Origin of the sequence: Bacteroides sp. (assembly GCF_029057325.1) — a bacterium.
Classification (GTDB): domain Bacteria; phylum Bacteroidota; class Bacteroidia; order Bacteroidales; family Bacteroidaceae; genus Bacteroides.
The window spans coordinates 1-57,671 of sequence record NZ_JAICZW010000013.1 but is presented as its reverse complement, the minus strand read 5'-3'; the positions used below and the strand labels follow the sequence as shown (position 1 = coordinate 57,671).

Genomic DNA, 57,671 nt, shown 5'->3' with positions numbered 1-57,671 from the left:
CCAATTACTTCGGCGAATTGGTGGAATGGACAGGTTTTGCCCTACTCACCGCTTCTCCGGCGGCATGGGTCTTTGTCTGGTGGACATTCGCCAATCTGGTTCCCCGTGCCGACGCCATCCACCGGCATTATCGGGAGGAGTTTGGCGATGAGGCGGTAGGAAATCGTAAGCGTATCATCCCCTTCCTTTATTAATTGACAATTGATAATTGACAATTAAATCTGAAATCATAAATCTAAAATCATAAATCTTCTCATGGAATCCAAGTTATTCACTCCCGTCACTTTCGGACCTTTGACGTTGCGCAACCGTACCATCCGTTCGGCTGCCTTCGAGAGCATGTGTCCCGGCAACGCTCCATCGGACATGTTGCTCGATTATCACCGGTCGGTAGCTGCGGGTGGTGTCGGTATGACTACCGTGGCATACGCGGCGGTCACTCAGAGCGGACTCTCTTTTGACCGCCAGTTGTGGATGCGTCCCGAAATTATCCCCGGGCTTCGCAGATTGACGGATGCCATACATGCCGAAGGGGCGGCGGCAGGCATCCAGTTGGGGCATTGCGGCAACATGTCCCACAAGAGTATTTGCGGCTGTACGCCTGTCGGTGCATGCTCCGGTTTCAACCTCTATTCGCCCACCTTCGTGCGTGGGCTGCGTGCCGACGAACTGCCGGAGATGGCACGTGCCTACGGCCGCGCGGTGAATCTGGCACGCGAATCCGGTTTCGACTCCGTAGAGATTCATGCCGGACACGGCTATCTCATCAGCCAGTTCCTCTCTCCCTCCACCAACCATCGGAAAGACGAGTTCGGCGGCTCGTTGCAGAACCGCATGCGCTTCATGGACATGGTGATGGAAGAGGTGATGAAGGCTGCCGGCAACGACATGGCAGTACTGGTGAAGATGAATATGCGCGACGGCTTCCGTGGAGGCATGGAACTGGACGAGACACTGCAGGTGGCGAAGCGGCTGGAGCAGTCGGGTGCCCATGCACTGGTGTTGAGCGGCGGCTTCGTCAGCAAGGCGCCGATGTACGTCATGCGGGGCGAGATGCCCATCCGCAGCATGACCCATTATATGACCTGCTGGTGGCTGAAGTATGGCGTGCGCATGGTAGGCAAGTGGATGATACCCACCGTACCCTTCAAGGAAGCCTATTTCCTGGAAGATGCCTTGAAGTTCCGTGCCGCCCTGAAGATGCCGCTGATTTATGTAGGCGGTCTGGTCTCCCGTGCGAAGATAGACGAGGTGCTGGACGATGGCTTCGAGGCTGTACAGATGGCGCGTGCCCTGCTCAACGAACCGGGCTTTGTCAACCGCATGCGTGCCGAGGAGAATGCGCGTTGCAACTGCAAGCACAGCAATTATTGTATTGCCCGCATGTACTCTGTCGAGATGGCGTGCCATCAGCACCTGAAGGAGGAGCTTCCTCCTTGCCTGAAGAGAGAGATAGAGAGAATCGAGGCAAAAGGATGAGTTTGAAATTTAAAATTTGAAGGGAGTTATCGGGAGTTAACTCCTTCTAACTCCCTCCCTAAAAAGAATGTGATATGAAACTTGCAATTATAACCGGTGCAGACGGTGGAATGGGCATGGAAATCACCCGTGCGGTGGCAACTGCCGGCTATCAAATCATCATGGCGTGCCGCGACCCGCAGGCAGCCGAATCCAAACGTCAGCAACTGATGCGTGAAACCGGCAATCCTTGTATTGAGACAGCCCCCATCGACCTGGCATCCCTTGCCTCGGTGGCTGCATTTGCCGACAGGCTGTTGAAGCGGGGCGAGCCGTTGGCATTGCTGATGAACAATGCCGGAACCTTGGAGACGGAACGCCGTATCACGGAAGACGGGTTGGAACAGACGGTGAGTGTCAACTACGTGGGACCTTACTTGCTCACCCGCAAGCTCCTGCCTTTGATGGGAGAGGGAAGCCGCATTGTCAACATGGTGTCGTGTACCTACGCCATCGGGCACCTCGATTTCCCCGATTTCTTCCTTCGCGGACGGAAGGGAGGCTTCTGGCGCATACCTATCTATAGCAATACGAAGCTGGCACTAACTCTGTTTACCATCGACTTGGCAAGCCGTGTCAAAGACAAAGGAATCGTAGTTAATGCCGCCGACCCCGGCGTGGTCTCCACCAATATCATTACCATGCAGATGTGGTTCGACCCCCTGACGGATATTTTCTTCCGTCCCTTTATCCGCACTCCCCGCAAGGGAGCCGCCACGGCGGTCAGTCTGTTGCTGGACGAAGAGGCGGGCAAGCGTACCGGCACCTTGAATGCCAGTTGCCGTCCCAAAAATCTTTCGAAGAAATACACCCGTCATGTGCAGATGGCGGAGTTGTGGAAGCGAACGGAGGATATTGTGAGGAAGTGGCTATAGAATTAAGGAGTTATCGGGAGTTAAAGGGAGTTAGAAGAAGTTAGAGGCCAATACTCTTGCTGACACAAGTCGGACTATTGGCCTCTAACTTCTTCTGACTCCCTTTGAAATAAATCAGATAGACAGCGCCCTCAATACATTCACAAGATCTTTCTTGATGGGCTTGTCATTCTTGATGGCTTTGGTGAAGGGGACATAAACCACTTCGTCATGTTCGATTCCAATCATGACGTTACGTTGTCCTTCCATGATGGCATCGATGGCTGCTGCTCCCAGACGGCTGGCAAGTATGCGGTCGTGTGCCGTAGGACTACCACCGCGTTGCAAGTGGCCGAGGATGGTCACACGTACGTCGTATTGCGGATATTCGTTCTTCACGCGTTCGGCGTAGTGCATGGCACCGCCTGTCAGTTCACTTTCGGCTACCAATACGATACTGCTGTTCTTGGATTTCCGGAAACCGTTCTTGATGAATTCTTCCAATTGGTCCACCTCCGTGCTGAATTCCGGAATGATGGCGGCTTCCGCACCGGAAGCGATGGCACCGTTCAGGGCGAGGAAGCCGGCATCGCGTCCCATGACTTCTACGAAGAACAGGCGTTCGTGGGAAGTGGCGGTGTCGCGGATTTTGTCCACAGCATCCAAGATGGTATTCAGTGCCGTATCGTAACCGATGGTGGTATCGGTTCCGTAAAGGTCGTTGTCGATGGTACCTGGCAATCCGATGCACGGTATGTCGAATTCTTGCGCGAAGATGCGTGCGCCGGTCAACGAACCGTCACCGCCGATGACTACCAAGGCGTCGATGCCCTCTTTCTTCATGTTGTCGTAGGCAAGTTGACGTCCTTCGGGAGTGGTGAACTCCTTGCAGCGTGCCGTCTTCAAGATGGTGCCACCCAATTGGATGATGTTGCTGACGTTCTGGCTTTTAAATTCTTTGATTTCACCGGTTACCAGACCTTTGTAACCACGATAGATGCCTTTTACGGAAAGTCCGTTGTAAATAGCTGTGCGTGTCACGGCACGTATGGCCGCGTTCATTCCGGGGGCGTCACCTCCTGATGTCAAGATACCAATACACTTAACTGTTCCCATAACTATTTGTTGTTTAGTGTTAATAATCAGATGAAAAAGCGAGTCCGACTCGTTTTTAGTATGCCGCAAAGATACTAAAAAGCTAAAGCTGTGGCTAATAAATTTATGTTTTTTTGTAGTCCCGATGCACGGCTCTTTCATTTGCGGGAGTTATAGGAGTTATCAGCCGGCCGGTCGGTTTAGTAGCTGAAGCCAATGCGCCCGTAACGGCATCCTGCACAAGCGTATCGGCTTTAACTCCTGATGAAGAGAAGCGGAGTGACGGTTCCCGTTAACTTCTATGGCTCCTCTAAAAGGGATTTTGAATCATAATTGTTTACATGTGATATCTTCTTTCTGAAAAATCCGCTGCCTCCTGTTTTTTCCCGTTGCCTCTTTTCCGGTCCTTTTCTACTTCGTAGTTTCTTCGGTGTTTCTTCGGACGTTCTTCGGACGTTCTTCGGTCCTAGGGAGTGGAGTTTGTCCGAAGAACGTCCGAAGCCGAATAGGCCCTGATAGGGGGTAGGCAGGGAGCGGATAAGGAGAACAGGGAAAAGAAGGCGGAAGACCATTTTTTTGCCGGAACGTGCCGACTACGAAAAAAGGCCGAAAAAATGTTTTACATTCGGGAAGAACGAAACGTCTGTCTCGATACCGCTCTCAGGCTTGTTGACTATCCGGCAATCCGGCGACTGCATCAAAAGCGAAGGCTGTAAGCCCGATGCACGGCCTTTTATCCCAATTTCGCCTTGATGGCCTCGGATATTTCTTCCATCAACCATTTGGGGGTGGATGTGGCGCCGCATACGCCGATGGACTCCGCGCTTTCCAGCAATGCGCTGTCTATCTCTTCTACGCTGTCTATCAGATGTGCGTTCGGATTGACTTTCTGGCATTCGCTGAACAGCATCTTTCCGTTGGAACTCTTCTTGCCGCTGACAAAGAATATCAGGTCGTGCGAGGCGGCGAATTTGCGGATGTTGGGGATGCGGTTGGCCACTTGTCGGCAGATGGTGTCGTAGGATTCGAAACTCACTTCGGGCGGGATGTGCTCTTCGATGTAGTGTACAATATCCCGGAATCCATCCAGTGATTTGGTGGTCTGCGAATAGAGGCGGATGTCTTTGGTAAGATTCAGTCTGGGTGCCTCTTCCGGCTTTTCGATGACAATCGCTTCGCCATTGGTTTGCCCCACCAGCCCCAGCACTTCGGCGTGGCCGTTTTTTCCGTAGATGACAATCTGCTTGTTGTTACCCTCCTGCATGTACTCCTGCTTTATCTTCTTTTGCAGGCGCAACACTACCGGGCAGGTGGCGTCTATGATTTCGATGTTGTTGCGGCGGGCGATGTCGTATGTCTCGGGGGGCTCGCCGTGGGCGCGTAGCAGTACTTTGGCGTTGTGGAGGTGGTTCAGTTCTTCGTGGTTGATGGTAATCAGTCCCATGGCCTTCAGCCGTTCCACTTCGCGGCTGTTGTGTACGATGTCTCCTAAGCAGTAGAGGGTTTCCCCTTTCGCCAGTTCCTCTTCCGCCTTGTTGATGGCGGTGACCACTCCGAAGCAGAAGCCGGAGCCTTCGTCTATTTCTACTTTTGCCATACTTGTTGTTTTTCTTCGTTTTTTTCTTTGTTTTTTCTCCCTATCCGCTCCCTGCCTGTTCCCTGCTTTTACCCTGTTTTCTCCTTGTCTATAGAGGGCGAGCATACAAGGAGCAGGTAGGGAGCAGGTAAGGAGCGGGTAGGGAGCAGATACCTGTCTGCCCCTACTCCTTGTCGATTGCTTTTCTGAACTGCTCGGCCAGCCACTCCTTTTGTTGAAGAATAGTCAGGTGGCTGTTGTCCAGCAGCAGGGCATCATCGGCCTTGCGGAGCGGGCTGACTTCCCGGTTCTGGTCGATGTAGTCGCGTTGCTTCACATTCTCCAATATCTCGTCCAGGCTGGCCTCTTCTCCTTTGGTCTTCAGTTCGTCGTAGCGGCGTTGTGCCCGTATCTCGGGAGAGGCGGTGACGAAAATCTTCAGTTCGGCCTCCGGAAAGACGGTGGTGCCGATGTCTCGCCCGTCCATCACAATGCCTTTGGCTTTTCCCATTTCCTGTTGTTGCGCCACCATCGCTTGGCGTACGAAGTCCAATGCCGCGATGGGGCTGACGCGTGATGACACCTCCATGGTGCGGATGCGGTCTTCTACATTGACACCGTTCAGATAGGTGTCCGGCCGTCCGGTCGCGGGGTTCAGCCGGAAAGAGATATGGATGTCCTTCAGTTGCTCCTTCAGCTTTTCGGCGTCAATGTGCCCGTCGTGGAAAATGTCGTTTTCTATACTATACAAGGTAACGGCGCGGTACATGGCTCCGCTATCTATGTAGATGTAGCCTATTTCGCGAGCCAGGTCTTTGGCCATGGTACTTTTCCCGCAGGAGGAGAAACCGTCGATTGCGATTGTTATTTTTTTCATGACTGCTGAATTTGTAATGATTAAAAAAACTGTTCGTTAGATAGAAAAATCATTTCGTTGGCGGAATATCGGATTGGCAAGCTGTCCGCGCTTGTTTTTCTCCGTACGGATTGGGTACGGTTCGGACACGGATAAACTCCCCGGATGATTTGTTAAATAATGTGCCGAAATCACGTTTTTTGTGTGACCTGATTCTTCCAACAGAGAAATTTTCAATAATTCATCTAAAAAACTTGCCAAAGATACGGTATTTCTAAAATATCTCGTTACATTTGTGGCACAAAAGTACACAGAGGTGGTGGAAGGATTAAAAAAACAAAAATGCACCGCTTATTGTGTAAAAAAAAAGAGTGAAGGGTGTACTTTCATGGGAAAAGTGCTATATTTGCCCCGAATGAGAAACACTAAAAATTATATTATAGATTATGGAAATTAAGAAATCGCCTAAAGCAGACTTGGAGGGCAAGAAATCGACTTGGCTGCTTGTCGGGTATGTAATCGTGCTCGCGTTCATGTTCGTTGCGTTCGAGTGGACAAAGCGTGACATCAAGATTGACATGAGCCAGGTTACTTCCGAACCAGTTTTTGAAGAGGAAATCATTCCTATTACTGAACAACCGGAACAAGTGACTCCTCCACCTCCCGAGGCTCCTGCTATTGCAGAAACGCTGACTATCGTGGAAGACGATACTGAAGTGGAAGAAACTGCTGTTGTTTCTTCTGAAGAATTGAATCAGGCTGTGGAAATCAAGTACGTTCCCGTGGCTGTAGAAGAAGAAGAACCGGAAGAGCAGACTATCTTCGAGGTGGTAGAGCAGATGCCGGAATTCCCGAATGGCGGTATGGCTGGTTTGATGCAGTATCTGGGTAAGAACATCAAGTATCCCCCCATTGCACAGGAAAACGGAACGCAAGGACGTGTGACTGTACAGTTCGTGGTGAACAAGGACGGTAGTATCGTTGATGCTAAAGTGTTGAGAGGTGTTGACCCGTATCTGGATAAAGAGGCTGTCCGTGTGATTATGGGTATGCCGAAGTGGAAACCGGGTATGCAACGCGGTAAACCGGTACGCGTTAAATATACAGTGCCTGTAATGTTCAGATTGCAGTAATAAAACAGATTTATCATAAGGAAAGAGGTTGCTGAAATGCAGCCTCTTTTCATTATCAGACATTCCCTAATTTTTAGAAATACTATGTTTGCAGTTTCCGAACTTTTAGAAAGAATAAATTCCCATATTGCGGGATTGCAGTTTTCCCGTTCTCCCCAAGGCTTGTATGATCCCATTACGTATGTTCTGTCTATGGGCGGCAAGAGAATCCGTCCGGTATTGATGCTGATGGCCTATAATCTCTATAAGGATGATGTGGCTCGTATCTTTGATGTGGCAACGGGCATTGAGGTGTATCATAATTATACGCTTCTGCACGACGACTTGATGGATAAGGCAGACCGTCGCCGTGGTAAGGAAACGGTTCATAAGGTTTGGGGTGACAATGCTGCCATTCTTTCGGGTGATGCGATGTTGGTATTGGCCTATCAGTTTATGGCGAAATGTCCGGAGGAGCATTTGAAGGAGGTGATGGACGTATTCAGTTTGACCGCGCTGGAGATTTGTGAAGGTCAGCAACTGGATATGGAGTTTGAGCGTCGGAAAGATGTGAAAGAGGAAGAGTATCTGGAAATGATTCGTCTGAAGACTTCGGTGTTATTAGCCGCCAGTCTGAAGATAGGTGCCCTGTTGGGAGGTGCTTCGCCGGAGGATGCGAATCGCTTGTATGATTTCGGCATGAACCTGGGCGTCGCTTTCCAACTGAAAGATGATTTCTTGGATGTGTATGGAGACCCTGCGGTGTTTGGAAAGAATATCGGTGGTGATATCTTATGCAACAAGAAGACTTATATGCTGATAAAGGCGTTTGAACATGCAGCCGACAGCCAGCGAGGTGAACTGGACGGATGGGTGGATGCGGAGTCGTTCAATCCGATTGAGAAAATCGCGGCGGTGACAAACCTCTATAATCAGATTGGTGTCCGGAAGCTTTGTGAGGAGAAGATGCAAGAGTATTGCGAACGTGCTGCGGGAAGCCTTGCAGCCGTCTGTGTGTCTGATGAGAAGAAGGCAGGGCTAAAAGAACTGATGGAAAGTCTGATGCACCGGAACGTATAGTCCTAAAAAGAGGGGAAAGATGCCTTATAGAAGATTACCTAATACCGATCAAGCACGCATACGGGCACTGAAAGCGGTGGTCGCTAAAGGAGATACGTATGCTGTGTCTGAGTTGGCTGTTTCTTTGCACTCGTTGAGCAAGGCTCGAAATTTCCTTGTTAAATTTGAAGCGGCGCAAACCTACTATATGGAATGCTTTGAGCGTCAGGCTATGGCAGGACGTAAGCATCAGGTCCATGTGAAGACTGCGCGTTTGTATATCTCTCACTTTATCCAGGTGCTGAATTTGGCAGTGATACGGTCGGAGGTGCGTGTTGCGCATAAAGAGTATTACGGTTTGGAGGCGAATAATAATAATGTGCCTGACTTGTCATCGGAGGCATTGTTAGCAGAGTGGGGAGGTAGAATCGTGAAAGGCGAAAGCAAACGCCTGTCTCAAGGTGGCATACCTATCTATAATCCGACTATCGCCAAGGTGAAGGTGCACTATGACATCTTTATGGATGGTTATGAGAAGCAGAAGAGCCTTCAGTCCATAACGGCCCGCAGCCTGGATGTGTTGGCTTCGATGCGTGCGGAGGCGGATGCGCTGATTCTGGAGTTGTGGAATCAGATTGAAAAGAAATTTGAAGCGGTGGCCCCCAACGAAAAGCGGCTGGACTTATGCCGTGACTATGGGATTATCTACTATTACCGTACCGGTGAAAAACAGCTTGATAGAACGGAAAAATGAAACTGATTGATTCACATTCCCACTTGTTCCTGGAGGAGTTTGCGGAGGATTTGCCGCAAGTGATGGAGCGTGCCCGCAATGCGGGGGTTACGCATGTGTTTATGCCTAATATAGATAGTACCACTATAGAGCCCATGCTTCGTGTGTGTTGCGACTATGAGGGATATTGCTATCCGATGATAGGATTGCACCCGACCTCCGTGAATGCTGATTACGAAAAAGAGTTGGGGGTGGTAGCCGAAGCGCTGTGCGCTCCAAACAATTATGTGGCAATAGGCGAAATCGGTATGGACCTGTATTGGGACAAGACTTTCCTGAAAGAGCAGCAGGTGGTGCTGGACAAGCAAATTGGTTGGGCGCAGGAATATGGTCTTCCGGTTGTGATTCATTGCCGGGAAGCGTTCGATTATATATATAATGTATTGAGACCTTATCAGGGTACCTCTTTGGGCGGAATTTTCCATAGCTTTACGGGGACGCGGGAAGAGGCGGACGTATTGGTGGCGGAATTTCCGAACTTCATGGTTGGTATAAACGGGGTGGTCACTTTCAAGAAGTCCGCTTTGCCGGAAGTCTTGAAGCACATTCCGCTGGAAAGAATCGTGCTGGAGACAGACTCACCTTATTTGACTCCGGTTCCCAATCGGGGCAAGCGGAATGAAAGTGCATACGTGAAGGATACGTTAATGAAGGTTGCCGAGGTGTATGGCTGTTCTCCCGAAGAAGTGGCGCAAACCACTTCTGCAAACGCTTTAAAAGTGTTTGGAATGCTTGAATAATCTGATTGAGGTTTTAAAGTTTATTAATTTTGATATTTTATTCAATATAAAACGGGGAGAATGGAGTGGAACTACAAAAAAAAGAATACATTTGTAGCTGAAAACGCTGGTGATTCGCAATTTTTTTGTAATTTGCACCCGATTTCAAAAAAGTGCCTATTGGAGAGATGCTCGAGTGGTTGAAGAGGCACGCCTGGAAAGCGTGTATACCCCTAAAGGGTATCCGGGGTTCGAATCCCCGTCTCTCCGCAAAATAAATAGGGAAGAAAAAACAATAATAAATACAATAAATAATTTAATTAATTAATCTTAAAAATTAGACACACAATGAAAAAGTTATTTGCAATTGTTGCTGTGATGGGAGCCTTGACATTTGGCTCAACTCAACTTGCTCAGGCTCAAGATGCTCCTGCAGCTGAACAAACAGAACAAGCTGCTCCGGCAGCTGTAGCTGATAATGCTGCTACTGCTACTGTAGATGCTGAAGAAGGCGGTATTCACAAAGAATTGAAAACAAAGTTTATTGAAGGTACTGCATCTTTCATGAGTTTGGTAGCTATCGCATTAGTTATCGGTCTCGCATTCTGTATCGAACGTATCATCTATTTGAGCTTGGCAGAAATCAATACCAAGAAATTTATGGCTGCTATCGAAGCTGCTTTAGAGAAAGGTGACGTTGAATCTGCTAAAGACATCGCACGTAACACAAGAGGTCCTATCGCTTCTATCTACTATCAAGGCTTGATGAGAATTGATCAAGGCATTGACGTAGTAGAGAAGTCTGTAGTATCTTACGGTGGTGTACAGGCTGGTTACCTGGAAAAAGGTTGCTCTTGGATTACATTGTTCATCGCCATGTCTCCGTCTTTGGGATTTATGGGTACTGTAATCGGTATGGTGCAGGCGTTCGATAAAATCCAGCAGGTAGGTGATATCTCTCCGACGGTTGTTGCAGGTGGTATGAAGGTTGCCTTGATTACTACTATCTTCGGTTTGATCGCTGCATTGGTACTGCAGGTATTCTACAACTATATCCTTTCTAAGATTGAAGCTTTGACAAGTGAAATGGAAGACTCTTCTATCACTCTGTTGGATATGGTTATCAAATATGACTTGAAATACAAAAAATAATCAAAATGGCTAAGTTATCATATAAAATTTCATACTACGTACTGTACGCTATGTTTGCTGCCATTTTGGTAGTATTGGGCTTGTTCTTCTTCGGTGGAGACGCTCAAGGCGATGCAGTACTGATGGGAGTAGATCCGGAAATGTGGCAACCTGCATATACAGATGCTTTGCTGTTCTTGACATACGCGTTCTTTGCCATTGTTTCTGTTGCGGCTGTAGTAAGCTTCTTCCATTTCTTGGTAAGCAATCCGAAAGCTTCCATGGGATCACTCTATGTATTGGCAGGCTCTATCATTGTCCTTGTTATTACATGGCTCATGGGTAGCCCTGAGAAAGTGGAAATTATCGGTTATGACAAAACAGACAACGTAGGTTTCTGGGCGCAAGCTACTGATATGTTCCTTTATTCTCTTTATGCACTGTTTGTAGTGGCTATCGCATGCATGCTGCTCGGTGGTATTAAGAAAAAATTGTCATAAGTAGTAACAAAGGTCTGTAAAGCACCTTTAATGAAAGGAAAGAATAATGGCAAAAGGAAAAAGAAAATGTCCCGAAGTTAACTCAAGTTCTACGGCGGATATTGCATTCTTGTTGCTTATCTTCTTCTTGATTACGACTTCTATGGATACCGACCGTGGTTTGGCAAGACGTTTGCCGCCTCCACCGGAGAAGGACCAGAAGATTGAAGACCAAAAGAAGAAGGAACGTAACGTGTTGCAAGTCTTCCTGAATATGAACGACCAGTTGATGTGTGGCAATGATTACGTTAGTGTGGATCAATTGCGTGCAAAGGCAAAGGATTTCATAGCTAATCCGTATAACGATGAAACCAAACCGGAGAAAATAGCTAAGAATGTGCAATACTTCGGTACGGTACAGGTTACGGAAAACCATGTGGTTTCTTTGCGTTGCGACCGTGGCTCTTCATACAAGGCATATATGGCTGTACAGAATGAGTTGGTAGCAGCTTACAACGAGTTGCGTGATGAACTGGCTCAGGAGAAGTGGCAGAAGAATTATGCTGATTTGGATGGAGAACAGCAAGACGCAATTCGTGAGATTTATCCTCAGAGAATTTCTGAAGCTGAACCTAAAAAATACGGAGAAAAGAAGTAATGGGAAAATTTAATAAAACTGGTAAACGTGAAATGCCGGCGTTGAACACTTCTTCTCTGCCTGACCTTATCTTCACCTTGTTGTTCTTCTTCATGATTGTAACAACCATGCGTGAGGTAACTTTGAAGGTTGAGTTTAAGGTTCCGCAAGCTACAGAATTGGAGAAATTGGAAAAGAAGTCATTGGTTACGTTTATTTATGTAGGAAAACCTACTGCCGAGTTCCGTAAGAAACTGGGTAATGAGAGCCGTATTCAGTTGAACGATAGCTATGCTGAAGCTGCTGAAATTCAGGACTACGTTATTGGTGAACGTGCCAGCATGAAAGAAGAGGATCAACCTCAGATGACTGTTTCTTTGAAAGTGGACCAAGACACGAAAATGGGTATCGTAACAGATATCAAAGAAGCTCTTCGTCAAGCTTATGCACTGAAGATTAACTATTCTGCGCAATCGCGTCAGTAAGAAGTTGATTTTATATAAAGAAAAATAGGAGGTGTGTTGAAACGCACCTCCTATTTTTTTAGGCACGGATTCCGGCAGACTATATGGATGATCGAAAGAGATAAATTCATGTAGTCTGCCGGAATCCGTGCCTGATTATATCATCCTGCCTGCCTTTTTTATTTCGACAATTTTCTTTTTCAGGCGTTATATACTTCGCGGTAGATATGTTCTTTCACGCTTTCGTAATCTTTGTCACATTGCAGGTCGCCGTATGCCATGAGACGCATGGGGAGATAATCATCGCCGGCTTTGTAGGGCGGCTGTATGTAGGGCTTTTCCCATAGGATGAAGCCTTGACGCTGGTAGAAGCGGATGCGGCGTTGTGCCATTTCTTCTTCAGGCATCTCCACTTCCAAAACGACGGGGCGCTTGAGGAGGTCGCATAGCCGGTTCAATACTTCTTTCCCATGTCCTCCGTTACGCAGGTGAGGATCGATGGCAAAGTGTTCTATATAGCAGAAGGTGCCGAAATCCCAATAGGTGATGAGTCCTATCGGGGTTTCATTTTGAAGGATGACGTTGTTGTGAAAGTTGGGTTTGGTGTCTGTATAGTTGCGCAGTTCTTTCAACTCCCGGTATTCTTCCGGGGGGAAGGATGCTACAATCAGTTTTTCCATGTAAGCGTATAAGACGGTGTCGGCCGTTGTGATAGGTTGGATATGTATCATAAAGCAAGTTGTTTTTTAGGTTGTTTTTGGGGGCGGGCGGAAATGCTCGCAGGATATTTCTGCTTAAGGGGTTATTCGGGAGTTATCGGGAGTTATCACTCCGTTAGGAATTAAAGTCCAATCGTATAGCGATAGAAAAAATATTGGCTTCTAATTCCCGAATAACTCCTGTTAACTCCCGATAACTCCTTTTTCGTAATTCAATTCTGTTTGACTATCGGCTATTCGGTGTAGAATTCGATGACACGGCGGATGGCACGCTGGCAAACCGGACAGAAAGTGGGGTACTCGTTGGTGCGCATGCGGCAATTGTCTGCCGGACGGTAAACGCCTTTGGCGGAATATCCACCGCCTTCATAGACACCTACGGGATATTTCTTGCTGTCGGCAACGGGGGTGGGCTGGGGCGTTCCTTTTTCGAGCATGTCTTCCCATTTGGCGGAGAAGTTGACCTTGGTGCTGATGTTCTGCTCCCATGGTTCCACATCTAATGGGTAGGTATCGGTCATGACATCATCGTCGTAGAAGTACTCATCGGCAAGTCCTCCGAAGCTATGTCCGAACTCATGCACCACGACGGGGCGGAACATGGGGTGGTGGGCGGTGGTCAGTGTGTAGGAGTTATAGATGCCGCCGCCTCCGTATTCTTCGGTATTTGCCAGTATGATGATGTGCTCGTAGGGGATTCCTGCCAACGCATCGTGTATGGACTTTACACGGGAGGTGGTCAGGTATCGGTCTGAATAGAAAGTGCTGAAGTGTGAATGGAAGGCGGTCCGTTTCCATTCTCCCAGACGAGGTACGCTCACTCCGCTGTCTTCGGACGGACTTGCCACGGCCACGATGTTGAATCGCTTTTTCATGGATTTGAACGGTTCGTGGGCAAACAGGCTTTCGCAGGCGATGGCGGCATCTTTGTAGAAGGTCTCCATTTCATCGGGTGTGTAGCCTTCCGCCAGAATGGCCACGTCAATGCACTTATCCGCAGGGCCGTTTTGCAGCAGGTATTTGTGGGGCGTGATGTGTGCGGTTCCCTTTTGGTGTATGAGGATGTCGTCGGGGTTGACTGTGTGCTTCATGCGGGTACGAATATTCCTGCGCGGGTCGAGCAGTGTGATTTCAACCTCTGCCGGACGAAGGGGGTAGGGGAGTAGGAAGCTGTTTTCAAACCCTTTGGTTACGGCTTTGGCTTCATCCGTTTCCAGCCACTCCTGGAAGAGTGAAGAGAAGGAGGTCTTGTAGATGACCGTTCCACTGGCTGCATCCCGCATCACAATCTGGCCGTTTCCTTGTAGCGGAAGTTCGGACAAGTGGTGTTTTCTTCCTGCCCAGGTGGGAAGGGAGGAGAGTCCGTCCAGACAAATTTCCTGCCTGGCGGCATTTCCGGTGAAGAGGTAATCGACTCTTAAAGATTTGTCCGCAAAATAGTCGGAGAAGTTTTGTGCGTGCAGCGACATGGCGGCAATCAGGCACAACAGAGGTACTAAATACTTTTTCATAACAGTCCAATTATTAATCTATTGGGCAAAGATACGATTTAAGTTTTAATGTTTGTAGAGGTTGGCATATCCAAAGTTGATGTTTATGTTGCTAAACCTCAGCTTTGGCATGCTTAAACCTAAGGTTTGGAAAACGCATATAGACTGCCTGCCGAATCAAGGCGGCAACCGGAGAATAGTCTTTGGGGAACCGAAAAAGCGTGTTTCCTCTAAGAAAAATTATCGCAAGCGGCACTGGTTGGCGAAAAATCGTTAACTTTGCATACTGCCGTATGAGAGAGTATGCGGCAGGTATTGTGTTTTATTAATTATAGAGACTTGAAATGGGACATCATCAATTGGATACTTTAGACGAACAGATATTGAAACTGATTGCCGATAATGCACGTATTCCTTTTCTGGAGGTGGCAAGAGCGTGTAACGTGTCGGGAGCGGCCATTCACCAGCGTATTCAGAAACTGACTAATCTGGGCATATTGAAGGGGTCGGAATATATCATCGACCCGGAAAAGATAGGCTATGAGACGTGTGCTTATATCGGCATCTATCTGAAAGACCCTGCTTCTTTCGATGAGGTGACGAAAGCCTTGGAGGCGATACCTGAAATCGTGGAGTGCCATTTCACGACCGGCAAATATGACATGTTCATAAAACTCTATGCCCGCAACAATCACCACTTGCTGAGCATCATACATGACAAATTGCAACCTCTGGGATTGGCACGTACCGAAACCTTGATTTCTTTCCACGAAGCCATCAAGCGTCAGATGCCTATAATGACAGGGGAAGAAGAGGAAGTGTGATTCTATCGGCGAATATAATCAACAAACGAATAGGGGCAGGGATGCTTCTCATCTATCGGATGAGACTCCCTGCTTTTTTCTTGCCATACGTCCGGAGCCACGTGGGGGAAATAGGCATCCGCGCACGGGGCTTCCGCATCAATTTCGGTGAGGCGGAGGACATCTGCCAAAGGAAGCGCCTGCCGGTACAGGCTTGCGCCTCCGATGATGAATATGTTTTCGTCCGGGCGGCAACTGCTCAGTGCTTTTTCCAACGACGGGAACACTTCCGCGCCGGGACAAGCGGTCTCGCGTCGGGAGGAGAGCACGATGTTGCGGCGGTTGGGCAATGCGCCTTTGGGGAGCGATTCAAAGGTTTTCCTGCCCATGATGATGGTGTTTCCGGTGGTCAGTGCCTTGAAACGCTTCAGGTCGTTCGGAAGCCAGAACAGCAACTTGTTTTGATAGCCGATAGCCATGCGGCGATCGACTGCGGCAATGATACTTATCATGTTTTTTTCTTTTTTTATATGGACACTTTGCCCGCAATGTGCGGATGAGGATTGTAATTCACCAGTTCAAAGTCTTCGTAGTTGAAGTCGAAGATGCTTTTGACCTCCGGGTTGATTTTCATTTGCGGCAACTCCCGCGGTTCGCGTGTCAGTTGCAGTTTGACTTGCTCCAAATGGTTCAGATAGATATGGGCATCTCCCAGTGTATGGATGAAGTCTCCGGCTTCTAGTCCGGTCACTTGTGCCATCATTTGCAGGAGCAGAGCATACGAGGCGATGTTGAAAGGTACTCCCAAAAAAATGTCTGCGCTACGTTGGTAGAGTTGCAGGCTGAGTTTTCCGTTTGCCACGTAAAATTGAAAGAAGGCATGGCAGGGCGGCAGATTCATGTGGTCCAAATCGCCTACATTCCATGCGCTGACAATGATGCGACGTGAGTCGGGATTATGCTTGATGGTTTCCACCGCTTCACTGATTTGGTCGATGAATCCCCCTTTATAGTCGGGCCACGAACGCCATTGGTAGCCGTAGATATGTCCCAGGTCTCCGTTCTCGTCCGCCCATTCGTTCCAGATGCGTACGCCGTTTTCTTGCAGGTATTTCACGTTGGTGTCTCCTTGGAGGAACCAGAGCAGTTCGTATATGATGGATTTCAGGTGCAGCTTTTTGGTGGTCAGGCAGGGAAAGCCGTCATCCAGCTTGAAGCGCATCTGGTGGCCGAATACGCTGATAGTGCCGGTACCGGTGCGGTCGCTTTTCTCCACGCCTTCGTTCAGCACGCGGTTCAGCAGGTCTAAGTATTGTTTCATGATGTAATGCGGTGTTTCTTATTCGGACACAAAGGTAGGGAATAAATTGGTTGGAGAGTTGCTTTGGGGGGAGAAAGTTATTCGGGAAGGAGTTATTCGGGAAGGAGGTATCGGTCGATACTCCGACTTGTGTGCGCAGAACTATTGGCTTTTAACTTCCGATAATTCCTTCCTGAATACCTCCTTCCGAAATCAGAGGAACGGCGTGAGCAGATTGCCTACCCATCCCACGAACTTTTTCCATCCCGAGCGTTTTTTCCAATATTCGGGTGTCATCAGTGTGCTGTTCAGTTTGTCCCTTTCAAACATTTTGTTCAGTTCATGGGTGGTTTTAGGGTCGAAGATGAAGGCGTTCGTCTCGTAGTCGTAGCGCAGGCTCCGGCTGTTGAGGTTGGCGGTTCCTATGGTGCAGAAGATGCTGTCCACCATCATGATTTTGGAGTGGTGGAAGCCTCCGTTGAAGAGGTATATCTGTGCTCCCTTCTTCATTAGCTTGTGGCCGATGTGGAAGGAGGCTTCCGGTGTGAAGGGGATATCAGACACGGCAGGCAGCATGATTTCCACTTCAGCCCCTCTTCTCAATGCGTCTTTTATCGCTTTCCGGATGGATTTGGTCGGTACGAAATAGGGGTTTACGATGCGGATGCTTTTCCGGGCGGACTCGATGGCGGCGGCGTATGCGTGGCTGATGGAGCGCGGTGTCTCGCGCGGCATGCGGTCCACGATGGCTATCTCTTCCGCCACGCTGTCGGGCAGTTGCGGAATGCCGGGAAAGTAGGCTGGTCCTCCGATGTGCTGTCCTGTCTCGCGGTTCCACATCGTCAGAAAGATGCCTTGCAGGTAGCGCACCGCGTCGCCCTCGATGTGCATGTGCATGTCGTGCCATTGGCCTATCTTGGGCAGGCCGTTGATGTAATAGTCGGCGATGTTCATTCCTCCGGTATAGCCTATCTTGCCGTCTATCACTACAATCTTGCGGTGGTCACGGTGCATGGCGTGGTTAATCCAGGGGAAAGTAATCGGGTCGAACTTCACGATTTCGATGCCACGGCTCTGTATGGCTTGCAGATGGCGCTTCTTCAGTGGCCGGTTGTTGGAACTGTTGCCGAAGGCGTCGAACATGGCACGCACTTCCACCCCCTCCTTCACTTTCTCTGCCAGCAGGTCGAACAACGAGTTGGCTATGGAGTCGTTGCGGAAGTTGAAGTACTCCAAATGGATATGGTGCTTTGCCTGACGGATGGCTTGAAACAGGTCGATGAATTTGTCACGCCCGTTCATCAACAGCTTGATTTCGTTGTTCCCGGTGAGTGGAATCCCTGTTTGCTGCAAGTGTTTCATCAGGAGCGTGTCGCTTGACACCTGTCCGCGGACGCTTCCCGCAAAAAAGGTGAATATGATGGTAAATACAATGAATCTCAAAACTCTTTCTTTTTGTTTAGTTTTATCGGGCGGCAAAGATACAACATATCTCCGTAACGATGATTCACTTGCTTGTAAAAAATAGGAAAGATTATAAAAGATGCGCCTTTTACGCCAGCGACGCAATCTTCCGATACCCCATGAAGAGCAGCACGATGGCGGCTATCGCCAATGACTTCAGGTCAAACTCCGCCGCTCCGCCTTGAATGAGGGCGTCGAAGGTCTCGCGCAACGTGTTCAGCACCAGTTGCAGCCCGTCCAGTGTGACAAACAATACCAGCGCAAGCGTGAAGCAGCACGCGCTCCATATTTGTGACAGGCGTTGGCTGCGATTCGGCAGGCAGCGCATGACGCGGCGGCTGAATCCGTTATCCGCTATTTCCTGCCTATTGTCGGCAAAGAATTGCTTCAGAAGTTTATCATCATTTTCCATCATAACCATTTTGTTTTAAGTAAGCGGCCATTTTTTCTTTTGCCCGCGAGAGGTGGCTCTTGACGGTTCCCGCAGGATATCCGGTGATGCCTGCAATCTTTTCGATGCTCAGGTCTTCCATGTAGAAGAGCGTGATGCAGGTGCGTTCCGGTGCTTTCAGTGTGGCGAGGGCACGGTAGATGTCCATCTGTTGCCCCACGTCTTGTTGTTGTGTGCTGTATCGGGCATCTACCCGATATGTATCCAAGTCTTCTGTCTCTTTTCGGCTGCGAATATAGTCATAAAATACGTTATAGGCAATACGGTAGAGCCAGGTCGAGAAGTTGGAGAGATTCTTGAAGGTGGCGATGTTGGTATAGGCTTTGATGAATGTTTCTTGTGCCAGGTCATCGCTCAATTCGCTGTCGCCGCATGTCTGGTGCAGGAAGAAGCGTCGCACGGGCGATTGGTATTTCCTGACCAGCTGGTCGAAGGCCCTGGTGTTGTGGAACACCACGACCTGCGCGACCAGCGATATGTCATTTACCGGGCTCATCTCTTCTTTTCGTTGTTGTTCTGTTGCGTGTAGTAGATGACCAGTTGTCCGAATCCGGTGAACATCACCAGCAGGCCGATGCATCCGAGACCGAATTCTTCGGTAATGGCCCAGAGGAAGATGAACAGGCCGATGCCGATGAATATGTTGTTGATGCCCTTGCTGCGGATGTCCTTTGTCGCGTTCTCTTGGAAGAAGTTTTCGGGCAGTTGCTGTCCGCTTGCCAGTGCTTGTTCCGCCAGGCGGTATTTGGCTTTCCGGTTCTTGTAGCGGAAGAAGAAGATGGTGAAGACAATGAACAGCGGCAATCCGAATACGAAGACGATGGCCGTTACGGCAATGATGGTTTGCGAAGTGTGACGGTCGAGGTTGAGTCCGTTCCAGTTGAAGTGGGAGTCGTGTCGCTCACGACCCTCCGAATCTTTGCTGTCCGCACTGTCCTCGTAAGTGGTGATACTGAGCGTGTCTGTCACAGACTGCCCGTTGACAACCGTGTCTCTCAGCTCGATGACTCTTTTCTTGTTTCCTTGGCTGTCGTTTTCGGTCACGGTTCTGTTTGCTCCCTGTGCCCATGCGCAGAACGTCATGGCAAGCAGTAATCCTAAAATGATTCGTTTCATGATTTATCTGTTTTTTATTTGTTTCTTTGTGAGTTAGACGTATCGTCTCTCCTATAAAGTTGCAAAGAGAAGAACTTTTTTTGAGAAAAAGAAGAAACTTCTGCTAACATATAAAAATCTATCGGGTTTGCGTTATCTTTGCCGCGGATAATCAATTATTCCGTATCTGATTGATACACAAATAGCGAATGCTATGGTAGAAAGTTGTTGGTAACGATTTGGCGATTTCGAGATTGCACCAATCTTCTGCGTTCTGCTTTGTCAAACAACTCTGATACAAAAGTAGCCAAATTCCTTGATTGAGCAAAGAATTGGGCTACTTTTTCAGTTATAATCCCCTTTTATAGTTATAAATAGTCGTAATAGGTCATATTTCAGTCATAATTTATGGATTACGACTTCAGGAACCAAGTTCGACCTTCAGGAGTGATTAATCCTTTTTCTTTCATTTCTGAAAGAATGTTACCCAACATTCGCTCTTGTTGCTCATGTGTCTTATTTTGCGGCAGGACTTCTTTCAGATAATCGAATATGGCATCACGTTTTGCTCCTGTAGAACCTGCATTCTGCAAATACTGCAAAATCATTTGTTGAATTTTAGATTTGTCAAGACCTTTGTTACGTGTATATTCAGGTAATTGGTGTGTCTTCTTTGCTACATCAAGCGAAATACGATACTCAGAACTATCTCCTTCTAACAAGCCTCTTTCCAGTAGTGCCACTACATTGTCCTCCGAAATACGATGCCCTTTTTGTACGGCATCCAACAATATACAATCTTCCAATGTCAAAGTGTCATTTTCCTTTAAGAGTTTGGTATATTTCTCATTGATGGAATTACCATATATTTTCACACCGACCTCCTTATTCGTTGCATCTATTTCATAATCGGGCATTGGGAAATGGCGACGCCACTGCTCATTGAACATCTTCTTGATTCCTCTACTTACAGTGTCAATCATGTTGAAGTTTACCATTGCCCGGCAAAGACATTCATTTCTGAAATGTCGTTGTGGCCCTTTGGTTGCCAATGCTTTTTGCAGAGTGCCAGGAATGAAGCTACCTCCGTTTTCATAATACAGATAGCTCGGATTTTCTACAAAATTGATACGTTGTTGCAAGGTGTAATCTTGATGTGCAATGGCATTATGAAGTGCCTCACGAATCGTGTAGTCATCATATTGTTTCATTGTATCGGGGAATAATGTTCCTCCAGGCAGTTCTCTCATTGTCAGGTTACGAATCTTACCCAATATTTGATCCACAGTCAAAATGAAGGGAACCGTAAAATGTTCGTAATCCACTACCTCTTGATGTTCATCGCGTAATGTCCAAGTTACCTCCGCCATAGCTGGGCGAAGTTTAAAAACTGATACAGGTTTACCCAAAAGAATAATAGCAGCACGTGTCAATTTTCCATCAATCATGATACCGCTATTACAAAGCAATTCTTCTACCGACCATGCATCAATCTCTTCTGACGGGATTTTAGAAGCATGAACCTTTTTGAACATAACACGTGCCTTGGCAATAGCCAATTCGTCAAGGTCAGCCAGTGTAACGTTAAGGACAATCTCGGCAGACCAATCCTTTGCTTCAAATATCGGTTCTTCAAGAATAGCGGAAAGTCTTTCTTGAGTCATTTCCACTAACGAATCTTCCACTCGTTGCCATGCCTTTTTATGAGCATACACAGGACGGCGTGGGAGATGCTTAGGGATATGAATAACCCACACAACCTTTTGCGTGTCTTCCGTTATATATTCGCTGATGTCAAGCCCTTCTGAAGAAAGGTTTGTACAATGTTCAACTAATTTCCAAACAGCAGATTGTGCATTCAAGTTAAACTTCGTAAGGTCAGTACCCACAATTTCCAATGTTTGGTCCTGTACTCCAATTACAAGATGTCCACCCTCCATATTGGCAATGGCTGACACATAAGAGACAACATCATTTTTTTCGTCTCCAGCAAAGGAGTTTTTCAAATTCTTCATCTCTTTCCATTCACAACAGGCGTTCTCCTGTGGAAATTCGCGAAGTAAGTATTGTTGAAGTTCTTTTGAAGTCATAATTAATGCGATTTAAATTTTGACCAAAGATTTAGTGCTAAATTGCAAAATCCCCAAAATCCCCCTAATCCACCAATAATCTGAATGCTTTTTTGTATACATTTTGTTATATTGGGAAAACTTTGTAAAACTATTATTGCTGCTAATGCAACTATAATAGATATACACATCCAAATCCAACGCCTATTTATCTTATCCTTTTCTTCTTGTCTAATTTTCTCTAAATGCTGACTCTCTTGAATATCTGCAATCTGTTGGGATATATCAGATAATTGTCTTGATAAATTCTTGTTGGCTTCTTGAAGTTCATTATTCTTCTGTATTTCAATCTTATGTTTATTATCTGTTTTCAGTTTATTGTTGCGTTCTGTTTCAATAATTGCATGTATATCCTTGTTAAACTTTTCAGGCTCAGAAATAGAACCATGCAATAACTTGTGAATCTTGATGGTAGATTCTTGAGATATAGAAGATAACAATATTTTATAGTCATCAGCAGATATATTTTGCAAAGATGAAACGACACTATCAAATTCGTTAATTAAATCCCTGCTAGGGTATTCTTCTGATAAAGTTTGCGCAATCAATTCGTTTAATCCAATTGAAGAAACCCTTCCTGATAATTTCTTAGGATTCTGTAAAAACAATAAACTCGTTAGTTCATCAGGCATAATGATTTCACCTATGTTGCCATTAATCTTCTTTGTAATGTTAAATTCACAAAGTTTTCTGTTGGCAGTTACAAACCAATAACTAGCCTTTTGTAGCAACTTTTTATTTGGATCATATTTGCGCTTTTCCCGAACATGTAAATATGCAACAACATCATGTACTGCAGAATGTTTTCTAAACCAAATTTCTTTTAATTGCGTTGCATCGTCAGTATTTGCAAATTTCTCAATATCAGATTCGGGAACCTTGTCTATATTAATTTTATAGTCTGTTTGTAGTAAATTATCCAAATTTCCATGCAAAGCGATAAGCCAAGTTTTATTTTTTCCTAAACGAACACATGCCTCATTAATTGTTGTCGTTGGATGATTCCTATCATAATTGTGTATAGCATTTTGTATATTAGTTTTTATCTCATCTAATGTTATGTCCATCAATCTGATATTGCCTCCAGTATCATGAATTAATTTAATTAATTCTTTTGTTGGAGGCGTATCTTCTGCTCTTTGCAAGTCTAAAAGTTCCAACACTATTTGGGTGTCAAGATAATACGATGTTCCTTTTTCTAATTTCGCCTCTAAATCAAAATCAGATTCTAAATATGACGCAATAACAGAACCTATAAAAATTTGTTTTGTAGCCTTATATAGGTTGTCATTATTTTGTTCTATGTATTGAAGGAAACGTACATGAGGCATAAAAGAAACTTCAGAACAATCTGTAATATCATTAACTCTTCCCGAAAGGAATGATGAGATTTTATTCTTATTCTTATTTATAAAATCTGAAAAGGACGGAATGTTGTTTATATTTTCTCCTTGTTCTTTGGCAAATATTTCAAATGCCTGTTGTAGTGCATTTGATTTGCGTCTCTCTACGTTATACGATTCTTCGATGTCGCAGAACGAGAATGATTTAAACGAGAATGAAAAATTATTACCATTTTCTATAATCTGAAAATCAAATTTTGTTTTATCCTTTCGAGACAAATCATTAACAACAGACTTTATAAGTTTACGAATAATTAGCAATGGCACATCAATTCCATATTCTGAGGATATCAAATTACATATGTCTTGGTCGCTACCAATAGTTTTGTTCTTAGCGTATAAAGACAATGCTCTTTTGCATATAGGAACATATACAGCACTATAAATATCTGTGCTATTTTCTGTTAAGGCTGCAAAAAAGGAATATGTTGTTAATAATTGTTCGCTCATAATACTGTATTTATTTAAAACTTTAATTTATAATTTTCCACCTACTCCCTTGAACTTCTCTACAAATGCTGCAATTAGCAAGAACACCTTATGCTTCTTGGTCAAGTACATAGGATTCAACGGACTCATCTTTGGTAAGATACTATTAAAGTCGGTTCCATTCTCACTAACAAACTCACGCTTTAAGGAAACAGTAATGTATCGCTTGGCTTCTTCTTCATTTAAGTTTTCAGAAGAAATTAACTCTGAGGCCTCTTGCTTCTGTTTACTTTGTGCATATTCAAAGAACGACTCAATAATACTAGCCTTATCAGTAATAGTGTCCAAGTCTGTATCGTTAATAAAATCAACGATAAGACTTTCCTTCGCTCTGTTACCTACACTTGCACGAATTACACCTCGTATCTCTTCAATCAATGCAGTTTTATCTTTGGTCTTATTATTCTTCTCGAAGATTAACTCCAGTATATAGTCCAAGTTTATCTCTTGAGATTTAAGCAGGTCAATCTCAAAGACAACGTCATCCCAATCAATCTTAGATTTTTCAGCAGCAGAACCATCCTTCTCACGTCTTAACCAATCTCTAATATCGTTATAAGTAGATTTGTAATCTTGAACGGCTCGTTCAGACAACATTTCTACCTGTTGCATTTCCTTAATATCCTCATCTGTTACGAAATATGTATTTTTAAATTCCTCAACAGCATTAGGATTGTCCAAGTCTATCCCTTGCAAAGCCTTAAGATGAGTATATTCATCATAGTTCTGCAAAATGTTCTCAATACGTAAGTACTCACCAAAGAGTTTAGAAAAATCTTTTTTATCTTGTTCTGTCTCTATCTTATCGACATCGGGGAATCTTTCATTTAACTCTTTTACAACCTCAATATATCCTCTACGGGCATCACCCGTAACAATATCCTTAAATCCTTCCAAATATTCTTTGTAACTCCTTTCGAGCACTACATTTCTAGTATTACTATCTCCAAATAGAGTTATAGCATCAATAGTGTGTTGCTCTAAATCTCTAAATGTAACGATATTACCGAATGTTTTTGTTGCATCAAAAATTCTATTCGTACGAGAGAAAGCCTGAATAAGTCCGTGATAACGTAAATTCTTATCAACAAATAAAGTATTAAGTGTTGGAGCATCAAAACCAGTAAGGAACATGCCAACAACAATGACAAGGTCTATTTCTTTTTTCTTTACTCGTTTGGCAAGATCTCTATAATAGTTCTGGAATTCTCTGCTATCAACCCCAAAACTTGTCTTAAACATAGCATTATAATCGTTAATGGCATTAGTCAAGAACTCTTTTGCACTAACATCCATTGCTGTAGGCTCAAAATTCTCATCCATAATTTCACCGATTGCCGATTGCTCTTCATTGGCCGCAAATGAAAAGATTGTTGCTATCTTCAATGGCTTTTCAGAGCCTTGCTGAAGGTTGTTTAATTCCTCATAATAACACTTAGCTACATCTACACTACTAACTGCAAACATCGCATTAAAACCCTTATTAGCACCTATACTTCGATGAGTTTTTATCTTGAAATTATCCAATATATATTGAGATATTTCTTTGATACGTGCAGGGTGAAGCAGTGCAGACTTGTTTTCTGCCGCACTTAACTTTTTTTCATTTTGTTCCGTTTCGATTCCCTTGAATCGAGGACGAACATTGTTATAATCGACCTTGAATTTTAAGACTTTTTCATCACGAATGGCATCTGTAATAACATACGAATGCAACTCTCTTCCGAACACACTCGCAGTGGTATCAGAGCCAAGTGCATTTTCTGGGAAGATTGGAGTTCCTGTAAATCCAAACTGATAGTATTTCTTAAACTTCTTCTTTAATTGCTTTTGCGCTTCACCAAACTGTGAGCGATGTGCTTCATCGAAAATAAAGACAACTTGTTTCTGATAAATGGGCAAATCGTTTTCGCTCTTCATCAGATTATTTAATTTCTGAATAGTGGTAACGATAATCTTGTTATCGTCTTTATCTATGTTTCGTTTCAGTCCGGCAGTGCTTTCTGAACCATTCACACTATCGGGAGAGAATCGCTGATACTCTTTCATCGTTTGATAGTCAAGATCTTTTCTATCAACAACAAAGAATACTTTGTCTATGAAATCGAGTTGAGTAGCCAACCTTGCAGCCTTAAAACTCGTAAGAGTCTTACCAGAACCTGTTGTATGCCAAATATATCCACCACCTTCTGTAGTAGACCATTTCTTTGCCTGATATGAACTCCTAATTTTCCATAGTATTCTCTCCGTTGCTGCAATCTGATATGGTCGCATTATCAACAATGTATTGTTTGAATCAAATACTGAATATGTTAGTATTACATTCAGCAGAGTATTCTTCTGAAAGAATGTTGCAGTAAAATCCTTCAAGTCTTTAATCAACGAATTGTTTGCTTTGGCCCAATTCATTGTAAAGTCAAAACTATTCTTGTTTCGTTCTACAGTATTGGCAAAATATCGGCTATCAGTGCCATTGGATATAACGAATAGCTGAATGTACTTATATAAAGAGTCCTTTGTGTTAAAACTCTCTTTTGAATAGCGATGTACTTGATTGAATGCTTCTCTAATCGCAACACCTCGCTTCTTCAACTCAACTTGAACCAAAGGTAGTCCATTAACCAAAATTGTCACATCATAACGGTTAAGATGTGATCCTTCTTGCACAAACTGCCTGATAACTTGAACCTTGTTTCTTGATAGATTCTGCTTGTCTACCAAATAGATATTTTTAATATGACCATCATCAAAGACAAAATCATAGATGTAATCATCTTGGATTTTTCTTGTTTTTTCGATGAGAGAATCGCTTGGTTTATCAAGATATTCTTCTAAATATCTCGCCCATTCGCTATCAGTAAATTCAACATCATTGAGTACTTGCAGTTGCGTTCTGACATTAGCAAACAATGCTTCAGAAGTATTTAAATCAGGTAAATATTCGTAACCCTGATTCCTTAAATCTTGAATAAACTCATGTTCAAGTGATGCCTCTGTTTGATACACAACAGAAGGCTCATTTAACACTGAATACTTTTCATACTCATCAAGTACGATAAAGTTGTTCGATTCTGCTATGGTGTTATAGTATGCCATTTTATTCTTCGGTATAATAATTATTATCGACAAGATGCTTCAAGAGCAATTTTAAAGTGTTTTTCTCAGGTTCTGTTGGCTCAGGAATTACCTCATTTGACAATGTGGAATGGCTCGTGAACTGAATAATCCTGTTATAATATGTCTTCTTGTCATCAGGTAACAAATCTGACCATTGTGGATAGCCTAAAAAGTTTGCGGTCTTTTCGTAAAGATTTCGAAGGAGCATGAAATGATACTTTTCAATCTTATTATCATCAACTGCTTCTTGGAGGACTGACCTCAAATACAAGTGGTATGAGAAACTCTTATTTGAATCTCCAAGTTTCCCATTCAACTCATATGTGCCATCGTCTTCTTTATCTAATAGATAGCAGCACTCGTTTCCCTGTCTATTTTTCTTCTTTAGCTCCAACTCATTGTATAGCACATTATAAAACAACGGATTATGAGTTGTAATGATAAACTTAATATCAGATTGACTCGACTTTATTAATTCTGCAATATTAACAGCAAGCTCTATTAGGTGATTCTCATCCAAAGAACTGACAGGGTCATCGATAAAAATATATTCCAACTCATCAAATTGATTAGTATCACGATTTGCAGGCTCTGACTCATTTAATGTATCTATAACTAATTTTATCAAGCTGAAAAAGACACACCAAATCAAACAACTTTCTTCTCCTTTGGAGATTTTAATATTGTCTATCGTATTATCATCTCCACGCTCTAATGAAAAAGAAATCTCATTGAAGTCTTTGTTAAAAGATGGAGTAAGTTTGTCATTCATATAACGCTGAAAGTGCGTAATTATATTAGACTCTTGACCTTGATCTTTGAATATCCAATCTGTAAAACTGTTTGGGTGTATGATTAACTTTCTATTGGTATCTTCATGCAAATCATTATCCCAATAGAACAAATCTTCGGTAAAGGCATTATAGTAGAGAACTTTTAATGGCCTCTCTTCTTCTGTCTCTTCACCTTCAGTTTTGGGTGCAACCAACTCCTTAAACTCACGAGAAAGGCGAGTTTTTCCAACACCATTGAAGGCATAAATCAATTGTACCTTCTTATTGGCATCTTTAAGCGTTTGGGCAATTTCGGTCAATGTCTTTCCCATATCAAGCACTTAATTTATACTTTGGAAATGATAGTAGTTTATTTCTATAATATTCGTATTGTTCTTTTACTGCTGCTATTTCTGCTGGCAGCCCTTGTACTAGGTCGCTAACCAATGCTTCAAACTTATCAAGAATAGAAACTATACGCTCTTGTTCTGTTAGGGGAGGTATAGGTATCTCAAATTGTTCTAATTGTGATTGATTCAACCTAATGACTTTTGTCCCTGTAACTCTACTCCTTTTGTATTTTGCAAATGCATATGTTTGAAAATAATACGCTATGTATTTGGGATTTTGATCATGAGAAAAAGCTAGACTATCTCCACTAATACAAATTTCTTCATCCCCAAGCCAAGCAACACATTTGCAAACATCATCAATATTTTCACTTACGGTTGCAAATACCAAATCGCCATAGTGAGCTTTTTTGCACTTCTTGGCTGTTTCACTGTTTACATACGATTTGGTCTTTGTTGCAAATGTCCCATAGTGTGTATATATCTGACCATAATGAATACAAGGGATTCCACTTTCTGTAAAATCCTTTTTTTGCAAGCCATTGCCTCTTATGAATGTACCTAACTCACTCATTTTCATCCATATTACGCCTTGCTTCCCCCCCCCTATTTTATTGAATGTCAGCAACTTATTTCGATAGTATTCATATTGCTCTTGTCTCGCTTGCAGCTCCGCTTGCAGCTCCGCTGCATATTCTGCGAAGCGGTCGAGAATGTTTGCAATTTCTTCTTGCACAACAAAAGGAGGAACTGGAATCTCAAAAGTTTCCATTAGTTTAGTAGAGCTTAAATTGGGTTGGGCTCCACCTCCAGCAAGTACATATAAAGTCCCTGTATTCGCAAGAAGTACATGATATAAGTATCTTCTTGATAGGATACCACTATGAGGCTTAAACTTTCCGATTCGTTGGTTTAAATATGAGATATCATCATAATTATAACATCCTATTTTTCCAGTCGTGGCACCTGACATTGCAATCAAAATATCTCCATTTTTGATTGAAAATTGTTCTAGGTCTGTTTTATAATCCTCTTTATAAAAATATTTAACATCATCTATATCAACAGTACGACCATTGATATTAGTTATACGTATAATCTTTTCTCCATCTTCTCTAAAAAGACTACTTCTAAAAGCAAAGCCATTCACAAAATCACATACCTCCCCAAGCTTCTTGTTTTTAACACCATTGGGGCAAAGTTCCTCTATCAATCTTTTCAACTTATTCATAGCTCATCCTCCTCTAATTCCGCGATGATTTTATTAATCTCTGTTCTCAATTCATTCTCTCGTGCCACAATCTTGCGGATGCGTTCATTGAGTTCCTTAATATTGGTTTCTTTTCGGGTCTCTTTTGCTTCTACATAACTACTGACGGATAGATTGTAATCATTTTCTGCAATCTGTTTGTTGTCAATAGATTTTGCAATAGCTTCTTTATCTTCTTTTCTATCAAAGATTTTTATAATCTCACTTATATGCTCCTCTTCAAGAACATTGTTATTTGTTCCTTTTTTATAAAACTTATTGCTGGTAGCATCAATAAATTGAGTCTTTGTATCTAATTTATGTTTAGATAAAACTAAGATGTTTACCGCAATCGTAGTTCCGTAGAATAGATTAGGTGCCAGTGCAATAACAGTCTCTACAAAGTTGTTATCTACCAAATATTTTCTAATCTTTTGCTCTGCACCTCCTCGATAGAAAATACCAGGGAAACATACTATCGCAGCTCTACCTTTGCTTGAAAGATAACTCAATGCGTGCAGTACAAAAGCGAAGTCCGCTTTTGACTTAGGGGCTAACACACCTGCAGGAGCAAATCGATCATCGTTAATCAGTGTTGGGTCATCAGAACCAATCCAATTTACGGAGTACGGAGGATTGGATACAATCGCATCAAAAGGCTTGTCATCGCCAAATTGAGGATCCATCAGAGTATTGCCCAGCGCAATGTTAAATTTGTCGTAGTTTATGTTATGCAGAAACATATTCATACGAGCAAGATTGTATGTAGTATGGTTAATCTCTTGACCAAAGAAACCTTCTTCAATAATATGCTCATCAAACTGTTTTTTCGCCTGCAACAATAATGAACCAGAGCCTGCAGCAGGGTCATAAATCTTATTTATGGAACTCTGGTTATGCATTGCCAAGCGCGCAATAAGATTTGATACACATTGAGGAGTAAAGAACTCACCACCTGATTTTCCAGCATTAGCAGCATAATTGTGTATCAAGAACTCATAGGCATCGCCAAACAAGTCGATATGATTGTCTTCAAAATTACCGAAGTTCAATCCTTCAACACCCTTTATAACAGCTGCCAAACGACTATTCTTATCCTCTACGGTATTTCCTAATCGAGTGCTTGTGGTATCAAAGTCTGCAAATAGGCCTTTGATGTCTCCCTCTGAATCATAACCAACCGCAGAACCCTCAATTGCTGTAAATATAGCTTTGAGGTCTGTGTTTAGATTTGGATTCTTGTTCGCTGTTTTAGCGATATTTACAAATAACTGACTTGGGTATATGAAATATCCTTTGGTCTTAATCGCATCGTCTTTAATTTCGGGAGTGATTATGCTATCAGGCAGATTAGCATAATCAACGCTCTCATCTCCACCTTCAATGTAATTCGAGAAATTCTCACTAATAAAACGGTAGAACAATGTACCAAGGACAAACTGCTTAAAGTCCCATCCATCAACCGCTCCACGTACTTCGTTGGCGATTTTCCATATCTGAGCCTGTAATAGAGCTCTTTGTGTATTGCTTGTCATAAAAACTTTCGATTTATACTTATGGTAGAGTTACGCTTTATTTATCAAATTCTGCACATCAACCTCCAATAAGGTCGCAATCTTTACTAATGTTGCCAAATCAGGTTGTGCCACATTGGAACACCATTTAGATACAGTTGACGGATTTTTACCTAATTGTTCTGCCAACCATTTGCCTGTTTTCTTCTTTTCGACAAGCACTATTTTAAGACGATTTATATCCTCCATTATAATCAATCTATTGAATTTAACGCAAAGGTATTTATTTTATCGGGAATAAAAGAATAATAGCCAAGAAAAATTCCCAACTTACTAATTATCCCGACTTCGGAGGGATAAGTTCGCAGAATGCGGCAAGGTTTTCGGGAGTAACCCGAAAGGTTTTGAGTTACTCAAAACATACCTTGCTGTGTCCAGAAGAATACAAGTCTAAAGTTTCAACTCTTGGCTTGTAATTGGGACTGCCATAACATAGGTAAGCAATATGGCGGTTGTCAAGTTTGTGGGCAATAAAGCTATACAGCCCGCATGTGTGCCTGCCGTATAGCCAGCAGGACAGCAAGCCGACCGGTCTGTGGCAAACATAGAATTGCTGTTTCTTTGAGGGAGGGATTCTTCCTTCTAAAAAAGAAACGGATAGCAGAGCTATCTATGCTCTACTATCCGTCTGAGTTTCCTGTTTCCCATCGGTCGGTCATCTCCTCTATGGGTACTTTACCTGTGCGACCTTGAAATATGCAAGTTTTTTCGGATCAATACATTCGAAGTATGAGAGGAAGATTGTTCCGAAAACGGCTTGCCGCTTGAACTTGCAGATTTCATAAGGTGTTCGCACATACCTTTGTAACCATAGAGGAATGAACGTATGATGGGAATTTCATACATGGGTACATTTGAATGTAGCATCATACCCACATCTATACGCATTTAGTTATGTCCATACTTATTTTCATTCATACATTCGTGCGTATGCACATTCAAAAACAGTACGCCGTTTCTTGGCTTGGTTGCGAGTTTGTTCATTACACACTCTCTAACCTTGTATGCTCCCAATGTATTTAGTCGAAAAGATAGAGCAACAATCATCAGGAGTGCATAAACATCTATGCTTATTCCATTGGATAATTTGATACATCTTTGTACCTCACATTCATCAAGGATTCCGCTTTTGTATATGGCTTTGATATTACCTCTTAAAATCGAATATTTGATACCGAACAGCTCAATCAATTCATTTGTGTTCATCCAAATGTCATTGTTCGTTGTGCTCGGGAAATGGATTCTTCCATATTCACCCATTGTTATGATGTTTCTTTCTTGTTTCATCGTTTCTTGGTTTTAGAGGTTGTTAAATGGCTTTACAAATAAAAGTCTCCAGCGATTCTATTTGCTTGGATAGATTCTCAATATCATTGCTTACCTTCTCGGCTGTAATCTTTGCATAAATTTGAGTGCTTCGTATGCTTGTATGCCCCATCAATTTGGATAGCGTTTCAATGGGCACTCCATTGGATAAGCAAATGGTCGTGGCGTATGAATGCCTGCTTTGATGCCAACAGACGTTCTTTTGAATTCCGCATAGTTTAGCCACAGCCTTTATCCCATGTCGGCAATTGGCATAACAGGGTACAGGCAACAATTTATTGCCTTCCGCCAGACTTTGATACTTCTCGATGATATGTTTGGCAGTGTCGAGCAATCGGATATTGGTTTCCGTTCCCGTCTTTTGTCGATTGGTCTTAATCCATAAATGCCCATCGAATGATGTTTGTAAATTGTCGGTTGTGAGATTATACATATCCCTCCAACTCAATCCGCTGAAACAACAGAAAATGAAAAGGTCTCTAATCAGTTCGTAACTTTTCTTCTTGAATGTTCCGTTGATAAGCATCGTGATTTCTTCTTTGGTTAAGAATCCTCTTTTGGTTTCTTCCTTTGTAATACGATAAGCATAAAACGGGTCGCGTTGTAACCAACCGTTGTTGATGGCTGTATATATAATACTGCGGAACGGCATCATATACGACCATACGGTATTGGTGCAATGATTCTTCTCAGTACGGAGGAACAACTCGAAGTCGGTGATGAATGCCGGGGACAGCTCACGCAAGGCAATATCGCTTACCTTGTAGCGATGCTTGATGAATTCTTCCAAATGGTCGTAAACGGTGCAATACTTCCAATAACTGCGTTGGCTTTTCATCTTGCCCACTTGTCTGGCGTAATCTTCATTGTGCTGTCGAAATACAGCAAGCAGGGTTTTATGGTTTTGTCCCATACCCAAGAAAGCATTTCTGACCTTCTCTGCAGACACATAACCATCCCTATCCATAATTTCTTGATAAACCTTGTTGATGCCTATTCTGATTTTATCCAACATTCGGTTGGTTTCTTGTGCAACAATGCTTCTTCCCGACATTCTGCCGAGACTGACATTCCATAACTTTTCCTCTACATCCAGTTTGCAACTGAATTGGGAAATCTTGCCGTTTACGGTGATGCGGCACATCACAGGCACAAGCCCGTTCTTTTTCGGGGCATTGCGTTTGAGATAGAATAATACTCTGAAAGTGCTTCTGCTCATAACTCTACTTTTTTGTTTGCGAAATTATTACTTGTAGAGTTGAGTGACGATAGGCAAAACACAGCGTATCGGTGCAAAAGAATCAGCCGAAGCGAAACAGGAACGAAGATATGAGAAATTTTCCTATATTTGCAACTGCAATCGCTTAACAAACATTGCTATTCAATCAGTTACAGCAACCAATATACTCCATTGAAATCAAGAATCAAAGTAATGGTATAGTAACGAAACTTTGTCATTTCTTGGCTTTTCATTGGCATTTGATGGTATTGTAACATCTTGGCAAATACTGTTAAATCGCTAACAGACAACATTCTTTCCCCATTTCGCATTCACTTTCGCTTCTTTGTTGTATCTTTGCCGCCAAAAAGCGATAATGAGCTACATAACCTATCTTTTCGACTTCGATTACACCCTTGCCGACTCCTCTCGGGGCATCGTCCTCTGCTTCCGGAATGTACTGACCCTCAACGGATATACGGAAGTGACGGATGAACAGATAAAACGTACCATCGGCAAGACATTGGAAGAGTCCTTCTCCCTGCTGACGGGAGTGACCGATGCCTGCCGGCTTGCCGACTTCAAGGCAGCCTACGTGAAAGAGGCGGATACGCACATGACGGTCAACACCTTCCTGTTTCCCGAAACGGAAGCCGTGCTGACGGCGCTGAAAGCGTCGGGCGCACGCATCGGCATCATTTCCACCAAATACCGCTATCGCATCCGTGAACTGCTTGACCGGCATTTTCCCGAAGGCTTCATCGACATCATCGTGGGCGGCGAGGACGTGAAAGCCGCCAAACCGTCGCCCGAAGGGCTGCTCTTCGCCATCGGGCAACTGCATGCCGACAAAGCCTCTACCTTATATATAGGTGACAGCACCGTGGATGCGGAAACGGCACAGGCGGCCGGAGTGGACTTTGCTGGCATCACCCACGGCGTGACTACCCGTGAAGAGCTTGCCGCCTATCCGCACCTCCTGATATCAGACACTTTGGAAGAACTTCCGGGACTGCCGCTTTATCGGCTCCCGTCCCCTCCACCGTTTTGCGGAAAAAGAGACTGATAAGCGTCTGGCAGCTCCTGATCCTCTTGCCTCTGCTTGGGCTTTCCTACGTGGAGGGAAGCGATGTCTATGTCTTCAAGCCCTTTTTCGTACTGGCATTGTGGGGCATCCTGCAAAAAAGGAGGATGCTACCCGACAAGGTGAAAGCCTTCATTGAGCCCGCATGGCATCCGTGCGCCGTGCGCTTGCGCGCCTTCCGCATCAGGCTGATACAAGGGGGAAAGGTTCCACCCGCCGACAGCGGAACCTGCACCTGTCTGAATTGCGGCACCACCTATACCGGCAACTATTGCAGCCGCTGCGGACAGAGCCGCCACACGTCCCGCTTCCGGTTGAGCAATGCGTTGACAAACATCGCCGGCGGTTTCTTCAACATTGACCACGGTTTCGGACGCACCCTGCTGGAGCTGCTTTACCGCCCGGGCTACATGATGGCAGACTACATCGGCGGCAAGCGCGCAAGGTATTTCCGCCCGTTCCAGACTCTCTTCATCCTTGCCGCCCTCTACATCATGACCGTGCAACTGGTGGATCCGGAAGCCCTGCGCCTCGGTGAAAAGCAGGCACAGACCGAACAAGAAGAAATCGTCATCACCCAAAAGAAACTCAACCGAAAGTTGGAGCAGACCGATGACCCGAAGGAAAAGGAAAGTATCGCTGCCGGAATGGAAATCTTGGAGGACTATAAGGACGGATTGGACGAAAAGGACGAGTACACCTCTGTTATGCGGATGGTCGGACCGGGTCCCATTGATGACGGCCCCATTGATAAGTTCGTCAAAGACTCTTCGGAAATGGGGAAGAAGTGAGAAAAGTTCTTTCAAAACTCCCCTTTCCTCCAAAAAGTATGGGACTTGCTGAAGAGTTGGGCGCACGGCAACAAGGCGTTCCGCATCATCGCCAGCCTGCCTCTGTTCGCCCTTGCCACCCAACTGGCTTTTTACCGCAGGAAGCGCAAGCGGAACTACAACACCACGGAGCACCTCTTCATACAGGCCTACATCGCCTGCCAGATACTTCTGCTGAGCATTGTCGTGCTGCCCTTCAACGGCTACGCCGAGGTGGACGACCTGTACGAACTGCCCTTATGGATGATACTCGCCCTGTTCTGTTGGGACTACAAGCAATTGTACCGCTACACCTGGTGGCGAAGCTTTTGGCACACCATCCTCATGCTGGTTTATAGCCTTGTGCTGATCATCGCCTTTGCTTTTCTTGTCATTATGCTGATGCTGGCAGGCATCTACGTATTGAAATATACGGTGTAACAGAGAAATGTGACTACCAATATCGCTACCATGGTTTGGAAGTCTGACTTTCAGGTTTTGGTAGTCAGGCTTCCGGGCGGTGGAAGCCACAATTCCACGCTTTGGTAGCCACAGTTCCACGTTGTGGAAGCCACGCTTTGTGATTCTCGATGATTTGCGTATATCGCGGCTTATGCATTTAAAGGAATTATTCGGGAGGTATCGGCCGATACTCAGCCTTGTATAAGATAGACTATTGGCTTTTAACTCCTAACGGAGCGAAGCGGAGTGATTACTCCCGAATAACTCCTTTTAACTCCTTTAAATGAAAGTGCCGTGGTCGTAGAAAGAAAAAAAAGCATAGGAACATTTGTCCGTTCGAAATAAAAGAAGTACTTTTGTGCCCGATTATTCCGCACCGGGTCTGATGAAGTGTTTTCTAAGTGATTAGAGACCACCCGACGGAGCTAACTTATACATTATATATAAGAAATGTACGCAATTGTAGAAATCAACGGTCAGCAATTTAAGGCAGAAGCTGGCAAGAAGCTGTTTGTACACCACATCCAGAATGTAGAAAATGGTGCGACAGTAGAATTTGAAAAGGTTCTTTTAGTGGACAAAGAAGGTGCTATCACAGTAGGCGCTCCCACCGTAGAAGGTGCAAAGGTTGTTTGCCAGGTAGTATCACCGCTGGTAAAAGGCGAAAAGGTTCTTATCTTCCACAAGAAAAGAAGAAAAGGTTATCGCAAGTTGAACGGTCATCGTCAACAATTCACAGAGTTAACAATCACAGAAGTAGTAGCTTAATCAATTAAAACAGTAAGAAGAAATGGCACATAAAAAAGGTGTCGGTAGTTCTAAGAACGGCCGCGAATCACAGAGTAAGAGATTAGGCGTTAAGATATTTGGTGGCGAAGCTTGCAAGGCAGGTAACATCATCGTTCGTCAAAGAGGTACTGAATTCCACCCGGGCAACAACATCGGTATGGGTAAGGACCACACTCTTTTCGCTTTAGTAGATGGGACTGTACAGTTCAAAGTTGGTAGAGAAGACAGACGTTATGTATCTGTTATTCCTGCTGAAAGTGCAGAAGCGTAAGTTTCCGAACAAGAAATAATAAGAGAAAGAAAGAGGGATGCAACTTTGATTGGTTGCATCCCTCTCTTTTTTATTTCACTCTTCCTCCGCAAAGCCAATGGTCGGCATAGTATTTTTCCTTAAGGCTGCTGACGATGACTCCACGGGTGCTGCTGGCGTGAATAAACTTGCCGTCTTTCAGGTAGATGCCTACGTGTCCCACCCTCTTGCGGGAGTTTCGGCTGGTGAAGAATACCAAGTCGCCTTCGCGCAGAACACTGCGTGAGATTTTCCGGGTCTCTTTCAGCTGCCCGTCCGTGCTTCGTGACAATCGGGTGTGATAGACTTTCTTATATAGTTGTGACACTAAGCCCGAACAGTCCGTGCCGCGTTTGGTGTCGCCACCGGCGCGGTAGGGGACACCTATCCATTCGGAAGATTCGATGTAGAGCTTGTGGTTGTCGTGCAGGTCGATGTCTGTTCCCAGACGGATGGATGCTTGCGCCAGTGCTTTGTAGTCGAGGCGCGGAGCGGAAGTCCGGCAGGAGCTTAGGCCGATTAAGATGCCGGCAAGGATAACGCCGTAAGAAAGGGCTCGTTTCATGTGCTTACAGGGTTTGCTTTCCGTCTTGGTTTTCTTCTTCCATTCTCTCTTCTTCCTGTGTCTCCTCTTCCTTTATCTCTTCTTCTACGGAGACATTGAAGTAGGCTTCCAGCTCTTTTTCGGCCGAATTGTGTTCGTTACGGATGTCGCGGATGATGACACCGTTCTCCAGCAAGGCGATGCGCGGGCATACGTCCACCGTGTGGTTCAGGTTGTGACTGGAGATGATGACGGTGGCGTTATGCTCTTCGTTGTACCTCTTCAGCAGGTGCTTGATGACCGATTGCGAACTGGGGTCGAGGAAGTTGAACGGTTCGTCCAGTATCAGCAATTGCGGGTGGTGGAGCATGGCGGAGATGATGCCTATCTTCTGCTTGTTTCCGGCAGAGTAGTTGCGGATGTACTTCTTCTGTCCCAGCACCTCGCCGTTCATGAAGCGCTCGAAGGGGAGCAGGCGTTCGTCCACCTCTTCCTTCTTCAGTCCGTACATCCGGCCGATGAAATAGAAATACTCTTCGGGGGTGAGGTAGTCTATCAGGAAGCCGTCGTCAATAAAGGCGCCGGTGAACTCCTTCCAGTCCTCGCTTTTGCAGACATCGATGTCGTTGATGGTCACGTTGCCCCGGTCGGCTTGCAGCAGGTCGAGGATGAGGCGGAAGAGGGTGGTCTTTCCGGCACCGTTGTTGCCCACCAGTCCCAGCATGTCGCCCCGGCGGATGGTGTAGTTCTCTATATCTACGGCTCTCTTGTCGCCGAAGTTCTTCTGTAAATTGTTTATCTGAATCATATTATTTATTAAGTTGACGAGTTAACAAGTTAACCAGTTTACGAGTTTACAAGTTGACAAGCTTCCTTGTTTCCTTGTTCCCTCGTATCTATTCATTCTCATTGTCTGCTGTTACGGAATCCCTCCATGTTCTTGTAGCGGCGTTTCATGAAGCGGTGATAGACGTTTTTCAGCCAGAAGCGGGAGGTGAGGATGAAGAGGGCGCCTATGACGAGCAGTATCCAATAGGTGACGGTGTCGCCCCACAGGGCTTTCAGAACTGCATTCAGCAACATGGGAACCAGGAACGAGGCGCCCGATATGAGGTTCTGCCAACCGGTTCCCATGTTCTGGCGACTGGTCATCTTGGCGTTCAGGTCAACGGTCTTGGTGTTGAACACAGCCAGTTGGAACAGGCAGAAATAGACGCAGCCCACCACGAACACCGCCCACGAGATGCAGCTCAGTACGGAGAGTTTTCCCGTCACGATGGCGGGAATCATCAGAATCAGCGGTATGAGGATGGCGATGCCATACAGCGTATATTTGGCACGCAGCAGGGTGTAGATGGACTCCTTGCGGCTCATCAGTCCGTCGATGTAGTTTCCCTCGTAGCTCATCAGGGTGGAGAGGAAGAGCATGCCGAAGATGATGAAGTTGTAAATCAGGATGAAGTCTTTCATGCCCGTTCCGTCATATACCTCGGTGAAGCTCAGCAGGCAGCTGAAGGCGATGGTGATGATGGCAATCATCCGCAGGCCGTTTTTGCACACTTTGTTGCGCAACATCATCTTCAGTTCCAGCCGCATGTATTCGCCTATCTCGCCGTAGCGGTCGAGGAACTTGTATTCGGACACGTGTTTCACCTTGGTGTCTTCCACCCGGTTCACCTCGTCGTAAACCAGACGGACCATTACCTGACGGTTGACGAACCACATAGCGGCGATGGCTGCCAGCATGCCAAGGAAGGTGAGCGCGTTGCCCGTGATGAATCCTTCGCCCAAATCGACGGAGAGGTCGAACAGCGGACTGTCATCGGGGATTAGCAGAGCGGCGGCAATGCCTCCATATACCAGCAAGGGGAGGAGTATCCACCAGAGCCGTTCGCCCATCAGCGTGCGGCACAGCAGGTACCAGTAGTTGTTGAACACCATCAGCAGCCAGATGCCGATGCTATAGGTCAGTACGCCGGTCACGCCGTAGAAGCGGGTGACGGTGAGGATGGCAAAGGGGACGAACATAAACAGCCAGATGAGGTTGAAGCTACTCATGCCGGAGCGGACCAGCAGGCAGTCGATGAGGTTGTTTCGTTTGACGGGCAGCAGCAGGTAGGGCTTCATCTCCTGCGTGGGCAGTTTTTGGAAAGGCATGCGCATCAGGAAGTCCAGTGCGAGGACAAATATCAGTCCGGCGTTCATCACATGGTAGGCTTCCCGTGCTCCGCCGTCGAATCCGAAGGCGAACAGGGTGCCGAAGAATATCAGGTAGCCTGCCCAGAAGATGGCCATGAAGTACATCCAGAACTCTCCGAATTTGTTCTTTTCGTACATCGGGTGCCGTTTGTTGGCGAGCTTCCCGTGCTTGCGCAGTTCTAAGAAAAGGTTCATAATGGTTGGGGTATGTGAGGAAGGTGTTATTCGGGAGTCTTGCATTTATTCTTCAGACGCGGATTAGGCGGATTGAGCGGATTTAATTTTTATCTGCTAAATAAATAATCCGCTTTATTATCCGCTAAATCCGCGTCTGAGAAATGAAAACAAGCTTTATGAAAAAGAGTCATAATAACTCCTTCTCAAAAAATAAAGTTTATTTCTCTTCGGGCACCGTCATAATGACCGTAATCTTGTTGCCCTGTTTCAAGAGGCTGTCGGTAAACTCTTGCATATCTTTGATGGTGATGCGGTTCACGATATCCTCATATCCTTCGGTTTCGTCGATGCCGGTGCTGAAGTACTCGTCCAAGTTGCTCAACCAGTAGCCGTTTTCCTTCTGGTTATCTTTGTGCTTCTTCAGCATGTACTCTTTCACCTTCTGCAAGTGTTCGGTGGTAGGACCTTCGGTGGCAACCTTTTTCAGTTGTTCGTCGATGATTCCGTTCAGGTGCTTTCTCTTTGCAGGGTCTGTCTGGTAAACGATTTGCAACATGAATTCTTCTTTGGTGTCTTTGGACAAGCTGCCGTAGGAACTTACGCCGTAAGTGCCTCCCTCTTTCTCGCGCACTTCTTCGGTATAAACCATGTTGAGTACTTGCGAGAGGACGCTCATGCGGATTTTGTTTTCAAGGTTGTACTTGCAGGTTCCGGTGTAGAGCATGAAGTTGGTGGCCATCGGGGTCTGTTGCTCCTTGGCATATTCGTTCACGAGGATGCCTTTCTGCGTGTCCACATGGTTGTCGCGGATGGTTTCAGGAGCGGCACCGGTAGCGGGCAGTGTGCCGAGGTATTGTGCAATCAGCGGCTTGGCCTTTTCCAGATCGATGTTGCCCACGAAGTAGAACTTGAAGTCGCTTGCGTTGGCGAAGCGTTCTTTGTAGAGAGCCAGCACGCGGTCGTAGTCAATCTGGTCTATCAGGTTTGCTTTCAGGCTGATGACACGCGGATGGTTGTTGTACATCATCTTCATGATGGTGTCGTTGATAGAGGCGAGCGGGTTGGCTTCCGAGCTTTCCAGCTGTGCCTTCATGCGGCTCTTGAAGGAGGCGAATGCCTCTTCGTCTTTGCGGGGAGCGGTGAAGTTCAGGTAGGTGAGCTGCAACATCGTTTCAAAGTCCTTGGGCGAGCAGTTTCCGTTGACGTACTCCTGAGTGCCGCCCACACCTGCATTGACAGAGACTTTCTTGCCGGCAAGCAGCTTGGTCAGGTCCACGCGGCTGAAGTTGCCGATACCGCCGGCAGCCACCAGGCCGTTCATGATGCTTTGGTTGAAGTTTAGTGCGTCTTTGGTGTCGAAGAGGCTGTTACCGCCGCAGCTGTAAGCCTTCATGCGGATTTCGTCGGCCTTGAAGTCGGTCTGTTTGATATAGACCTTCACGCCGTTGGAGAGTGTCAGCTCGGTTGTTCCGTAGATGCAGTCCGGTTTTTCGGAAACGATTTTGCCTCCTTGGGGTGCTTCTTTCATCAGCGGTTCGTTGGAGACTTTGTCTTCATACGCTTTCACGTCCCATGCCTTCATCTCTTTCAGCATAGCCAGCACCTCTTCCTTGGTGGGGTAGGTCATGCCTTCTTTCTCGGGGGCGGCGATGAATACTACTTGGTTGTTATCGGGAATCAGTTGTGTCTGGCACACTTGGTTGATGACAGCAACCGGGATGTTGGGTGCCACCTGGTTCATGGTGCTGTATTCGAATTCGATGCCGGGGATAGGCTCTGCATCGAGGAAGTGGCGTACATATTCGCGCACGTAGCCGTCGCTCTTGCTCTTCTCGCGTTCGGCGTAGGCAGATTCCAAACGTTGCAGGTAGTTGGCGCGCGCACGTTCGTATTCCGATTCGGTGAAGCCGAAGCGGCGTACCCGTTCCACTTCTGTCAACACGGCTTTCAGCGCTTCCATGATGCCGTCTGCCTTGCTGCCTGCGCTCACTTCGAAGGCGTCTTTGGTCTTGGAGAGGAAGTAGCTGCCATAACCGGCTCCGGCATAGACGAAGGGCGGGTTTGCCGACTGTCGGAGTTCGTTCAGGCGGCTGTTCAGCATGCTGGTAATCATGCTTGTCACATAGTCTTGCATCAGGTAGCCTATGTTTCCTTTTTCGGAGTCGGGAGTGGCTTCGTGCTTGAAGTAAATGCTGAGGCTGGGGTCGTCCACCTCTTTGTCCTTACCTATATAGATAAGGGGTTCCTGATTGTCGGGCACGGGGAAGTAAACCCGTTCTGCCGGGTTGACGGGTGCCGGGATGTCGGCGAAGATTTTTTTGATTTTCTGTTCTATCACATCCACGTCGATGTCGCCCACGATGATGATGCCTTGCAGGTCGGGACGATACCATTTGTGGTAGTAGTCGCGGATGGTCTGGTAGGCGAAGTTGTCGATGACATCAATGCTGCCGATGGGCATGCAGTCGGAGTACTTGGAGTCGGGATACATCACGGGTTGCGCTTCCGTATAGAGGCGCATGATGCCGCTGTTTCGGCTGCGCCACTCTTCGTGGATGACGCCGCGCTCCTTGTCTATCTCCTTGTCTTCCAGCAATACCGCGTTGCTCCAGTCGTGCAGGATGAGGAGGCAGGAGTCCACGATGTTTTCGTTTTCGGCAGGCACGTTGCTGATGTTATACACCGTTTCGTCCACGCTGGTGTAGGCGTTCAGGTTGGTGCCGAACTTGATGCCTTTGCTTTCGCACCAAGCTACGATGCCCAGGTTCTTGTCATCGCCGGGGAAGTTTTTGGTGCCGTTGAAGCACATGTGCTCCAGGAAGTGCGCCAAGCCGCGTTGCTGCGGTTCTTCCTGAATGGCGCCCACCTTCTGGGCGATGTAGAATTCCACCCGGTGTTCGGGCAGGGCGTTGTGGCGGATATAGTAGGTCAATCCGTTGTCTAACTTGCCGATGCGTACCTTCTGGTCCACCGGGATAGGCGGCATCTGCTGGGCAAATGCCTGCTGGAAGTTGCAGCAAACTATCAATACTACAATCCATAAGTTACGTAATAGATGTTTCATTTTCTGATAAATTAATTGTTATTTTTATTATCTGTCGGAAGAAAGGGAAAGTAATCACAGGAGCGGGGAACTTTTTTAGGAGAATTCCTGACTTTATTACTTTATTTGATAAGCCTGCTTCATAAGTACCGATATTGATGAGGCACCTCAATGAAAATTCGTCCTGCTGTTTCCTGTTAGTTGGGTATGATGAGCGTTATCGCTTCGTGCAGTATGCCTATCTCCAGCGGGAAGTGTCGGTCTAGGATACGTCCGTCTAGATCTACAGAGGCATTTTGCGCACGCAACACTTTCACCTTTTGTGTGCGGTAGGGCATTACCACCTTATGGTTCAGGATTCTACCCTGAATCAACAGCCACAATCCCGACCAAAGTTGCAGTAGTTCGGGACGGTAGATGACCGAAACGTCCAGCCAGCCGTTGTAGGGAACGGCGCTTGGTGCCTGTCCGTAGCCCCAGGCGCTTCCGATGCAGACGGTCATGATGCGTCCGCGGATATGCTCACCGTTGATTTTGAGGTGCATGCGGTACAGCTTCCGTTCGAAGATGATGGATAGCAGTGCCATGAAATAAGAGAGGAACTTCACTCCCCAGAAACGTTTGCATTGGTCGGTGATTTTCACGATGCGTGCGCCCAGTCCGATGTTGATGGCGTTGAGGAAGTAGCGTGTCAGGTGCTCTTTGCCGTCGTAGTAGTGGCAGGTGCCCACGTCAATCTTCCGGCGACGGTTGTTGAGGATGCAGTCCACCGCCTTCTTATAGTCCGAACTCATTTCCCAATAGTTGGCGAAGTCATTGCCTATTCCGTTTGGAATGATGCCGATGGCGATGTTCTCCTTGTCGGGCGCGTTGGAAAGCATGATGCCGTTGATGACATCGTTCAGTGCGCCGTCGCCGCCCACCACCACGATGGTGCGGTAGCCGTTGTTGGCGAGGATGCCTGCCAGACGTTCCACCGATCCGAACCCTTCGGACTGCACGTAGTCGTAGGTCACACCTTTGCTGTCCATGTATTCTTTGATTTCTTTCCACCGTTTCTGCACTTTCCGGGTGCCGGCTTTGGGATTGTATATCACTCCCATTTTTTCGGGTGCTGCATTCATATCATTGTTCCTTTCAGTCAATCAAACATTCTTGTATTGTATGTGATTCACGGCCTTGCCGCCAAAGATAGTGTAATTTGCAGACAAAACGTTCAAACACGCTTGAAAAAGTTTTGCTTTGTGGACGATAATCTTTGCCCGGAAGGGTTAGATTCCGTCGAGTCTGGCCTTGACGAAGGCTATCTTTTCTGCCATCGGCAGCCGGGCATCCATCCAATGGATGGTGAATCCGCGGCGCTCCATGCCACGGAACCAGGTCATCTGCCGTTTGGCAAACTGATGGATGGCTGTCTCCAGTTGGCCGAACATCTCTTGGTAGTTCAACTCGCCGATGGTGTAAAGCGTCAGGTACTTGTATTCCAGTCCATAGTAGATAAGGTCATCCGGCCGGATGCCTTGCGCCAACAGTTGCCGCACTTCGTCCACCATGCCCTCTTCCAACCGTTGGTGCAGGCGTCGGGTAATCTTCTCACGCCGCAATTCCCGGTCGATGTCCACGCCGATGACGAGGCTTTTCAGTGCCGGAAACGAGCGCTCGTCCACCGGAGTGCGGGCGTAATGCTCTTCGATTTCGATGGCGCGTATGGCCCGTTTGGCGGTATCCACATCTGTGGTGTTGTGCAGGCTTTTGTAGGTTTTCAGTATTTCGGTCAGTTCTTCCAACGATTTGCCGGACAGGCGGGCACGCAGTTCCGGATTTTCGGGCACGGGCAGCAACTTGTAACCTTTCAGCACCGATTCCAGGTACATGCCAGTTCCTCCGCAGACAATGGGCAGGCAACCTTTCTGTCTGATGGCTTCGTAGGCGGTCAGGAAGTCGCGCTGATATTCGAAGACATTGTATTTATAGCCGGGGTCGGCGATGTCGATGAGGTGATAGGGGATCTGTTTCCCGCAGACGGTATAGTCGGCAAGGTCTTTTCCGGTGCCCAGATCCATTCCCCGGTAAATCTGCCGCGAGTCGGCGCTGATGATTTCCGTATGTAGTTCGGCGGCGAGTGCCGCGGCAAAAGGTGTCTTTCCCGAAGCGGTGGGGCCTAAGATGGCGATTAAATCATAGTCAGGCATGTGAATTGAGTATTGATGAATCCAACCGCAAAGATAATGCAAATTTCATACGGTTCGGCACACAGCTGGCTTCTTTTCATTTAACTCCCGTAAATGAAAAAGCCGTGAAGCCGTGCTAAAAAATAGCTTGATTTATTTTGTACTGCATTCGGTTTGCCTTATCTTTGTGCCGTAAAACAGCAAGTCAGAGCCGTGGGGCTTCGTCCTCCTTCTTATTTGATTCTCCAGTTGAAGAAGTCATTTATTCTTCACTTTTCTTGAAGTGCAACCGAAAAAGAACTGAATATGAAAGGAATTATTCTTGCAGGTGGCAGTGCCACTCGTCTTTATCCCTTGTCGAAGGCTATCTCGAAGCAGATAATGCCTGTTTACGACAAACCGATGATTTACTATCCGCTCTCTACACTGATGCTGGCGGGAATCCGTGAAGTACTTATTATCTCTACGCCGCGCGACCTTCCGATGTTCCGTGAACTATTGGGGACAGGGGAGGAGCTTGGCATGTCTTTCTCCTATAAGATTCAGGAGCATCCCAACGGACTGGCACAGGCATTTGTGCTGGGTGCGGAGTTTCTGAACGGTGGTCCCGGCTGTCTGATTCTGGGCGACAACATGTTCTACGGGCAAGGTTTTTCCGCCATGCTGAAGCGCGCCGCTTCCATTGACCGGGGTGCCTGTATATTCGGCTATTATGTGAAAGACCCTCGTGCTTACGGGGTAGTTGAATTTGATGCCGAAGGCAAGGTCATTTCCATCGAAGAGAAACCGGAGAACCCGAAGAGCAACTATGCCGTTCCCGGACTCTATTTCTATGATTCCACCGTGACGGAGAAGGCTGCCGCCTTGAAACCCTCTGCCCGTGGTGAATACGAAATCACCGACCTCAATCGCCTTTATCTGGAAGAAGGCACGCTGAAGGTGGAACTTTTCGGCCGTGGTTTTGCGTGGCTTGATACGGGAAATTGCGACAGCCTGCTCGAAGCCAGTAACTTTGTCTCTACCATTCAGAACCGTCAGGGCTTCCGTGTCAGCTGCATCGAGGAAATTGCTTGGCGCAAGGGATGGATTGATGTCAACCAACTCTATCATTTGGGCGAGCAGCTCGGAAAGACCGAATACGGTAAGTACCTGATGGAATTGGCGGACTCTAAACGTTAAAATTTCAGATTTCAGATTTATAATAGGAGTATCAAGTAAGTCGTAAGTCAAGAATCATAAATCTGAAATCATAAATCTATAAATCACCCGTTGGCGGAATTAATTCGCAGGCCTGCTTTCCGATGTTACTTAACATGCTGATTGCCAGATGCTGAAAAGTGGGTTGACAGACACTTGTGTTCAACGTGACAAACACTTGTGTTCAAGCTGACAGACACAAGTGTTTGAGACGACAGATGCAAGTGTCTGTCAAGCCGGGGAATATAGGGGAAAATTGCAGAAGTTATTTCCTTGCTGATTTAATCCCGCCAACAGGTTATAAATCATAAATCTATAAATTATAAATCTAATGAAGACTTATCTCGTAACAGGCGCCGCCGGATTTATCGGTGCCAACTATATCAAGTATATTCTCGCGAAACATGCGGACATTCGTGTGGTGGTGCTCGATGCACTGACATACGCAGGCAATCTGGGAACCATTGCCCGGGATATTGACGATACCCGTTGTTTTTTTGTTAAAGGTGATATCTGCGACCGCGCCCTTGCCGATGAACTTTTTGCCAAATATAAGTTCGACTATGTGGTGAACTTTGCTGCCGAGAGCCATGTGGACCGCAGCATCGAGAACCCTCAACTCTTCCTTATCACCAACATTCTGGGGACGCAAAACCTGCTGGATGCCGCCCGCCGTGCCTGGGTCACCGGGAAGGATGCGTCCGGTTATCCTACTTGGCGCGAAGGGGTCCGCTACCATCAGGTCTCTACCGATGAGGTTTATGGCTCGCTGGGTGCCGAGGGTTACTTTACGGAGCAGACTCCGCTCTGCCCCCACAGTCCCTACAGCGCCAGCAAGACCAGTGCCGACATGGTGGTGATGGCCTATCACGACACTTACAAAATGCCTGTTACCATCACCCGCTGCTCCAACAACTACGGTCCTTACCATTTTCCCGAGAAGCTCATCCCGCTCATCATCAAGAATATCCTCGAGGGCAAAAAACTTCCCGTCTATGGTGACGGAAGCAACGTGCGCGACTGGCTCTATGTGGAAGACCACTGCAAAGCCATCGATCTCGTGGTTCGTCAGGGAGTGGAAGGCGAAGTATATAATGTGGGTGGTCACAACGAAAAGACCAATCTGGAAATTGTGAAGCTGACCATTTCCACCATCCGCCGCTTGATGGAAGAGAAGACCGAATACCGTGCTGTCTTGAAGAAGCAGGTGAAGGATGCCGACGGCCGGATTGACATCAGTTGGATAAACGAGGATTTGATTACCTTTGTCAAAGACCGTCTGGGACACGACCAGCGTTATGCCATCGATCCCACAAAGATTACGAACGCCTTAGGTTGGTATCCCGAAACGAAGTTTGAGGTGGGCATTGTCAAGACCATCGAATGGTATTTGAACAATCAATCCTGGGTGGAAGAAGTGACCAGTGGCGATTATCAGAAGTACTACGAGCGGATGTACGGAGCGCGATAGACGATTTCCCCGTCGGGATAAAAAAGGAGAGTGTACCAAGATCTGTTACAAGATTTATTATGGTACACTCTCCTTTTTTATGTAGGCGTGGCCTTACAGGCTATCCCCGAAGTCTTTGCGGTACTTCTCAGCCAGCCGTTCCTGCCAGTAGTCGATTTCCTTCAAGCGACCGAAGAAGAAGCGGAGCACGGAGGGCTCTTCCACCCACTCCAGTCCGCCAATGAGCGAGCGGTTGTCCCACAGCCACTTCACGCGGTCAGCCACATACTTCAGTTGCGACAGTGTATAGACACGGCGCGGAACGGCGAGGCGTAGCAGCTCCAGTTCGGCGTAAGGCTCCGACCCGTCCGGGTTGCGCTGTTCCGACAAGGTGCCGCGCTCCATACCGCGTATGCCTCCGGCTATGTACATGGCGGCAGCCACGGCTCCGGCGGGATATTGTCCGTGGGGCACGTCGGGGCAGAAGGCTCCTGCATCCAGGTGGCAGCCCAATCCTCCGGCAGGCAGGATGACGGGGACGCCGTAGTCGGTCAGCTCCTTGGCCAGGTAGTTGATGAATTCAGGACCTTGGTTGATGTACTCCATGTCAAGCGACTCGTACAGTCCCTGCGCCATCGCCTCCATGGTGCGCACATCGATGCCTCCGTAGGTGAGGAAGCCCTCGTAGAGGGGGATGTACTCCATCATGCTGCGGGTATATTTGGGATCTTTCGAAGTGATGATACCGCCTTTGGCAAAGCCCAACTTGCGGGCGGAGAAATAGATGATGTCGAAATGGTCGGCAAGAAGGTGGTAGATATCCTTGGTGTCCATATACTTGCAGCGCGCCTCGCGGGTCTTCATAAAATAGACGTTGTCCTGCAAGAGCGAGGCGTCGAGGACGGACTTCACGCCCATGTCGTGGCAGATGTCGGTCACGGCGAGCATGTTCTCCAATGACACGGGCTGGCCGCCGATGAGGTTCGTGCCCGATTCCACGCGGACGAACGCCACCTTTTCGGGACCGATTTCGGCGATGCGGCTACGCAGATTCTCCAGGTTAAAGTTGCCCTTGAAGGGGTCGTTACTTTGCGGAAGCAGGCCTTTCGAGTCAATCAGTTCCTCCACCGAGCCGCCCACGCGGGTGATGTGTGCCTTGGTAGTGGTGAAGTGGAAGTTCATCAGCGCCACCATGCCGGGCTTCACGAACGCCTCGGCCAGGATGTTCTCACAGGCGCGTCCCTGATGGGCGGGCAGCACGTTGTCAGTGCCGAACACCTCCTTTACTGCCGCCTTCACGCGGTTGAAGGTCTCCGAACCGGCGTAGGAATCGTCGGCGTGCATCATGGAAGCAAACTGGAGGTCGGACATGCCGTTTACGCCCGAGTCGGTCAGCATATCGAGGTAGATATCTTTGTTCTGCAACAGGAAGGTGTTGTTGCCTGCCGCTTGTATCTTCTTCAGGCGCTCTTCAACGGGCAGCAGCGAGAGCTTCTGAATCATGCGCACTTTGTGCATCTCGAGCGGAACCTGGTTCTCGCTCTTGTAGAATTTTACAGCCATATTCTTGTTTTTTTAGTTCGACTTTTTCGCAAAGATACGCAAAGGCCGATGCGCATACGGACACATATTGCGGCAAAATCTACCTTTTTTATCGTTCTTTCTATTGGCATACCTAAATTACCTACCGATATTACGGATAAGACCCATAATCAACCTATATTTGTACCAAAATTAAAGAAGATTAATGTATAAAAAGGTAGAAACGATAGAAAACATAGACCGATTCAACCACTATTTTCATCAGCCCACCTACCATCCGCTGGTCAGTGTGGGCCGTTTGCAGGACGCCGACCTCTCGCTGTTCGACCCGACGGACTTCGGCATGTACTGCGTGGTGCTGATGGAGGTGGACTTCGGCGAACTGGTGTTGCGCGACACCTGCATGCACTACCGTTCCGGGACGATGTTCACCATGAAGCCCGGCGACGTGGTGTCGATGAACCTCAATCCTCGGGTGCGCCCCCACGGGCTGATGCTCGCTTTCCGTCCCGAGCTGCTGAACGGCACAGGGCTGGGCCGCGACTTCTACATGTTCAACTTCTTCGACTACAAGGTGGCCGATGCCTTGGAACTGTACGACGTGGAGCGCCGGGTCATCGTGAACTGCTTTAACAACATCAGCACCGAGCTGCGTGCGCCCGACGACGAGTTCACCAGCCACATGCTCCGTCTGGGCATCGGCCAGATGCTCACCTTCTGCCGCCGCTTCTACGAGCGCCAGTTCGACACACGCGCCATGCACCCGTCCGACCTCGTGCGCCGTCTGGAAGCGTTGCTCGACGGCTACTGGGGCGGAAGCGGTGAGCCGGCTCGTCGGCAGGGACCACCCACCGTGGCGTGGTGTGCCGAGCAGTTTCACCTGACACCGAGCTACTTCGGAGACCTTCTGCGCCGTGAGATGGGGGTGACGCCTCAGGTCTTCCTGCAGGAGAAACTGCTGGAACGGGCCAAGTCGATGCTTGCCGACGGCGAGCTGACGGTGAACGATGTCGCCCTGCGGCTGGGTTTCACCTATCCCAACCACTTCGCGCGGTTCTTCAGGCAGAAGGCGGGCATGTCGCCTACAGAGTTCAGGAAGCAGTTGTAGGGTGGGGAAGGCTGTCCGGAGCCTGCATCCGCTGCCGAATGCAAGTCTTCAGATAAGGTGTCGGCTTCCATGAGGATTGCATCATCTTCGGTAGTGCTGCACGAAAGCAAGAGATTCTTGTATTCGCCCACCAGTTCGCGCTGGATACCTTTAGGAATGATATGTTCTACGGATTGTTTCCTGCCTTCGGAGTCTTTGAATATGCGCAATCCGCAATAACAGCATAATCCGCCCTGTTCCTCGTACATTTGATGCTTGAGCTCCCACAAATGAGGAATAACCTTTATGTCTCTCACCATTTTCCAAAGTCTTTTTCCACTAAGCCCGGAGTGTACATTGGGGTCGAGAAGGCTCTGCTCGTCAAGTCTCTGAGCTTGCAGTTCTTGCTGATGGCGAATAGCGACTGATGTTGTGAAGTTTTTGGTTATGAGCCTCATTTGCCTATGATTGCTAAACGGTTAATGATAGCGCGAAGACGCACAAGCTCCGGTTGTGTGCGATCGGTTTCCGATTCAAGCTCTGAAAGTAGAGCCTCTGCCTTGGAGAGTTCTTTTGCAGACACGCATGCTTCGATATCTTGTATTTTCGACATAACGGCTTCTGTACGGTTGGCAGCCTCCATGTTTTCTACCATAAGACTATTGGCATCAATGCCGTATGTGCGGTGGACACTAAATGTACGCACATTGTTCTCGACATGCATGTTATACACAATATTTTCAGGTTTATTCTCTACTCCGGAAAGGACTAATGGAGAGTGCGTACTGATGATGAACTGCACACTTGGGAATGCCTTTTGGAGTCGGGAAAGAATCGATTGCTCCAGTTCCGGATGGAGATGAAGGTCTATTTCGTCTATAATCACAATGCCGGGAAGGTCGGTCGTGATGCCATTGCTCAGCAGGAACGAGCGATAGGCGATGTCGAGCACCATAAAGAAAAGACGTTTGTAGCCTGCTGGAAGATTGAGGAACGGAGGGTTCATTCCGTCGCGTGTCTGGAGGCAAAGTCCACTCTCTTCATAGACGCTGACAAAGAAATCTGTTACTTCTATGTTTTTGTCGCCCTTAGAAAATTTAACCAAGCAGTTCTGAATTGCTTGAATCTCATTGTCATAACGGGCTTTTTCGCGCTTTGCATTCTCAAGGCGTGCTTGGTGCAGTCTTATATCCTCTTCATATTCGGTGCCATTTATTATATTTTGTGCTTTGAATATCTCGCAATTTCGCAATGCCGATTCCTCATGGGCGATGGCGCGGTTTGCTCTGTCCCACAATGTCCAAATCTTGGAAAGACGGTTTATCCAAAGGTCGGAATAGGCTGTTTCTTCATCCCAACCGAGGTAGCCAAGATTTCGAAGGGACATCTCTGTCTCGCTGAGTTCTGTCTTTTTGATGACATGAGGGAATCCGTCTGAGAAGTATGCGAACATAGGCAGTTTGCCTGTCTCTTTGATGCGGTTTTTCAATAGAGAAAATGCCTCTGCAAATTTGCTTTCTTGTATCTTGAAGGTTGAAGTGGAAGCATACATGTCCCAATCAAGCACAGTGCCTTCAAATGTGGCATTCGCGTGAATATTTACCATGGGATAAGGAAGCCCGGTCTTGGGGTCTCTTACCAAATCTTCATCTTTATTATAGTTGCGTGGTTTTAGGTCGGAGAAACCTGCTCCAAGGTTGAGTGCATTGTTATCCTTCTCTTCCTTCTCTCGCTTGAAAGCAAAACTAAGAGCCTTGTGTATGGCGTGAATCAGCGTTGTCTTGCCTGAGCCATTCTTGCCAAATAACACGGTCACTCCTGGCGCAAACGAAATTCGGTAATCATGGAAACAACGAAAGTTCTGTATGTGGAGTTCGTTTAATTGCATACTGGTTACTTCTTATAGATAATGGGGTAAAGTTACATGCTTTTTTTAAAGAAATGTGTCATAATACAAAGATTAACCTTCATAATGCAACATATCAATGAATTGCAAGCTTGAATTGTGGTACGGCGGCGAAAAGCGGTTTTATCGGAAAAGCCGTTAAACAGGAGCATCACGCCATCGCCACCGCCAGCAACACTCCCAGCAACAGCATGTTGCGCGAGGTCTCGCCCAGAATGCTGTTCAGCTCCTTGCCGCTACCTATCCGCACCATCCGTCGCCAGGTCAGCGCGTGCAGGCAGAGGTAAACGCAGGGTGCCCAGAGGAACTCCGTCGGGGTCAGCCTGCCCGTGTGGACAAACCACAGGCAGAGCAGCGTGGCGGCGATGCCTAATGCCAAATACATGTTTTCACCGAACCTCTTGCCGTAGCGTACCACCAGTGTGCGCTTGCCGCTCACGGCATCTTGCTCGCGGTCGCGGTAGTTGTTCACCATCAGCAGGCAGTCGATGGTGAGCCCGCTGACAAGCGACAGAACCGCTACATCCATGTTCAGTGCAAGTGCCTGCACATAGTAGGTGCCGCCCACGGGCACGAAGCCGAAAAACACCAGCACCAGCACGTCGCCCCATCCCCGGTAGGAGAGCAGTGTGGTATAGAGGAAGGCGAACAGGATGCACACCGTTCCCAGTGCCACCAGTTCCCAGCCTCCATAGGGCAGTTGCCCCCGGACGCTGAACAGCACGCCCAATCCGGCGAAGCAGGAGAGCAGCAGCGTCAGCCCGATGCCCCGTCGCATGGCACGGGGCGTAATCCAGCCTTCGGCACAGGCGCGCTGCGGCCCCAGGCGGTCTTCGCGGTCGGCTCCTTTCAGGAAGTCGAAGAGGTCGTTGATGAAGTTGGCGGCTATCTGCATGGAGCAGGCGAAGAGCGCGCATAGCAGGGCGGGCGTACTCTTGAACTGCCCGTCGCCGAAGGCGAGGGCGCTGCCCAGCAGCACGGGGATGATGGCGCCCGTCAGTGTCTTGGGACGGGCGGCGAGCAGCCAGGCAAGGGGGGAGTTGGGGGTGATGGTTCTCATGAGGTTGTATGGTTTGTCGAGGGGGAGTTTTATTCCTGTTTCTGCTGAAGTTCCAGCATGATTTCGTCCACGATATAGGCATCGCTCATCAGGTGAAGCCCGTAGCGGGGGGTGTGGAGCATGGTGCATACATCGTTGCCGTAGAATATGCTGAGGGCACGCTCCGGCTTTATGTCAAGCCGTTCGGCAAGCAGCAAGATGATTCGGGCTATCTTGCGCCAAAGCAGGATTTCGTTCATAGGATGCCTCCTTTCTCTTCGAGGGTGATGGGATGGCTGCCCACGTGATGCAGGCGGTAACCGTCGGTAAGGGTGCCTTCAAGGTCGAATTCGTAGATGTTGAGCCACGCTTCAAGGGGATGGCTCCCTTTTTGGCGGCTACTCAGGATGATAGCCCATGCCTCTGCCTGTTCGCGGAGGCGGGTGAGGTAGAATCCCTGTCCGAAATCGAGGTTCTTTCTTCCTGCGCTGACCAGCGGGGCGGGCACACGGAAGGGGGAGCCGTGGTAGAGGGTAATCATGCGCTTTCTCCTTTCTCCGTGGAAGTGCGGTCGGCTGCTTCCCGGTTTTGCAGGGTTTCCGTGATGTCATCGGCTACCCAGTCTATGCTTTGTGTATGCAGTAAGTCGTAAAACTTCAGGATTCGTTTCCTGAAGAGGTCTTGTTTCTCCAGCCTTTTCTGCATTTCGGCGGGAGAGATTCCCAACTTCTTTGCCCCGGCTTCTATGGCCAGTACGGCGAAGTGGATGCGGTCGGCTTCGGGGGTGGTTGTATGGTTTGACATGTTGTAATCTCTTTTATTTGTTTAACGATGGACTTCCGGCCTCAGCACCACCCCCAGCTTCTTCTTCCCGTCCATCTTGACGATGAGCGGCCGGTCGAAGTGCACGTGTCGCAAGTATTTGGTCTCGTGCAGGGCGGGCTGTGCGTTCAGGAACTCCTGATTATATATCCCGTCGTTCATGAAGGCGTTGATGGTGAAGTAGCCCACGCCGAAGGAGGTCAGGTTCTGGAAGAAGTGCGTGCCCTGGCTGGGGTCCACCCGGTAGTTGGTCAGCCCGGCTTCCACGATGATGCGGGCGGCACTGATGTGGGGCCACTTCACGGGGATGCCGAGCCAGGTGTCGCTGCTGCCCCAGCGTCCGGGGCCTACCAGCACGTAGTTCTTTCCCTCGTCCAGGAATTGCTGGTTCAGCTTCTCTATCTCCCAGGCTATCTCCTGGTTGTGGGAGGCGCTATAGTCGTCGGTCTTCACATAGACGATGTCGTAGAGTTCGTTCATGATGCCATGTCCCAGCGAGTTGTTGGAGCGGAGCAGCACCTGGTCGTCGGGGATGGTGGTCAGGTCTTCGTCCAATACCTCTTTCGTATCTACTATCGGGCGGATTTGCAGCAGGTAGAAGGTGCCTGTCTTGTCCTTCTCGCGGCTCAGGTTGGCGGCGAACTCTATCTCCACGGGGCGGCGCATCTCCTCTTGCCCGTATTTCAGGGCCAGTTGCAGGATGCGGGGCAGGGGGAACACGTCGTGTTGCAGGATGTTGGCGAAGGTGATGACCTTGCGTCCGCCGGGATAGAGCCCGTCGCGGATGATCTGGTCGTAGGGGTCATAGGTGGAGGCGATGTAGTTCAGCGCCCCATCCTTTTCGGCCTCCTTGACGTGCAGTTTCAGCAGGTTGAAGCCGTCGTCGATGGAGAAGTCGTGTCCGGCGTTGCGCAGGTCGAGGGCGTAGAAGCGGGTCTGGGTCTCCTTCAGGGCAATCTCCATCTCGCTGGTCTGTAGCACCTTGTTGGGGTGGTAGGGTGAGAAGCGGAGCGTCATGCCGCCGTCCACGATGTATTTGCCCAGTCCCAGGGCGAGGTTCACGGTGCCCTCTTCGGCCTTCTCGTCGCCTAAGGGGTAGTAGTTGAGCGAGCGGGCCACGCCCGACATGCTGGGGTAGTAGCGGTCGCCATACTGGTTGCCCACCACTTCTTGCAGGATGACCGCCATCTTCTCCTGGTCGATGACGTTGCTGGTGGCCTGCATGTAGGCCTTCGAATCGCGGAAATAGACCGAGGCATACACGCCCTTGATGGCATCGCTCAGCATGCGCAGCATCTCGTACTTGTCGTCCAGGTAGGGAATCATGTAGGTGTTGTAGATACCGGCAAAGGGCTGGTAGTGCGAGTCTTCCAGCAGCGAGGAGGAGCGGATGGCGATGGGCGACTTCACCACGTCGAAGAAGGTGAAGAAGTCTTCCACCAGCCGGTCGGGCAGTTTTGCCTTGAGGAAGTAGCGCAGGATGACGTCGTCGTCCACATCCGACAGGGCCACCTGATAGAGGTTGTTCGTTTCCATGAACTCGTCGAACACGTCGGTGCAGAGCACGATGGTCTTGGGGATGGCGACACGGGCGTTCTCGAACTCCTCGAACTCGGGATGACGCTTCACCAGGTTGTCGATGAAGGCCAGTCCGCGCCCTTTGCCTCCCAGCGAGCCGTCGCCGATGCGGGCGAAGTTGGAGTAGCGGTCGAAGCGGTCGCGCTTGAAGATGGCCACCACGCCCTGGTTCTTCATCTTGCGGTATTTCACGATGGCCTCGAAGATGATGCGGCGGTGGGCATCCACGTCCTGCAGGCTGTTCCACGTGATGGGACGCAGGAACTCGGCCACGGGAAACATGGCACGCGAGTAGAGCCAGCGGCTGACGTGGTTGTGGCTGATGTGGTAGAGGAAGGACTCGGCGGGAATGGCGAACAGGATGTTCTGCAGTTCCTTCAGGTTTTTCACCCTCGCTATCTCTTCCCGCGTCTCCGGGTTGCGGAAGATGAAATCGCCGAAGCCGAAGTTCTCCATGACGATGCGGCGCAGGTCCACATCCATCTTCTTGGAGTTCTTGTCGATGAAGGCGGCCTCGTACTTGGCGGCATACGCCACGTTGTCCGATTCGCTGGACTGGATGATGAGGGGCACGAACGGGTCTTCCTTGCGGATGGCGGCACACAGCTTGATGCCTGCCAGGCCGTCTTTCTCGCCCCGCTCCACGCGGGGGAAGCGCACGTCGGTGATGACTCCCAGTATGTTGTTCTTGTATTTCCCGTAGAGTCCGATGGCCTCTTCATACGTACGTGCCAGCACTATCTTGGGCCGTCCGCGCATACGCAGCGTGCGTTGGTGGGCGTTCAGCGCTTCGGTAGAGAACTCCTGGCTCTGCTTCAGTACGAACTTGTAGAGGTTGGGCAGGATGGAGGAGTAGAAGCGGATGCCGTCTTCCACCAGCAGGATGAGCTGCACGCCCACTTCGTTCACGTCGTGCTCCAGGTTCATCTTGTCCTCTATCAGCTTGATGATGGATACCAGCAGGTCGGTGTTTCCCAGCCAGCAGAACACGTATTCGAAGGGACTGAGGTCTTCATGCGCGATGCGTTTGGTGATGCCGTGGCTGAAAGGGGTCAGTATCACCATCGGAATCTGCTCATACAGGCTTTTGATGTGGCGCGCCACGTCGAAGCTGTCGTTGTCGCCCGTGCCCGGCATGCAGATGATGAGGTCGAACGAGATGGTGGAAAGCTGCGCCAAAGCCTCTTCGCAGGTGGTGGCTTGGGTGAAACGGGGCGGGTAGCGCAAGGAGAGCGAGGTGTATTCGTTGAATATCTTTTCGTCGATGCGGCCGTCGTCTTCAAGCATGAAGGCGTCGTATGGGTTGGCTATCAAGAGGATATTGAAGATGCGGCGTGTCATCAGGTTGGCAAACTGCGTGTCCTTGAAGTATAGCTGGTTCAATTTAAACTTGCTGAGCATGGTTTCTGCTATTTAATGGGTTTCAAGACACAAAAGTAATAGAAATCAGGGCAAAAAGAAACGTTTTGTGCCCGTTTTTTTTGCTTTCGTACGCATTTGCGCTATTATGCGGCGGATTGCGCAGTTTTACGTCCTGAGAGGAGGTGCCGGTTGCAGTCTTACGACCGTTTTTTATGGGAAAACCTTCGTTTGTCGCCTCCATCGTTTCTTCGTGTTTTTCTGAATGTAAAATGTTTTCCTTCCTCTTTCCGCAACCGGAACGTGCCGGTGGAAGAACTTGCTCTTTCCTGCTTTTTTCTCGGTTCTTCCTGCCTGCATCTTATCCCACCCCTACCAGGGCCTATTCGGCTTCGGACGTTCTTCGGACAAACTCCACTCCCTAGGACCGAAGAATGTCCGAAGAACGTCCGAAGAAACACCGAAGAAACTACGAAGCAGAAAAGGACCGGACAAGATGCGGGCGGGAAGGACAGCGTGTGGCGGAATTTCCGGGAGGAAAATGAATTATGTAAATATTTACGACTTTAAACTCCTCTAACTCCCTTAGATATAAAAGCCGTGCTTCTCCCACAAATTGTGCCGGTCAATGCTTGCTTTATTCTCCGATTCTTCTTGTCTCTCGACCGCTATGCCGGACTCCATGCCATGAGGGAGGAGAACCGAACGCCGGATGGCTTTGTATGAAGAGGGGAAACCTGACGTTTTAGTATTAATAAAATAAAAAAATGGCGAAGCGGCGCTGAGGATTGAAAAGTTTCCCTATATTTGCAACGTCATTCGTTGACACTTTGATTGAATAACTTAAAGCTAATAAGGTATCAACCTTTAAAACGTATTA

At 47.4% G+C, this 57,671-nt stretch carries 54 protein-coding genes and 1 tRNA gene (1 of these 55 running past the window's edge); 21 read left to right on the top strand and 34 right to left on the bottom strand.

Annotated features, from left to right (window positions below; translation table 11 throughout):
* The 3 genes from K2G43_RS00865 to K2G43_RS00855 form a co-directional block, all read left to right on the top strand.
* Positions 1–194, top strand: partial view of a DUF1295 domain-containing protein gene (locus K2G43_RS00865; RefSeq protein WP_297644108.1) — the final stretch only. It extends 577 nt beyond the left edge of the window; the window shows 194 of its 771 coding nt (coding positions 578–771); its start codon lies beyond the left edge, outside the window; it ends in the stop codon at positions 192–194.
* 61 nt (positions 195–255) lie between these two features.
* Positions 256–1,479 (top strand): NADH:flavin oxidoreductase, encoded by a 1,224-nt coding sequence (locus K2G43_RS00860; RefSeq protein ID WP_297645381.1) that lies wholly within the window; start codon positions 256–258, stop codon positions 1,477–1,479.
* 74 nt (positions 1,480–1,553) lie between these two features.
* Positions 1,554–2,393 carry an SDR family oxidoreductase gene (locus tag K2G43_RS00855; RefSeq protein ID WP_297645378.1) on the top strand — a complete coding sequence of 280 codons (840 nt, stop codon included), beginning with the start codon at positions 1,554–1,556 and terminating at the stop codon, positions 2,391–2,393.
* A gap of 114 nt (positions 2,394–2,507) precedes the next feature.
* Here K2G43_RS00855 and pfkA read toward each other — a convergent pair whose 3' ends face one another.
* From pfkA to cmk, 3 genes are all read right to left on the bottom strand, one after another.
* Positions 2,508–3,488 carry a 6-phosphofructokinase gene (gene pfkA, locus K2G43_RS00850; RefSeq protein ID WP_297645375.1) on the bottom strand — a complete coding sequence of 327 codons (981 nt, stop codon included), beginning with the start codon at positions 3,486–3,488 and terminating at the stop codon, positions 2,508–2,510.
* A gap of 712 nt (positions 3,489–4,200) precedes the next feature.
* Positions 4,201–5,064 carry a 4-hydroxy-3-methylbut-2-enyl diphosphate reductase gene (locus tag K2G43_RS00845; protein WP_297644826.1) on the bottom strand — a complete coding sequence of 288 codons (864 nt, stop codon included), beginning with the start codon at positions 5,062–5,064 and terminating at the stop codon, positions 4,201–4,203.
* Positions 5,065–5,227: 163 nt separating this feature from the next.
* On the bottom strand, positions 5,228–5,920 hold the full coding sequence (gene cmk / locus K2G43_RS00840) for a (d)CMP kinase (RefSeq protein ID WP_300152715.1): 693 nt from the start codon (positions 5,918–5,920) through the stop codon (positions 5,228–5,230).
* Positions 5,921–6,345: 425 nt separating this feature from the next.
* On the opposite strand from cmk, the gene K2G43_RS00835 reads away from it, so the two are divergent.
* From K2G43_RS00835 to K2G43_RS00795, 9 genes are all read left to right on the top strand, one after another.
* Positions 6,346–7,032, top strand: a complete 687-nt coding sequence (locus tag K2G43_RS00835) for an energy transducer TonB (RefSeq protein ID WP_297644830.1) — start codon at positions 6,346–6,348, stop codon at positions 7,030–7,032.
* Between the two features lie 84 nt (positions 7,033–7,116).
* Positions 7,117–8,091 (top strand): polyprenyl synthetase family protein, encoded by a 975-nt coding sequence (locus K2G43_RS00830; RefSeq protein WP_300152714.1) that lies wholly within the window; start codon positions 7,117–7,119, stop codon positions 8,089–8,091.
* Between the two features lie 19 nt (positions 8,092–8,110).
* Complete coding sequence (locus K2G43_RS00825; RefSeq protein ID WP_297644834.1) at positions 8,111–8,824, top strand: hypothetical protein; 714 nt, start codon at positions 8,111–8,113, stop codon at positions 8,822–8,824.
* Complete coding sequence (locus K2G43_RS00820) at positions 8,821–9,603, top strand: TatD family hydrolase (RefSeq protein WP_300152713.1); 783 nt, start codon at positions 8,821–8,823, stop codon at positions 9,601–9,603. Before K2G43_RS00825 ends, K2G43_RS00820 begins: the two co-directional genes overlap by 4 nt.
* A gap of 161 nt (positions 9,604–9,764) precedes the next feature.
* Positions 9,765–9,852, top strand: a tRNA-Ser gene (locus tag K2G43_RS00815).
* A 78-nt stretch (positions 9,853–9,930) separates the two neighbouring features.
* Entirely contained in the window at positions 9,931–10,734 is an 804-nt protein-coding gene (locus K2G43_RS00810) for a MotA/TolQ/ExbB proton channel family protein (protein WP_300152712.1), read from the top strand.
* 5 nt (positions 10,735–10,739) lie between these two features.
* Entirely contained in the window at positions 10,740–11,213 is a 474-nt protein-coding gene (locus tag K2G43_RS00805; protein ID WP_297641713.1) for a hypothetical protein, read from the top strand.
* Between the two features lie 46 nt (positions 11,214–11,259).
* Complete coding sequence (locus tag K2G43_RS00800) at positions 11,260–11,850, top strand: biopolymer transporter ExbD (RefSeq protein WP_297641711.1); 591 nt, start codon at positions 11,260–11,262, stop codon at positions 11,848–11,850.
* Positions 11,850–12,314 carry a biopolymer transporter ExbD gene (locus K2G43_RS00795; RefSeq protein WP_297641709.1) on the top strand — a complete coding sequence of 155 codons (465 nt, stop codon included), beginning with the start codon at positions 11,850–11,852 and terminating at the stop codon, positions 12,312–12,314. The genes K2G43_RS00800 and K2G43_RS00795 overlap by 1 nt, the downstream gene beginning before the upstream one ends.
* Positions 12,315–12,493: 179 nt before the next feature.
* Here K2G43_RS00795 and K2G43_RS00790 read toward each other — a convergent pair whose 3' ends face one another.
* Positions 12,494–13,024, bottom strand: a complete 531-nt coding sequence (locus K2G43_RS00790) for a GNAT family N-acetyltransferase (protein ID WP_297641707.1) — start codon at positions 13,022–13,024, stop codon at positions 12,494–12,496.
* Between the two features lie 221 nt (positions 13,025–13,245).
* Complete coding sequence (locus K2G43_RS00785; protein WP_297641705.1) at positions 13,246–14,523, bottom strand: IgA Peptidase M64; 1,278 nt, start codon at positions 14,521–14,523, stop codon at positions 13,246–13,248.
* A 323-nt stretch (positions 14,524–14,846) separates the two neighbouring features.
* Between K2G43_RS00785 and K2G43_RS00780 the strand changes: the two genes are divergently transcribed.
* Positions 14,847–15,326, top strand: coding sequence for an Lrp/AsnC ligand binding domain-containing protein (locus K2G43_RS00780; protein ID WP_297641703.1), 480 nt, complete (start codon positions 14,847–14,849; stop codon positions 15,324–15,326).
* Positions 15,327–15,328: 2 nt separating this feature from the next.
* Here the strand turns inward: K2G43_RS00780 and K2G43_RS00775 are convergent, their stop codons facing one another.
* The 15 genes from K2G43_RS00775 to K2G43_RS00705 form a co-directional block, all read right to left on the bottom strand.
* Positions 15,329–15,817, bottom strand: coding sequence for a dihydrofolate reductase (locus K2G43_RS00775; protein WP_297641702.1), 489 nt, complete (start codon positions 15,815–15,817; stop codon positions 15,329–15,331).
* A gap of 14 nt (positions 15,818–15,831) precedes the next feature.
* Positions 15,832–16,626 (bottom strand): thymidylate synthase, encoded by a 795-nt coding sequence (locus K2G43_RS00770; RefSeq protein ID WP_297641700.1) that lies wholly within the window; start codon positions 16,624–16,626, stop codon positions 15,832–15,834.
* Between the two features lie 192 nt (positions 16,627–16,818).
* On the bottom strand, positions 16,819–17,967 hold the full coding sequence (gene cls / locus K2G43_RS00765; protein WP_300152716.1) for a cardiolipin synthase: 1,149 nt from the start codon (positions 17,965–17,967) through the stop codon (positions 16,819–16,821).
* 190 nt (positions 17,968–18,157) lie between these two features.
* Positions 18,158–18,484, bottom strand: coding sequence for a DUF5056 domain-containing protein (locus tag K2G43_RS00760; protein ID WP_297641698.1), 327 nt, complete (start codon positions 18,482–18,484; stop codon positions 18,158–18,160).
* On the bottom strand, positions 18,471–19,016 hold the full coding sequence (locus K2G43_RS00755) for an RNA polymerase sigma factor (RefSeq protein WP_297641697.1): 546 nt from the start codon (positions 19,014–19,016) through the stop codon (positions 18,471–18,473). The genes K2G43_RS00760 and K2G43_RS00755 overlap by 14 nt, the downstream gene beginning before the upstream one ends.
* Positions 19,013–19,636 (bottom strand): DUF6249 domain-containing protein, encoded by a 624-nt coding sequence (locus tag K2G43_RS00750; RefSeq protein WP_300152711.1) that lies wholly within the window; start codon positions 19,634–19,636, stop codon positions 19,013–19,015. Before K2G43_RS00750 ends, K2G43_RS00755 begins: the two co-directional genes overlap by 4 nt.
* 392 nt (positions 19,637–20,028) lie before the next feature.
* Positions 20,029–21,705, bottom strand: a complete 1,677-nt coding sequence (locus K2G43_RS00745; protein ID WP_135959337.1) for an RNA-binding domain-containing protein — start codon at positions 21,703–21,705, stop codon at positions 20,029–20,031.
* Positions 21,706–21,707: 2 nt separating this feature from the next.
* Positions 21,708–23,597, bottom strand: a complete 1,890-nt coding sequence (locus tag K2G43_RS00740) for a hypothetical protein (protein WP_300152710.1) — start codon at positions 23,595–23,597, stop codon at positions 21,708–21,710.
* A gap of 27 nt (positions 23,598–23,624) precedes the next feature.
* A complete protein-coding gene (locus K2G43_RS00735) occupies positions 23,625–26,732 on the bottom strand; it encodes a type I restriction endonuclease subunit R (protein ID WP_300152709.1) in 3,108 nt (1,035 codons plus the stop codon).
* 1 nt (position 26,733) lies between these two features.
* Entirely contained in the window at positions 26,734–27,858 is a 1,125-nt protein-coding gene (locus tag K2G43_RS00730; RefSeq protein WP_300152707.1) for an AAA family ATPase, read from the bottom strand.
* A 1-nt stretch (position 27,859) separates the two neighbouring features.
* Entirely contained in the window at positions 27,860–29,107 is a 1,248-nt protein-coding gene (locus K2G43_RS00725) for a restriction endonuclease subunit S (protein WP_300152705.1), read from the bottom strand.
* The gene (locus K2G43_RS00720; RefSeq protein WP_065539598.1) at positions 29,104–30,660 is read right to left on the bottom strand and encodes a type I restriction-modification system subunit M; all 1,557 of its coding nucleotides are present in this window, start codon (positions 30,658–30,660) and stop codon (positions 29,104–29,106) included. The genes K2G43_RS00725 and K2G43_RS00720 overlap by 4 nt, the downstream gene beginning before the upstream one ends.
* Positions 30,661–30,690: 30 nt before the next feature.
* Positions 30,691–30,888 carry a helix-turn-helix transcriptional regulator gene (locus K2G43_RS00715; protein ID WP_065539597.1) on the bottom strand — a complete coding sequence of 66 codons (198 nt, stop codon included), beginning with the start codon at positions 30,886–30,888 and terminating at the stop codon, positions 30,691–30,693.
* Between the two features lie 699 nt (positions 30,889–31,587).
* Entirely contained in the window at positions 31,588–31,986 is a 399-nt protein-coding gene (locus K2G43_RS00710) for a hypothetical protein (RefSeq protein WP_065539596.1), read from the bottom strand.
* 22 nt (positions 31,987–32,008) lie between these two features.
* Complete coding sequence (locus K2G43_RS00705) at positions 32,009–33,244, bottom strand: site-specific integrase (protein WP_300152699.1); 1,236 nt, start codon at positions 33,242–33,244, stop codon at positions 32,009–32,011.
* Between the two features lie 376 nt (positions 33,245–33,620).
* On the opposite strand from K2G43_RS00705, the gene K2G43_RS00700 reads away from it, so the two are divergent.
* The 5 genes from K2G43_RS00700 to rpmA all read left to right on the top strand — a co-directional run bounded on the left by K2G43_RS00700 (position 33,621) and on the right by rpmA (position 36,659).
* A complete protein-coding gene (locus K2G43_RS00700) occupies positions 33,621–34,310 on the top strand; it encodes an HAD-IA family hydrolase (protein ID WP_300152697.1) in 690 nt (229 codons plus the stop codon).
* Entirely contained in the window at positions 34,292–35,119 is an 828-nt protein-coding gene (locus tag K2G43_RS00695; protein WP_300152695.1) for a DUF3667 domain-containing protein, read from the top strand. The genes K2G43_RS00700 and K2G43_RS00695 overlap by 19 nt, the downstream gene beginning before the upstream one ends.
* Before the next feature lie 45 nt (positions 35,120–35,164).
* On the top strand, positions 35,165–35,578 hold the full coding sequence (locus K2G43_RS00690) for a hypothetical protein (RefSeq protein ID WP_300152693.1): 414 nt from the start codon (positions 35,165–35,167) through the stop codon (positions 35,576–35,578).
* Between the two features lie 471 nt (positions 35,579–36,049).
* A complete protein-coding gene (gene rplU, locus K2G43_RS00685) occupies positions 36,050–36,367 on the top strand; it encodes a 50S ribosomal protein L21 (protein WP_297641689.1) in 318 nt (105 codons plus the stop codon).
* Between the two features lie 22 nt (positions 36,368–36,389).
* Positions 36,390–36,659 carry a 50S ribosomal protein L27 gene (gene rpmA, locus K2G43_RS00680; protein WP_297641687.1) on the top strand — a complete coding sequence of 90 codons (270 nt, stop codon included), beginning with the start codon at positions 36,390–36,392 and terminating at the stop codon, positions 36,657–36,659.
* A 70-nt stretch (positions 36,660–36,729) separates the two neighbouring features.
* Here rpmA and K2G43_RS00675 read toward each other — a convergent pair whose 3' ends face one another.
* The 6 genes from K2G43_RS00675 to miaA form a co-directional block, all read right to left on the bottom strand.
* The gene (locus K2G43_RS00675) at positions 36,730–37,242 is read right to left on the bottom strand and encodes an NlpC/P60 family protein (RefSeq protein WP_297641685.1); all 513 of its coding nucleotides are present in this window, start codon (positions 37,240–37,242) and stop codon (positions 36,730–36,732) included.
* Between the two features lie 4 nt (positions 37,243–37,246).
* Positions 37,247–38,029, bottom strand: a complete 783-nt coding sequence (locus K2G43_RS00670) for an ABC transporter ATP-binding protein (protein WP_297641683.1) — start codon at positions 38,027–38,029, stop codon at positions 37,247–37,249.
* 98 nt (positions 38,030–38,127) lie between these two features.
* Complete coding sequence (locus K2G43_RS00665; protein ID WP_300152690.1) at positions 38,128–39,615, bottom strand: DUF5687 family protein; 1,488 nt, start codon at positions 39,613–39,615, stop codon at positions 38,128–38,130.
* Between the two features lie 199 nt (positions 39,616–39,814).
* A complete protein-coding gene (locus tag K2G43_RS00660; protein ID WP_300152688.1) occupies positions 39,815–42,661 on the bottom strand; it encodes a M16 family metallopeptidase in 2,847 nt (948 codons plus the stop codon).
* Positions 42,662–42,837: 176 nt separating this feature from the next.
* Entirely contained in the window at positions 42,838–43,764 is a 927-nt protein-coding gene (locus K2G43_RS00655; protein ID WP_300152685.1) for a YegS/Rv2252/BmrU family lipid kinase, read from the bottom strand.
* A 147-nt stretch (positions 43,765–43,911) separates the two neighbouring features.
* Positions 43,912–44,832, bottom strand: coding sequence for a tRNA (adenosine(37)-N6)-dimethylallyltransferase MiaA (gene miaA / locus K2G43_RS00650; protein WP_300152683.1), 921 nt, complete (start codon positions 44,830–44,832; stop codon positions 43,912–43,914).
* A 285-nt stretch (positions 44,833–45,117) separates the two neighbouring features.
* On the opposite strand from miaA, the gene rfbA reads away from it, so the two are divergent.
* Together rfbA and rfbB are read left to right on the top strand one after the other, a co-directional pair.
* Positions 45,118–45,990 (top strand): glucose-1-phosphate thymidylyltransferase RfbA, encoded by an 873-nt coding sequence (gene rfbA, locus K2G43_RS00645; RefSeq protein ID WP_297641673.1) that lies wholly within the window; start codon positions 45,118–45,120, stop codon positions 45,988–45,990.
* 349 nt (positions 45,991–46,339) lie between these two features.
* Positions 46,340–47,479 (top strand): dTDP-glucose 4,6-dehydratase, encoded by a 1,140-nt coding sequence (gene rfbB, locus K2G43_RS00640; RefSeq protein ID WP_297641671.1) that lies wholly within the window; start codon positions 46,340–46,342, stop codon positions 47,477–47,479.
* 93 nt (positions 47,480–47,572) lie between these two features.
* Here rfbB and K2G43_RS00635 read toward each other — a convergent pair whose 3' ends face one another.
* A complete protein-coding gene (locus K2G43_RS00635; RefSeq protein WP_297641669.1) occupies positions 47,573–49,021 on the bottom strand; it encodes a tryptophanase in 1,449 nt (482 codons plus the stop codon).
* A gap of 184 nt (positions 49,022–49,205) precedes the next feature.
* Here K2G43_RS00635 and K2G43_RS00630 point away from each other — a divergent pair, with 184 nt between their 5' ends.
* Positions 49,206–50,108, top strand: coding sequence for an AraC family transcriptional regulator (locus K2G43_RS00630; RefSeq protein WP_297641668.1), 903 nt, complete (start codon positions 49,206–49,208; stop codon positions 50,106–50,108).
* Here K2G43_RS00630 and K2G43_RS00625 read toward each other — a convergent pair.
* From K2G43_RS00625 to K2G43_RS00595, 7 genes are all read right to left on the bottom strand, one after another.
* Positions 50,033–50,407: a hypothetical protein gene (locus K2G43_RS00625; RefSeq protein ID WP_300152680.1), complete on the bottom strand. Its 375-nt coding sequence runs from the start codon at positions 50,405–50,407 to the stop codon at positions 50,033–50,035. The two genes, K2G43_RS00630 and K2G43_RS00625, sit on opposite strands and share 76 nt — an antisense overlap.
* Positions 50,408–50,541: 134 nt before the next feature.
* Positions 50,542–51,975: an AAA family ATPase gene (locus tag K2G43_RS00620; protein ID WP_297641664.1), complete on the bottom strand. Its 1,434-nt coding sequence runs from the start codon at positions 51,973–51,975 to the stop codon at positions 50,542–50,544.
* A gap of 169 nt (positions 51,976–52,144) precedes the next feature.
* The gene (gene menA, locus K2G43_RS00615; RefSeq protein ID WP_297641661.1) at positions 52,145–53,053 is read right to left on the bottom strand and encodes a 1,4-dihydroxy-2-naphthoate octaprenyltransferase; all 909 of its coding nucleotides are present in this window, start codon (positions 53,051–53,053) and stop codon (positions 52,145–52,147) included.
* A gap of 29 nt (positions 53,054–53,082) precedes the next feature.
* The gene (locus tag K2G43_RS00610; RefSeq protein WP_300152677.1) at positions 53,083–53,292 is read right to left on the bottom strand and encodes a DUF3791 domain-containing protein; all 210 of its coding nucleotides are present in this window, start codon (positions 53,290–53,292) and stop codon (positions 53,083–53,085) included.
* The gene (locus tag K2G43_RS00605) at positions 53,289–53,573 is read right to left on the bottom strand and encodes a DUF3990 domain-containing protein (protein ID WP_300152674.1); all 285 of its coding nucleotides are present in this window, start codon (positions 53,571–53,573) and stop codon (positions 53,289–53,291) included. Before K2G43_RS00605 ends, K2G43_RS00610 begins: the two co-directional genes overlap by 4 nt.
* The gene (locus K2G43_RS00600; RefSeq protein ID WP_300152672.1) at positions 53,570–53,836 is read right to left on the bottom strand and encodes a DUF3791 domain-containing protein; all 267 of its coding nucleotides are present in this window, start codon (positions 53,834–53,836) and stop codon (positions 53,570–53,572) included. The genes K2G43_RS00605 and K2G43_RS00600 overlap by 4 nt, the downstream gene beginning before the upstream one ends.
* Positions 53,837–53,857: 21 nt before the next feature.
* Positions 53,858–56,833: a PEP/pyruvate-binding domain-containing protein gene (locus tag K2G43_RS00595; protein WP_297641655.1), complete on the bottom strand. Its 2,976-nt coding sequence runs from the start codon at positions 56,831–56,833 to the stop codon at positions 53,858–53,860.
* Positions 56,834–57,671 lie beyond the last annotated feature (838 nt).

Bases quoted from the DNA above. Each gene is read 5' to 3' on its own strand.
- K2G43_RS00730 (WP_300152707.1), bottom strand. From the start codon at position 27,858: ATGGGAAAGACATTGACCGAAATTGCCCAAACGCTTAAAGATGCCAAT.
- K2G43_RS00795 (WP_297641709.1), top strand. From the start codon at position 11,850: ATGGGAAAATTTAATAAAACTGGTAAACGTGAAATGCCGGCGTTGAAC.
- rfbB (WP_297641671.1), top strand. From the start codon at position 46,340: ATGAAGACTTATCTCGTAACAGGCGCCGCCGGATTTATCGGTGCCAAC.
- K2G43_RS00675 (WP_297641685.1), bottom strand. From the start codon at position 37,242: ATGAAACGAGCCCTTTCTTACGGCGTTATCCTTGCCGGCATCTTAATC.
- K2G43_RS00760 (WP_297641698.1), bottom strand. From the start codon at position 18,484: ATGATGGAAAATGATGATAAACTTCTGAAGCAATTCTTTGCCGACAAT.
- K2G43_RS00735 (WP_300152709.1), bottom strand. From the start codon at position 26,732: ATGGCATACTATAACACCATAGCAGAATCGAACAACTTTATCGTACTT.
- K2G43_RS00600 (WP_300152672.1), bottom strand. From the start codon at position 53,836: ATGTCAAACCATACAACCACCCCCGAAGCCGACCGCATCCACTTCGCC.
- K2G43_RS00660 (WP_300152688.1), bottom strand. From the start codon at position 42,661: ATGAAACATCTATTACGTAACTTATGGATTGTAGTATTGATAGTTTGC.
- K2G43_RS00625 (WP_300152680.1), bottom strand. From the start codon at position 50,407: ATGGTGAGAGACATAAAGGTTATTCCTCATTTGTGGGAGCTCAAGCAT.
- rplU (WP_297641689.1), top strand. From the start codon at position 36,050: ATGTACGCAATTGTAGAAATCAACGGTCAGCAATTTAAGGCAGAAGCT.
- cls (WP_300152716.1), bottom strand. From the start codon at position 17,967: ATGAAACACTTGCAGCAAACAGGGATTCCACTCACCGGGAACAACGAA.
- pfkA (WP_297645375.1), bottom strand. From the start codon at position 3,488: ATGGGAACAGTTAAGTGTATTGGTATCTTGACATCAGGAGGTGACGCC.
- K2G43_RS00670 (WP_297641683.1), bottom strand. From the start codon at position 38,029: ATGATTCAGATAAACAATTTACAGAAGAACTTCGGCGACAAGAGAGCC.
- K2G43_RS00745 (WP_135959337.1), bottom strand. From the start codon at position 21,705: ATGACTTCAAAAGAACTTCAACAATACTTACTTCGCGAATTTCCACAG.
- K2G43_RS00820 (WP_300152713.1), top strand. From the start codon at position 8,821: ATGAAACTGATTGATTCACATTCCCACTTGTTCCTGGAGGAGTTTGCG.
- K2G43_RS00610 (WP_300152677.1), bottom strand. From the start codon at position 53,292: ATGAACGAAATCCTGCTTTGGCGCAAGATAGCCCGAATCATCTTGCTG.
- K2G43_RS00655 (WP_300152685.1), bottom strand. From the start codon at position 43,764: ATGAATGCAGCACCCGAAAAAATGGGAGTGATATACAATCCCAAAGCC.
- rfbA (WP_297641673.1), top strand. From the start codon at position 45,118: ATGAAAGGAATTATTCTTGCAGGTGGCAGTGCCACTCGTCTTTATCCC.
- K2G43_RS00805 (WP_297641713.1), top strand. From the start codon at position 10,740: ATGGCTAAGTTATCATATAAAATTTCATACTACGTACTGTACGCTATG.
- K2G43_RS00835 (WP_297644830.1), top strand. From the start codon at position 6,346: ATGGAAATTAAGAAATCGCCTAAAGCAGACTTGGAGGGCAAGAAATCG.
- K2G43_RS00800 (WP_297641711.1), top strand. From the start codon at position 11,260: ATGGCAAAAGGAAAAAGAAAATGTCCCGAAGTTAACTCAAGTTCTACG.
- K2G43_RS00725 (WP_300152705.1), bottom strand. From the start codon at position 29,107: ATGAATAAGTTGAAAAGATTGATAGAGGAACTTTGCCCCAATGGTGTT.
- K2G43_RS00700 (WP_300152697.1), top strand. From the start codon at position 33,621: ATGAGCTACATAACCTATCTTTTCGACTTCGATTACACCCTTGCCGAC.
- K2G43_RS00620 (WP_297641664.1), bottom strand. From the start codon at position 51,975: ATGCAATTAAACGAACTCCACATACAGAACTTTCGTTGTTTCCATGAT.
- K2G43_RS00630 (WP_297641668.1), top strand. From the start codon at position 49,206: ATGTATAAAAAGGTAGAAACGATAGAAAACATAGACCGATTCAACCAC.
- K2G43_RS00635 (WP_297641669.1), bottom strand. From the start codon at position 49,021: ATGGCTGTAAAATTCTACAAGAGCGAGAACCAGGTTCCGCTCGAGATG.
- K2G43_RS00830 (WP_300152714.1), top strand. From the start codon at position 7,117: ATGTTTGCAGTTTCCGAACTTTTAGAAAGAATAAATTCCCATATTGCG.
- rpmA (WP_297641687.1), top strand. From the start codon at position 36,390: ATGGCACATAAAAAAGGTGTCGGTAGTTCTAAGAACGGCCGCGAATCA.
- K2G43_RS00705 (WP_300152699.1), bottom strand. From the start codon at position 33,244: ATGAGCAGAAGCACTTTCAGAGTATTATTCTATCTCAAACGCAATGCC.
- K2G43_RS00750 (WP_300152711.1), bottom strand. From the start codon at position 19,636: ATGAAACGAATCATTTTAGGATTACTGCTTGCCATGACGTTCTGCGCA.
- K2G43_RS00770 (WP_297641700.1), bottom strand. From the start codon at position 16,626: ATGAAACAATACTTAGACCTGCTGAACCGCGTGCTGAACGAAGGCGTG.
- K2G43_RS00810 (WP_300152712.1), top strand. From the start codon at position 9,931: ATGAAAAAGTTATTTGCAATTGTTGCTGTGATGGGAGCCTTGACATTT.
- K2G43_RS00720 (WP_065539598.1), bottom strand. From the start codon at position 30,660: ATGACAAGCAATACACAAAGAGCTCTATTACAGGCTCAGATATGGAAA.
- K2G43_RS00790 (WP_297641707.1), bottom strand. From the start codon at position 13,024: ATGATACATATCCAACCTATCACAACGGCCGACACCGTCTTATACGCT.
- menA (WP_297641661.1), bottom strand. From the start codon at position 53,053: ATGAGAACCATCACCCCCAACTCCCCCCTTGCCTGGCTGCTCGCCGCC.
- miaA (WP_300152683.1), bottom strand. From the start codon at position 44,832: ATGCCTGACTATGATTTAATCGCCATCTTAGGCCCCACCGCTTCGGGA.
- K2G43_RS00740 (WP_300152710.1), bottom strand. From the start codon at position 23,597: ATGAGCGAACAATTATTAACAACATATTCCTTTTTTGCAGCCTTAACA.
- K2G43_RS00665 (WP_300152690.1), bottom strand. From the start codon at position 39,615: ATGAACCTTTTCTTAGAACTGCGCAAGCACGGGAAGCTCGCCAACAAA.
- K2G43_RS00605 (WP_300152674.1), bottom strand. From the start codon at position 53,573: ATGATTACCCTCTACCACGGCTCCCCCTTCCGTGTGCCCGCCCCGCTG.
- K2G43_RS00825 (WP_297644834.1), top strand. From the start codon at position 8,111: ATGCCTTATAGAAGATTACCTAATACCGATCAAGCACGCATACGGGCA.
- K2G43_RS00775 (WP_297641702.1), bottom strand. From the start codon at position 15,817: ATGATAAGTATCATTGCCGCAGTCGATCGCCGCATGGCTATCGGCTAT.
- K2G43_RS00595 (WP_297641655.1), bottom strand. From the start codon at position 56,833: ATGCTCAGCAAGTTTAAATTGAACCAGCTATACTTCAAGGACACGCAG.
- K2G43_RS00845 (WP_297644826.1), bottom strand. From the start codon at position 5,064: ATGGCAAAAGTAGAAATAGACGAAGGCTCCGGCTTCTGCTTCGGAGTG.
- K2G43_RS00715 (WP_065539597.1), bottom strand. From the start codon at position 30,888: ATGGAGGATATAAATCGTCTTAAAATAGTGCTTGTCGAAAAGAAGAAA.
- cmk (WP_300152715.1), bottom strand. From the start codon at position 5,920: ATGAAAAAAATAACAATCGCAATCGACGGTTTCTCCTCCTGCGGGAAA.
- K2G43_RS00780 (WP_297641703.1), top strand. From the start codon at position 14,847: ATGGGACATCATCAATTGGATACTTTAGACGAACAGATATTGAAACTG.
- K2G43_RS00710 (WP_065539596.1), bottom strand. From the start codon at position 31,986: ATGAAACAAGAAAGAAACATCATAACAATGGGTGAATATGGAAGAATC.
- K2G43_RS00785 (WP_297641705.1), bottom strand. From the start codon at position 14,523: ATGAAAAAGTATTTAGTACCTCTGTTGTGCCTGATTGCCGCCATGTCG.
- K2G43_RS00755 (WP_297641697.1), bottom strand. From the start codon at position 19,016: ATGAGCCCGGTAAATGACATATCGCTGGTCGCGCAGGTCGTGGTGTTC.
- K2G43_RS00860 (WP_297645381.1), top strand. From the start codon at position 256: ATGGAATCCAAGTTATTCACTCCCGTCACTTTCGGACCTTTGACGTTG.
- K2G43_RS00855 (WP_297645378.1), top strand. From the start codon at position 1,554: ATGAAACTTGCAATTATAACCGGTGCAGACGGTGGAATGGGCATGGAA.